Origin of the sequence: Nitrobacter winogradskyi (genome assembly GCF_006539545.1) — a bacterium.
Taxonomy (GTDB): Bacteria; Pseudomonadota; Alphaproteobacteria; order Rhizobiales; family Xanthobacteraceae; genus Nitrobacter; species Nitrobacter winogradskyi_A.
Map to the genome: position 1 here is coordinate 1 of NZ_BJNF01000079.1, position 42,309 is coordinate 42,309.

The 42,309-nt window shown below is 54.9% G+C and carries 36 protein-coding genes and 7 pseudogenes; 25 read left to right on the plus strand and 18 right to left on the minus strand.

The window, feature by feature from the left end; all coding sequences use genetic code 11:
* Positions 1-256: 256 nt before the first annotated feature.
* The 5 genes from NWI01_RS13915 to NWI01_RS13935 form a co-directional block, all read right to left on the minus strand.
* Positions 257-1,705, minus strand: coding sequence for an HlyD family type I secretion periplasmic adaptor subunit (locus NWI01_RS13915; protein WP_244613772.1), 1,449 nt, complete (start codon positions 1,703-1,705; stop codon positions 257-259).
* Positions 1,702-3,933: a peptidase domain-containing ABC transporter gene (locus NWI01_RS13920; protein ID WP_141384471.1), complete on the minus strand. Its 2,232-nt coding sequence runs from the start codon at positions 3,931-3,933 to the stop codon at positions 1,702-1,704. Before NWI01_RS13920 ends, NWI01_RS13915 begins: the two co-directional genes overlap by 4 nt.
* Complete coding sequence (locus NWI01_RS13925; protein WP_141384474.1) at positions 3,911-4,243, minus strand: hypothetical protein; 333 nt, start codon at positions 4,241-4,243, stop codon at positions 3,911-3,913. The genes NWI01_RS13920 and NWI01_RS13925 overlap by 23 nt, the downstream gene beginning before the upstream one ends.
* 330 nt (positions 4,244-4,573) lie before the next feature.
* Positions 4,574-4,924 (minus strand): hypothetical protein, encoded by a 351-nt coding sequence (locus tag NWI01_RS13930; RefSeq protein WP_141384475.1) that lies wholly within the window; start codon positions 4,922-4,924, stop codon positions 4,574-4,576.
* A gap of 434 nt (positions 4,925-5,358) precedes the next feature.
* Positions 5,359-5,625, minus strand: a complete 267-nt coding sequence (locus tag NWI01_RS13935) for a hypothetical protein (protein ID WP_141384478.1) — start codon at positions 5,623-5,625, stop codon at positions 5,359-5,361.
* Positions 5,626-5,909: 284 nt separating this feature from the next.
* Here NWI01_RS13935 and NWI01_RS20315 point away from each other — a divergent pair, with 284 nt between their 5' ends.
* From NWI01_RS20315 to NWI01_RS13950, 3 genes and pseudogenes are all read left to right on the plus strand, one after another.
* The gene (locus NWI01_RS20315) at positions 5,910-6,728 is read left to right on the plus strand and encodes a trypsin-like serine peptidase (protein ID WP_141384480.1); all 819 of its coding nucleotides are present in this window, start codon (positions 5,910-5,912) and stop codon (positions 6,726-6,728) included.
* Positions 6,729-7,519: 791 nt separating this feature from the next.
* A pseudogene (locus NWI01_RS13945) lies at positions 7,520-7,789 on the plus strand (transposase); the annotation flags it as partial.
* A 122-nt stretch (positions 7,790-7,911) separates the two neighbouring features.
* Positions 7,912-8,163, plus strand: a complete 252-nt coding sequence (locus NWI01_RS13950; protein ID WP_141384482.1) for a hypothetical protein — start codon at positions 7,912-7,914, stop codon at positions 8,161-8,163.
* A gap of 346 nt (positions 8,164-8,509) precedes the next feature.
* On the opposite strand, the pseudogene NWI01_RS13955 reads toward NWI01_RS13950, so the two are convergent.
* The 3 genes and pseudogenes from NWI01_RS13955 to rfbC all read right to left on the minus strand — a co-directional run.
* A pseudogene (locus NWI01_RS13955) lies at positions 8,510-8,783 on the minus strand (IS66 family transposase); the annotation flags it as partial.
* Positions 8,784-8,875: 92 nt separating this feature from the next.
* Positions 8,876-9,289, minus strand: coding sequence for a hypothetical protein (locus NWI01_RS13960; RefSeq protein ID WP_307723461.1), 414 nt, complete (start codon positions 9,287-9,289; stop codon positions 8,876-8,878).
* 245 nt (positions 9,290-9,534) lie between these two features.
* Positions 9,535-10,089: a dTDP-4-dehydrorhamnose 3,5-epimerase gene (gene rfbC / locus NWI01_RS13965; protein WP_141384490.1), complete on the minus strand. Its 555-nt coding sequence runs from the start codon at positions 10,087-10,089 to the stop codon at positions 9,535-9,537.
* 133 nt (positions 10,090-10,222) lie between these two features.
* On the opposite strand from rfbC, the gene rfbA reads away from it, so the two are divergent.
* The 5 genes and pseudogenes from rfbA to NWI01_RS13985 all read left to right on the plus strand — a co-directional run bounded on the left by rfbA (position 10,223) and on the right by NWI01_RS13985 (position 13,275).
* Positions 10,223-11,107, plus strand: coding sequence for a glucose-1-phosphate thymidylyltransferase RfbA (rfbA, locus tag NWI01_RS13970; RefSeq protein WP_141384492.1), 885 nt, complete (start codon positions 10,223-10,225; stop codon positions 11,105-11,107).
* Positions 11,108-11,119: 12 nt separating this feature from the next.
* Positions 11,120-12,187 carry a dTDP-glucose 4,6-dehydratase gene (rfbB, locus tag NWI01_RS13975; RefSeq protein WP_141384494.1) on the plus strand — a complete coding sequence of 356 codons (1,068 nt, stop codon included), beginning with the start codon at positions 11,120-11,122 and terminating at the stop codon, positions 12,185-12,187.
* 107 nt (positions 12,188-12,294) lie between these two features.
* Positions 12,295-12,489 (plus strand): annotated as a pseudogene (locus NWI01_RS19685) (reverse transcriptase domain-containing protein); the annotation flags it as partial.
* A 2-nt stretch (positions 12,490-12,491) separates the two neighbouring features.
* Positions 12,492-12,593 (plus strand): annotated as a pseudogene (locus tag NWI01_RS19690) (IS3 family transposase); the annotation flags it as partial.
* Positions 12,594-12,930: 337 nt separating this feature from the next.
* Positions 12,931-13,275 carry an H-NS histone family protein gene (locus NWI01_RS13985; RefSeq protein ID WP_141384533.1) on the plus strand — a complete coding sequence of 115 codons (345 nt, stop codon included), beginning with the start codon at positions 12,931-12,933 and terminating at the stop codon, positions 13,273-13,275.
* Positions 13,276-13,472: 197 nt separating this feature from the next.
* Here NWI01_RS13985 and NWI01_RS13990 read toward each other — a convergent pair whose 3' ends face one another.
* The gene (locus NWI01_RS13990) at positions 13,473-14,996 is read right to left on the minus strand and encodes an undecaprenyl-phosphate glucose phosphotransferase (protein ID WP_244613773.1); all 1,524 of its coding nucleotides are present in this window, start codon (positions 14,994-14,996) and stop codon (positions 13,473-13,475) included.
* Between the two features lie 184 nt (positions 14,997-15,180).
* Between NWI01_RS13990 and NWI01_RS20445 the strand changes: the two are divergent.
* A pseudogene (locus NWI01_RS20445) lies at positions 15,181-15,282 on the plus strand (IS110 family transposase); the annotation flags it as partial.
* 147 nt (positions 15,283-15,429) lie between these two features.
* Here NWI01_RS20445 and NWI01_RS14000 read toward each other — a convergent pair.
* Both NWI01_RS14000 and NWI01_RS14005 read right to left on the minus strand, forming a co-directional pair.
* Positions 15,430-15,504 (minus strand): annotated as a pseudogene (locus NWI01_RS14000) (SEC-C metal-binding domain-containing protein); the annotation flags it as partial.
* 676 nt (positions 15,505-16,180) lie between these two features.
* Positions 16,181-16,723 carry an acyltransferase gene (locus NWI01_RS14005; RefSeq protein WP_141384498.1) on the minus strand — a complete coding sequence of 181 codons (543 nt, stop codon included), beginning with the start codon at positions 16,721-16,723 and terminating at the stop codon, positions 16,181-16,183.
* A 238-nt stretch (positions 16,724-16,961) separates the two neighbouring features.
* Between NWI01_RS14005 and NWI01_RS14010 the strand changes: the two genes are divergently transcribed.
* Entirely contained in the window at positions 16,962-17,768 is an 807-nt protein-coding gene (locus NWI01_RS14010) for a metallophosphoesterase family protein (RefSeq protein ID WP_307723462.1), read from the plus strand.
* 91 nt (positions 17,769-17,859) lie between these two features.
* Here the strand turns inward: NWI01_RS14010 and NWI01_RS14015 are convergent, their stop codons facing one another.
* The 4 genes from NWI01_RS14015 to NWI01_RS14030 form a co-directional block, all read right to left on the minus strand.
* Complete coding sequence (locus tag NWI01_RS14015) at positions 17,860-19,173, minus strand: HlyD family type I secretion periplasmic adaptor subunit (protein WP_141384502.1); 1,314 nt, start codon at positions 19,171-19,173, stop codon at positions 17,860-17,862.
* The gene (locus NWI01_RS14020) at positions 19,170-21,065 is read right to left on the minus strand and encodes a type I secretion system permease/ATPase (RefSeq protein ID WP_244613774.1); all 1,896 of its coding nucleotides are present in this window, start codon (positions 21,063-21,065) and stop codon (positions 19,170-19,172) included. Before NWI01_RS14020 ends, NWI01_RS14015 begins: the two co-directional genes overlap by 4 nt.
* A gap of 316 nt (positions 21,066-21,381) precedes the next feature.
* Entirely contained in the window at positions 21,382-23,883 is a 2,502-nt protein-coding gene (locus tag NWI01_RS14025) for an Ig-like domain-containing protein (RefSeq protein WP_141384504.1), read from the minus strand.
* A 432-nt stretch (positions 23,884-24,315) separates the two neighbouring features.
* On the minus strand, positions 24,316-25,353 hold the full coding sequence (locus NWI01_RS14030; protein ID WP_141384506.1) for a glycosyltransferase family 2 protein: 1,038 nt from the start codon (positions 25,351-25,353) through the stop codon (positions 24,316-24,318).
* 512 nt (positions 25,354-25,865) lie between these two features.
* Here NWI01_RS14030 and NWI01_RS14035 point away from each other — a divergent pair.
* The 9 genes from NWI01_RS14035 (at position 25,866) to NWI01_RS14075 (ending at position 34,915) form a co-directional block, all read left to right on the plus strand.
* Positions 25,866-26,363 (plus strand): UDP-N-acetylglucosamine--LPS N-acetylglucosamine transferase, encoded by a 498-nt coding sequence (locus NWI01_RS14035; protein WP_181410489.1) that lies wholly within the window; start codon positions 25,866-25,868, stop codon positions 26,361-26,363.
* The gene (locus tag NWI01_RS20320) at positions 26,360-26,944 is read left to right on the plus strand and encodes a glycosyltransferase (RefSeq protein ID WP_141384508.1); all 585 of its coding nucleotides are present in this window, start codon (positions 26,360-26,362) and stop codon (positions 26,942-26,944) included. Before NWI01_RS14035 ends, NWI01_RS20320 begins: the two co-directional genes overlap by 4 nt.
* 69 nt (positions 26,945-27,013) lie before the next feature.
* On the plus strand, positions 27,014-28,063 hold the full coding sequence (locus NWI01_RS14045; RefSeq protein ID WP_141384510.1) for a Gfo/Idh/MocA family protein: 1,050 nt from the start codon (positions 27,014-27,016) through the stop codon (positions 28,061-28,063).
* 136 nt (positions 28,064-28,199) lie between these two features.
* On the plus strand, positions 28,200-29,753 hold the full coding sequence (locus tag NWI01_RS14050; RefSeq protein WP_141384512.1) for an oligosaccharide flippase family protein: 1,554 nt from the start codon (positions 28,200-28,202) through the stop codon (positions 29,751-29,753).
* Positions 29,737-30,219 (plus strand): acyltransferase, encoded by a 483-nt coding sequence (locus NWI01_RS14055; protein ID WP_141384513.1) that lies wholly within the window; start codon positions 29,737-29,739, stop codon positions 30,217-30,219. Before NWI01_RS14050 ends, NWI01_RS14055 begins: the two co-directional genes overlap by 17 nt.
* 160 nt (positions 30,220-30,379) lie before the next feature.
* Positions 30,380-31,489 (plus strand): DegT/DnrJ/EryC1/StrS family aminotransferase, encoded by a 1,110-nt coding sequence (locus NWI01_RS14060; protein WP_141384541.1) that lies wholly within the window; start codon positions 30,380-30,382, stop codon positions 31,487-31,489.
* Positions 31,490-31,553: 64 nt separating this feature from the next.
* Complete coding sequence (locus NWI01_RS14065; RefSeq protein ID WP_244613776.1) at positions 31,554-32,555, plus strand: NAD-dependent epimerase/dehydratase family protein; 1,002 nt, start codon at positions 31,554-31,556, stop codon at positions 32,553-32,555.
* Between the two features lie 150 nt (positions 32,556-32,705).
* The gene (locus NWI01_RS14070) at positions 32,706-33,566 is read left to right on the plus strand and encodes a glycosyltransferase (protein WP_141384517.1); all 861 of its coding nucleotides are present in this window, start codon (positions 32,706-32,708) and stop codon (positions 33,564-33,566) included.
* Positions 33,567-33,766: 200 nt separating this feature from the next.
* Positions 33,767-34,915 (plus strand): DegT/DnrJ/EryC1/StrS family aminotransferase, encoded by a 1,149-nt coding sequence (locus NWI01_RS14075; protein WP_141384519.1) that lies wholly within the window; start codon positions 33,767-33,769, stop codon positions 34,913-34,915.
* Positions 34,916-34,987: 72 nt separating this feature from the next.
* Here the strand turns inward: NWI01_RS14075 and NWI01_RS14080 are convergent, their stop codons facing one another.
* Together NWI01_RS14080 and NWI01_RS19700 are read right to left on the minus strand one after the other, a co-directional pair.
* Positions 34,988-35,947 carry a glycosyltransferase gene (locus NWI01_RS14080; RefSeq protein WP_244613778.1) on the minus strand — a complete coding sequence of 320 codons (960 nt, stop codon included), beginning with the start codon at positions 35,945-35,947 and terminating at the stop codon, positions 34,988-34,990.
* Positions 35,948-36,004: 57 nt separating this feature from the next.
* Positions 36,005-36,277: pseudogene (locus NWI01_RS19700) on the minus strand (glycosyltransferase); the annotation flags it as partial.
* A 289-nt stretch (positions 36,278-36,566) separates the two neighbouring features.
* Between NWI01_RS19700 and NWI01_RS14085 the strand changes: the two are divergent.
* From NWI01_RS14085 to NWI01_RS14100, 4 genes are all read left to right on the plus strand, one after another.
* Positions 36,567-38,096 carry a class I SAM-dependent methyltransferase gene (locus tag NWI01_RS14085; protein ID WP_141384522.1) on the plus strand — a complete coding sequence of 510 codons (1,530 nt, stop codon included), beginning with the start codon at positions 36,567-36,569 and terminating at the stop codon, positions 38,094-38,096.
* Between the two features lie 87 nt (positions 38,097-38,183).
* A complete protein-coding gene (locus tag NWI01_RS14090; protein WP_141384524.1) occupies positions 38,184-39,350 on the plus strand; it encodes a glycosyltransferase family 4 protein in 1,167 nt (388 codons plus the stop codon).
* Positions 39,347-40,072 (plus strand): polysaccharide deacetylase family protein, encoded by a 726-nt coding sequence (locus NWI01_RS14095; protein WP_141384526.1) that lies wholly within the window; start codon positions 39,347-39,349, stop codon positions 40,070-40,072. The genes NWI01_RS14090 and NWI01_RS14095 overlap by 4 nt, the downstream gene beginning before the upstream one ends.
* Before the next feature lie 350 nt (positions 40,073-40,422).
* Entirely contained in the window at positions 40,423-41,580 is a 1,158-nt protein-coding gene (locus NWI01_RS14100; RefSeq protein WP_181410490.1) for an O-antigen ligase family protein, read from the plus strand.
* Between the two features lie 135 nt (positions 41,581-41,715).
* Here NWI01_RS14100 and NWI01_RS20325 read toward each other — a convergent pair whose 3' ends face one another.
* Entirely contained in the window at positions 41,716-41,820 is a 105-nt protein-coding gene (locus NWI01_RS20325) for a hypothetical protein (RefSeq protein WP_367399578.1), read from the minus strand.
* On the opposite strand from NWI01_RS20325, the gene NWI01_RS19705 reads away from it, so the two are divergent.
* Both NWI01_RS19705 and NWI01_RS14110 read left to right on the plus strand, forming a co-directional pair.
* A complete protein-coding gene (locus NWI01_RS19705) occupies positions 41,770-42,114 on the plus strand; it encodes a hypothetical protein (protein WP_244613777.1) in 345 nt (114 codons plus the stop codon). The two genes, NWI01_RS20325 and NWI01_RS19705, sit on opposite strands and share 51 nt — an antisense overlap.
* 4 nt (positions 42,115-42,118) lie before the next feature.
* Positions 42,119-42,309 (plus strand): transposase (locus NWI01_RS14110; protein WP_141384529.1); only part of this gene is annotated, 191 nt, incomplete at its 3' end.

Sequence of the window (42,309 nt, forward strand, 5' to 3'; positions counted from 1 at the left end):
GCTCTAAAATTTGCACGATAGGTAGCATTGCGTCGTGAGTGGATCGAGGTCCCGTGTGATCGATAGCTCGATCGATAACGAGAGTATCCCAGCCTAGGTCGAGCGGCCTGGCGCCAGCGCTTACGCCCAGCGATACTGCGAGCGCGCGATGTCACAATCTACACACAGACCGTCGTAATATGGACGGAAGCCGCACGCCAGCCCTGGCTGTTGAGGCCATAGCCTCAATTATACGACGGTGACCTGCGCGTGCCCCTCAGTATTCACGAATGCTCTCATCCAACCCACGTAGCAGAGGATACAAGAAGTAAGATATCACACGCCGTTGGCCCACCTTCAGTTCCGCCGTGATAGCCATACCTGGAAGCAACTGCATGTGCTCCGGCTGCCGGCGCAATTTCATATCGGCGACATCGACCAGAACCCGATAATACGGTGTCTGGATACGATGCGTCGGCTCGTTCTTGGCATCCGGCGTGAAGGCGTCGTAACTGACCACACGAACTGTACCTGAGCCGGCGCCGAACTTCTGGAACGGATACGCTTCATATTTGATCCGGACCGACTGTCCGATCCCGATCTGGCCGATATCACGTCCCTCGACATCAACCTCGGCCTGTAATGGCACGTCTCGCGGCACCAGAACAAACAGCGTTTCCGCCTCCCGCGCAACCGACCCGACCGTGCGGTTGGCGATCTCTAGTACGATGGCATCCGCCGGAGCGGTTAGCACGATCAGCTTTCGGCGAAGCTCGGCCTTCTTGAGATCCTCGGCAGCACTATTACGTTTTGCTACCGTCTCCACCAAATCCTGAGATGCCTGCTTGCGAAAGTCCTCGATAAACACTTGACGATCAGCCGACACCTTGTCGACGCGGTGGGAATAATCTACTTGACTACCACGGACGCGCGAAAGATTGCTTTCAATATCAAGTCTGGCGTCCTGAGACAGTAGAAAATTCAGGCGCGATCCAACCTTTTTGTCCATCAAAGTACTGCGCATCGATTCAATCGAGTTCATAGTCTCCAATCGCTGCACCAGAACAGCTTCCTCGCTCCGGCTGGTCTCCAGGTTTGCGCGTGCGCTCGCGATCTGAGCATCGAAGTTTTTCAATTGAGCAGCATTGAATAACTTCCGCTGCCGAAACAGTTTGTCCTGAAGGACTTGATCCGTATCCGAAGGATTAGTGACGGTGTAGTCTTGCCCCGCCAGTTCGGCATTGAGCCGATTAATTGCGGCATCCAGTTCTGCTGCCCGAACGCGAAGCTGGTCAAGGTCGGCCTGTGAAAAGGTCGGATCGAGCGTCGCGAGTACATCGCCGCGATTGACGACATCGCCAGCCCTGACATGGATCTCACGAATGACCGATGTCTCCAGCGGCTGAACGACAAGGTTTGGCCGGGTCGTGATCAACTTGCCTTGCGCGGTCACGATCATATCGATATGCGAAACGGTGGCCCACACCGTGGCCGCGAATATCAACGCCACTACGCAATACAGCGTCGTACGCGCTAGACGCGGCGGCTTGCGCTCCTCGATCTCCATCGCATCCGACTGAAATTCGTTGACGATGGGTGGTCTTGCCGGAAGCGCTCTCGATATGTCGCGTTTGCGACGCCGATTGTCGCGCAGCCTAGCCAGGCCGCTTTGCTTGACCTGGGCCGGCTTCTTGAAATCGTCCGACTTTTCTGTAGAGCCGGTCATGCGACGTGCCTCATCTGTTGATTCCACAGATGACGATACATCGAACACTTTTTCAAAAGACCGTCATGACGATCGATATCGATGACGCGCCCCCGGTCGATGACGAGTATCGCGTCCGCCTCGGACAACATCGAGAGCCGATGCGACACGATGATTACGGTGCGCCCTGAAGCGATCCGCCGCAGATTCCTGCGAATGATCATCTCGCTTTCAGAATCGAGCGCACTCGTCGCTTCATCGAGTATCAGTACGCGAGGATTGACGATCAGCGCACGGGCGATCGCAAGTCGCTGCTTCTGCCCTCCTGAGAGATTCGATGCGTTCTCCTCGAGCATCGTGTCGAAACCACGTGGCAAACGCTCAATAAATTCATCGGCGCCAGCCAGTTGGGCCGCCTGCACAACTTCAGAAAAAGTCGCCCCCCGTTTCACGCTTGCGATGTTGTCCCGCACGGTGCCGCGAAACAGGAAATTGTCCTGCAATACCAGACCGAGATTCTGACGCAGATGCGCAAGGTCTAGCTCACGCGCGTCATAGCCATCGACCCGCACCAGTCCATCCTGAACTGGGTGAAGACCAGATATCATACGGGTAATCGTCGTCTTTCCAGAACCGCTCCTGCCGACGATTCCGAACACCTTGCCCGGTTCGATACCGAAAGACACGTTGTCGAGTGCCAGCGGTGCATCGGGACTGTAACGAAACGATACGTTCTCGAACTCGATCTTTCCAGTCAGCTCCGGCCGCAGTCCCTCGCGAGAGGTCTCTCGTTCCGGCTTCTGGTTCATCACTTCGCCGAGCATCCTCACCGCAAGCGCGACTTCCTGATACTCATGAACCATTGTCACCATTTGAACGAGCGGTCCCGAAACCCGGTTAGCAAGCATGTTGAACGCGACAAGCGCGCCGATCGTCATTTCACCGCTAAAGACGTCCAATGCCCCCAGGCCAATGATTCCAAGGGACATCAGCTTCTCCAGCAATCCGGTGATCGATTGTGCGCCTGCCGAAAGCTTTTCAACGCCGAAACGCATTTGCGTCGACTGCGCGCAACGATCATCCCACTGCCGCCCCTGCAATGGCTCCATCGCAAGCGACTTCACCGTGCGCATACCATGGACGGTTTCGACGAGAAGGGCTTGGCGCGTAGCCTCTGCTTCATAAAGCGATAACAATCGACGCTGGAACGGACCCATCAACAAAACGACAATCGTCCCGCTAAGTGCGGTAAAGGCCAGCACGAGACCGGTCAGCTTAACGCTGTAGAATGCGAGCACCGGAATGAAGACGAATAGCGAAATGGTATCCAGCATCGTGACGAACATCCTGCCCGTCAGGAATTCACGGATACGCGCCGCCTGTTGCATATGCTTGACAAGGACGCCTGCGGAGATGTGCTCAAAGAAAGCGACAGGTAAACCAAGCAGATGACCGAACGTCTTGGTGGCGACGCGAATGTCTACCCGGTTAGTGGCATAGAGCATCAGATAGCGGCGGAGAAACCCGAAAATCGCATCGAATATCAACGCGCCGATCGCGCCGACCGCCAGGACATACAACGTTGTGAAGCTTTCGTGGACAAGAACCTTGTCAATCACGAGCTGAAAGAAAATTGGAAGAACCAGCCCCAGCGCGTAAAGAAGGATCGCGGCGACGGCAACATCAACGAACAACCGCCACTCGCGCAGCAACTCCGGGACAAACCAACGAAAGCTGAAGTTCCCTAGTTCGCCGGCCGAACGATTATTGCGTTTGACCAGGAAGACGACGCCGCTCCAGTTGGCGCAGAAGCGAGCCCTATCCACGATGACAGGCTCATTCAAACGCTCGGCAAGCGGATCGATCACCTGAACAAACTGCTCGCCGTCCGGCGCCGCAGCGGCAGCGGTCACCACGACCCAATTGCCGTTAGCGAGTTGCACCACGGCGGGGTATGCCTCGCCGAGCTCAAACAACGTTCGCCAGTCGGTCGTCGTGGTGCGCGCGCGCAACCCTGCTCTCTTCGCCATCCGCAGCATCATCGCCCGCGACACAGTTTCCTGGCCGATGGCGTACGTATGCTTCAGGCGTTCTACCGAAAGGTCGATGCCGTGATGAGCCGCAACCCACGCAAGACATTCGAGCGCCGTCCGACTCCCCGCATCAGAACCTTCAGCCTGAGGGAGGCTTACGACTTCGGCTACGCAGTTGTCATTCTGAGCAGCCTCAGCGGAAATTGGTTGAGACATTGGGTAGCCGCGGGTTCTGAGAATGATCGGCACTTTCAGGCGTCGCACCGGCACGCGCCGGCTCAGGCTGTACTCTCGGTGCGTTTCGTTTCACGACGCCTGCATCGACCAAACCCTGCAATGCGTTCTGCATCACTTCCACCGAGTTGGCGAAGCCTTCGATCGAAAAGATGACCCGCTGGCAAAACACCTTCTTTGGCGTATTGTTGGCATCGCGCTCGGTTGGCGATAGGCTGACGAGATCGACACGAACGATCGAACCGCCAACCATTATCTCACCGATTCCGTCCGTGTAGATTTGATCGTGCATTGTGTCCTCCTATTCAGTTAGCCGTCGGGATAAACGCTCGTGCGGAATGGAGCCGATGCGCTGGCCGCGCGAGTGGTGGCCGACATGCCATTGGCGTGATCGCGTGAAGAAACTAGATAGGCAGAATATGTCGTCGCCAAATGACACGAGCCAACATAGTCCGTTCCAAAAAGTGGTTGTCCGAACGTGCAGAATCGGCCCCGAGTCGGCTGCCTCATAATTTAACTGCTGCAACGACGTTGCCCTGGTTAGGACAACCAGCCGAGTCCTATGCGTGAGCAAGGATTAAGGTAGCCCTGACCATCATCGGGGCGGCAATCGTGATTACCATCATGATGCCTCCTCTTTGATTTTCGGGGAAGAAGCCGAACGCAGTGCTTCAAATTGATCTTCGCGATTCCGCCCAAGAGGCGTCGCCAGAAAACTTTCGCAACGCCTATAACCTCTGGAAAACACAAGTCTTCTTTTGATTTTCCGGTCGGTATGGAAACTAAGACGTTTGCCTATAGGTTGAACGAACGCCGTCTTTCGGACCTGCGCCGGACCCTTCATGGCAAGCTTGCCCCTCATCCTTCGAATGGCAGCCATTTCAAGAGAAAATTTCTCATGTTGGGTAACGATCCGTCCGAGCGAAAAAGTGAGAAAGACCTGTCTGGTTTGATCAACTGAGTTGGCACGCATGGCAACACTCGCTCACCACAGCCCCCGTCTTTGGTGTGTCTCACAGCGCCCCCAAAGGTTCAACGCAACTTTAAGAAAAACTCTGCACCAGGGTTAAACTGCGGAGAGCCTAAACCGCCGTGGGTTTACCGGAATCCGTTTCGTTTGGGTCACGCTGCCATGGCTTTCTCTTGCAGCGTACGTATTAGCGCTCCTCGGCTTCGGCCGGCGGGATGTTGCCGATGGGCCCTAGCAGCTGGCGATTGTTGAACTAGTCGACCCAGTGGCAGCCAATTTCAACTTGACGGTCACGGGTTTGTCGTCAGGAAACTGGCTCCGAATAATTCGGCCTCCGCCATATCGGCGCCGATCGGCAATAAGGATGGAACTGATCAGAAAATAGGCGTTAGCGTAACAGGCAACATGAAAGAGACGGTGCGAGCACCGAGATATTGTCACTCATAGATTGGATAAATTGGACGGGTTGCAACAGGGACATATGTCCGCAATGAAGCGCAGAAAAGATTCGGGGTCCACCGGCTCATCTCTCGGGCGAGGTCAAGTAAGCCTCTCAACGCGGCAGAGTGGTTGAATGCGGAACAGACGGCTGAGAAGGCGACCGGCTCGGCTTCGTCGTAAACGGTCAGAAAATCGACGCCCGGTATCGGCTGAAGCGCCGCGGACGCACCGACAATGGTGACGCCAAAATCCTGCGCGGCCATTTTTAGTATAGATCAAAGAAACAAGCGGGAGCCGTCCGCCAAGAGTCGGGGGAGCGGCTGAGGGTACTGCGTCCAAGTCTATTGATATTGGAACGGACGACGCATTCGGGCAAGTCCTTATGCAATGACTTCGATATCTCCATCTCGCGAGGATATTCCTAGCCTGTCGGCATACGCACGCAGCGTGCGCGCGGGCTAATGTTTGTTTTTGGATTGATGATACTGATCGCACCAGGATATAATCATAAAACTCAATGCAATAGGTGTCGGCGACGTAATCCCAGATGGCCCTCATTTGCCACGCGGCCCGTCCCGCCCGTTCCTGGAAGAAGAGGATTTGCCTCCTGAGACAAGCGAAACTGCACTTGCCCTTTCATTGGTGGAGGCTGTATGTTTTTGCAGTCGCTGCCCTTCTCCATCTCCCCTCCCCTGCACTCAGCGAGGGCATAAAGCTCACCGGGTGGCCGCTTACCTCCGTGGGGCGGGTCAATGTCATCACCGGAGCGGGACGCCGGTCCCAATGCACCGGGACCCTAGTTGGCTCTCGTCACGTCCTCACGGCGGCTCACTGTCTCTTCAATACCGCACGAGGCACGTGGGCTCACCCGACCTCCATTCACTTTGTGGCCGGTTACGCGAAGGGTGAGTTTAAGGCGCACTCGCTAGCAGCCTCCTATGTGAAGAGTGAAGAGTTTGAGGTGACGACGCCGCTACAGCCCGCGATGGCGTCTCGGGACTGGGCGATTATCGAGCTTGCTGAGCCGATCGACCTCAAGCCCATCAGAGTTCAATCCGTGAACGAAGGTGACGTCGCATCGTCCGGGATCGTGAGAGCTGGTTATCGAGGGGATCGCGCCCACGTGCTGACAGTCCAGCAGGACTGCTCGGTCAGGCCCGTCTCTACTCCCGCCGCCCTCTTGCTTCATACGTGTAGCTCAGTCTCGGGCGAGTCGGGGTCGGCGCTCTTAAGGGTGGGGAGGCGCGGTGAGCCGGAGATCGTTGGGATCCTTGTCGCCAGTTCTAAACACGAAAGCGCGCCACCGTCATTGGCAGTGCCGTCCAGCACCTTCGCGGATGCCGTCAAAACGGCGCTCAGCCGGTAAAGGCGCAGCCCTTGAGTTATAATAGCAGAGTTTCGCTCTCCCCGCACCGATGTAGTTTCTGAGCATAATGCTTGGGGCCTCTCCCCACACGCGTTCACACTTGGAAGCCATCGCCCACCCTCAAGAGCCAGATCGATTCATCTTCGATCCAGTCCATCAAATACCGGGACTAAACAACTAGGTCGGGCGAGGCAGAATCCTATCCCGGATCCGGGGGCGGTTGGTTCTCTCGCTTAAAAATGTCGTGCGGATTAATGATATAGTGTATAAGTTAAAGAGGTTTTCTTATTTCTAGATATGTTTGCGTTGATAGTTCGAGCAATGTGGGAGACGCAGATGTTCACCCCGGCGTTCCTTGGCACTAAACCTTTTTTCGGTATTATTTTCGCTCTGATGGTCGCAGCCGGGACTGGCTATGTGTATTATAATGGCGGTTTATCCACCGATCTACCCGCCTCTCCTCCCCAGTGGAAGCCGGGCGGCGTCCATGGAGCGCCAGGGCCTTTGATGGGAGCGACGGGGCTTCCCCTGCTTGTTGCTTATTGCGTTTATCGCCTTGTCCGCCGCCGTCGCAAAGCTGAGTGAGACTGTTTGACGTGCCACGCGATGCCCGGCTCAAGACCGGGCATCGAGCGGATCCTACCAACCGAGCGGCCTTCGTGGATGAAGCAATAGTCGTCTTTCAGCTTGTCGCCGGCAATGACGGTGAGACGGATTAGGAGTAAGAGCCTATTTGAAAATTGTTCTAGTTCGGGATTTCGGTCTGGCTGCGAATGTGATTCATACTTCGGATGTGGACACGCAAGCAGCGAGGCCGAATGGGGCCAGGATCGCCCGGCAAACCAAGCGCTATCCGTCTGACCTGACGGACGAGGAAGGGGAAAGGATCGCGCCGCTGATGCCGAAGCCTGGACGCCGAGGCGGGCCCCGTGAAATCGAGTTTGGCGAAGTTATCAACGCGGTGCGCTATCTCGTGGGCTCGGGATGCGCCTGGCAGATGCCGCCCGTTGCATTTCGGCCACTGGCCGACGGTCTACGGCTGGTTCCGCGAGTTGGCAAAGACTCTAACGGGCTGATAGGTAGAGAAAATTTCAACATGTGCGGAAAAATTTGGATAACAGTTTATTTTTTAATCCTGTTGGGATATAATTTAGTTAGCGCTTAACGTGCCTGGAGCGTAGCCATGCTTACTGTAATTCTTAAAATGATCCTTTTCTCCTTGGCCTTGGTCGGCGTAGCAACAACCGGTTACATTTATTATAATGGTGGTTTATCGCCTGATACATGGATCTTTCAAGGCGGATTTCCCGCCAACTGGAAGAACGGAGGTGTTCATGGTGCTCCGGGCCCATTGGTGGGAGCCGCTGGACTTCCTGTGCTCTTAGTAGCATATGGCATGTACCGGCTCATCAAAGGTGGTCATAAAGCTGACTAACGGGAAGAGCCTTGCTCTTCCGAAGATTGGCGGCTTTGAGTTCGATCGCCGTGTGCCACAGCATAAGCCTTTTCCGTTCGCGCAACGCAAAGCAATCTGCATGAAGCGTTTGGCCTTGCTGTAGTGTGCGGCGTCGAGGGCTTGTGCGCGTGTGCCTGATACCCAAGCGAGCGAAAGGCCCTTGGATGCGGCCCAAGCTGTTGTCGGTTGTACAAGGGGTAATGGTTAAGCGCGGTTTTCAGGCCATATTTGATATCTTGTTGCGCAGGAGGATCAGATCCAAGACAAGCAGGTCATCGATCTGACTGTTGGGGTGGCCATTGACTATCCCTGATGATGTTGGGAGGATGCGACTGTTGCCGATGAGGCGTGTTAGCCTTTGCCAGCGCGACAGTGCGTATCGGATGGTTCCTGCGAGTTGTGTCCTCTGATTGATCAGGACAAGCTTGGCGTGGAGCTGGAGGTGAGTTCGTCGATAATCGGTCGGGCTCTTCTCTTGGCGGACGGTGCGACGCTCGTTGGCGGTGCGGCCACGGATCACGCTTCGATCGCATAGAGCCCAACAATGCGTTGGAGCGCCTCGCTGGCGATCGGTGCAGGAGCGCAAGGGCAAGCTCATAGAGAAGTGTCGGCGGACTTCACAGCGGAGATTTGTCGAACATACTATTGGCCAGCAGCTTCTGGTGTGCGAGTGGCCATGCATCGCATGAGGTCATTTAGGCAGACCTGAGGGAGTTAATTTCAGTCCCGGAAAGCGCGTAGTCATCGCTGTATGGAGAAATTTCAGGTGTCCAATCTGAGTTTCGAGCTCTATCAACCGGCGTTCTCCATTCTTGATTTCGGTACTTAATAAGTCTTGAAGTTTATTGTCGGCTGCATCGCGTTCAAGATATTCGTCAGTTCCGTTTCCGAAGGTCACGGCCGCACGTGCGAGCGCGTCCTCGAGACGTCGATTTAAACCGATGCGTTCAGCTTCTGCAATTTTGATTGCACTCTCTATCGCTTCGGCGACTGGCCTGAGGCGCGCCTGATCGGAATCAATATTACGGGCATCGGAACGTGTCCTGAAAAGCTTTTGTGCTCGCCCTAGTAGCAACATTGGTGATCTCGCGAGAAAATAATCCAATATATTATTAATTATAATGGCTATGGCTGTTAAAGCCTAGAGCATTTTCGAGTTACATTAAATCGCTAAGTTTGATTCACGGGCCCCGAGTCCGGGAGTCCTTCATGCCCGCACCATTGTCGCGGGACGACCGTGCGCGTCCGCATTGCCCGCCGGTCGAGGGAGGGGGTCGAATTGAACGCCGGGCGTTTCGGCTGCCGAGTTGAAGGTTGATTAAGATGATAACATCAGCCGCGATCCCGGTCTCAGACTTCCCCGTAGCGTGGAAGACGAGCGATGTCCTTGAGCAGCGGGGCGGTGGAATCGCGCGCAGAAAGAGAAGGGTTGTCGATCCCCCAGGCTATCGCCAGTTCTGGATCGTTCCAGCGCACGACGATTTCGTCCTTCAGACTATAATTATTGTCGCACTTGTAGGAGAAATCGGCGGTGTCCGATAGCACAACAAACCCGTGAGCAAAGCCACGCGGCACCCAAAGTTGACGACGATTTTCATCATCGAGTTCCACGGCAACATGCCGGCCGAAGGTCGGGCTGCCATGTCGGACATCCACGGCAACATCCAAAACGCGTCCCCTGGCGACGCTAACGAGCTTGCCCTGGCTCATCGGGTTCTGAAAATGAAGCCCTCGTAGCACGTCACGGCCGGATCGTGATAAATTGTCCTGCACGAAGGGCCGCGAAATCCCATGTGTGGCGTATCTTTCCAATTGATAGGTCTCCAGAAAGAAACCTCTGGAGTCGCCGACGATCCGGGGCTCGATAATCAGCACTTCGGGGATGGCTGTAGATATGACGTTCATATAAAGAAGATTTCTCTGAGCGCGGTCTAATTAATTTTTATAAAGTAGGATATAGCATCAAACTCGTGCCACTGGTCGCGTTGGTTGTTGCTTTATAGTTTTATAGTTTAATTTTTTAATTTTTTGAGGCTCCATGAAAGGCATTATCCTAGCCGGCGGAACTGGTTCCCGTCTTTTTCCGGTTACGACTGTCGTCTCCAAGCAATTGCTTCCGGTGTTCGACAAGCCGATGATTTACTATCCCCTTTCCGTGCTGATGTTTGCTGGAATTCGCGAAATATTACTGATTACTACGCCTCAAGATCAGATGCTGTTTCAACGCTTGCTCGGTGACGGTAGTGATTTCGGATTGAGATTTTCATATGCCGCTCAGGATCATCCTCGAGGACTGGCTGACGCCTTTATCGTTGGACGCGATTTCATCGGATCAGATGCGGTCGCTTTGGTCCTGGGCGATAACATATTCTACGGACACGGCTTGCCCGAGCTTCTGATCAAGGCATCGGCCCGTAGAGTGGGAGCCACGATATTCGGCAATGTGGTCAACAACCCGGCTCAGTATGGCGTGGTTGAACTTGATGCTTCCGGCCGCGCAATTTCGATCGAGGAGAAACCAGCGAAACCGAGATCCAACATCGCCGTGACCGGACTCTATTTTTATGATAACGACGTCGTCGAAATTGCGGGCAGTATCAAGCCATCACCTCGTGGTGAAATCGAGATTACAGACATTAATTTAGCCTACAGGGAACGCGGCGATCTCTTTGTCGAGGTTCTGGGCCGTGGCTTTGCCTGGCTCGACACGGGGACGCATTCTTCGCTCGTCGAGGCGAGTCATTTCGTTCAAGTTCTGGAGCAGCGCCAAGGCTTGCGGATCGCCTGTCCTGAAGAGATCGCGCTCCGTCAGGGCTATATTTCTCTGGAGCAGTTTGGTCGCGCGGCCAGCAAATGCGCGAAAAGCAGCTATGGCGAATATTTAATGTCCGTTTATCGTAACTTCGAAGCGGACCAATACTAACAGGTTCAAGCTATGCGATTCAAGGGAATGACGATTTTCGTGACCGGTGGCGCTGGCTTCATTGGGTCAGCGGTGTGCCGGCATCTTCTTGCCGAGACGCAAGCAAACATCGTCAACCTCGACAAGCTGACCTATGCGGCGAATCTTGACAATATCCCGAATGGCGTCAGCAACTCACGTTACGCCTTTAAACGCGCCGACATTTGCAATGCGCCGTTGCTACGACAGCTTTTTTCAGAATTCCAACCTGACGCGGTGATGAACCTTGCCGCGGAAAGCCATGTCGATCGATCGATTGACGGTCCAGGTGAGTTCATGCAGACCAACGTAGTCGGCACGTTTTCATTGCTACAGGAGGCGCTGCGTTATTATCGCGGACTGAACGATACACAGCGCGCAGGATTTCGCTTTCTGCACGTCTCCACGGATGAAGTTTTCGGCTCTCTCGGAGAAAGCGGCTATTTTTCAGAGACTTCACCCTATGCTCCGAATTCGCCTTACTCGGCAAGCAAGGCTTCGTCGGACCACTTGGTTCGGGCATGGCATGAAACTTATGGGCTACCGACACTCATTACCAATTGTTCGAACAATTATGGCCCATACCATTTTCCCGAGAAACTGATTCCTCATACGATCATCAAAGGACTGTCAGGTGAGGGATTGCCTGTTTATGGCGACGGTCAAAACATCCGTGACTGGCTCTTTGTTGAAGACCACGCGAAGGCTCTTACGCTAGTGCTCGAGCGTGGCAGGGTCGGGCAGACTTACAACATTGGGGGACGCAATGAGCGCACAAATCTTCGGGTTGTGGAGACCATTTGCGATTTGCTGGATGAGCTTGCGCCACGTACGATTGCCCCTCGGCGCGATTTGATCTCATTTGTTGTCGATCGACCGGGGCATGATCGCCGCTATGCCATTGATGCCTCCAAGATCGAGCGCGAACTCGGTTGGAAGGCGGAGAGAAACTTCGAAAGCGGAATTGAAAGGACGGTGCGCTGGTACATTGACCAGCAGCATTGGTGGAAAGCCATTCTTGCAGGAGGTTATGCTTCGATCCGCGTCGGACTTGGTCAATAACCAGCAGAGGCTCGACCTCACAACGCTCCGGCAATCGGTAGCACGTCATGCCGTCAGGTACCGCATGAGCCGCGGATCCACTTCCGGCATATCTGCCGCGCATCGAGATGGTGGTCGATATCCTCGAAGATGGGATCATAACCGTTAGTGAGACCAGGGCTGGACAGGGGTCGGTAGCATCACCGCTGCTCTCCAACGTCTACCTGCACTACGTCTTCGATCCATGGGCTGAACGCCGGCGACGACGACAGGCCACGGGCGATATGATTATCCTGCGCTACGCTGATGACATCATCGTCGCCTTCTGCAGCGCTTCCACTGTGACAGCCATGATCAATTGCACTCGCGCCTTCAAGACTTCATCGAAGCCTACAATTTTGGCCGCCGCCTCAAGACGCTCCATGCACGAGATTGCCTGCTGTTTCGCGTAATGCACGACCGTCATACCAGCCGTCGATTCATTTCCGCGCGTCTTTGTCGCAGAGGTCTTGATTTTCCGCGATAACGGTCCGTGGTAACAATTCGAAATAGCCGAATCAATTAGCTCTTGCGTTTCTGATATATGCATCTAAATTTCAACTATAAGACGTAACTACACCAGACCAGTACCCAATGTTGAGTTCAATGAATGCCCGGAGAGGCTACACAAATAGAAGGCGTGCCGTGATCCGATAAACAAGTAGGGAGGAAGCATATTGACTGCGCAAAAGCCCAGCACATTCGCTACGAGTGTATTGGAATCGATGACCCTTGATGAGCTCTGGTCGCTGTATGAAGAGATAGGCGGTATGCTTACAGATCGGATCCGGGCAGAAAAACGCGAGCTGGAAAAGCGTTTGGCTGTACTTCATCGAGGAATGGCCTCGCCGGAGGAGCAAGCTGGGCACGAAGCCGATCCAGTTGCCAAGAGACGACGGAAGTATCCGCGTGTTCTCCCAAAATACCGCAATCCTCAAAGTCCTTCCGAGACATGGTCCGGTCGGGGCAAGTTACCGCGTTGGCTAGTGATCGCCACAAAGAACGGACGACGGATCGAGGAATTTCGAATCGTCGACGCAAACGTCCCTCTAAAAAGACAAAGAGCTTAGGCTCTTGCGTGTGATCTTGCACGCTATCATCCCCGCATTTGTTCGCACGCTTGGAAGTTTGCGCACATCGGACCGTCCTCGGCCTCAAAAATGTAACGCTCTCGTGAGCATTATCCGACGGAGTATACGATCGGTCTATATCCGACCGTATTGCGTAAGCGCCGCTTCATCCTATCGCAAATCAACCGCGATGAGAGCTAACAGGCGTTCCTACCCCGTAGAACTTCCAAGGGGGTTTGCATCAGAATCACGAAATCTAGTCCCAGTCGCCAATTGTCGATGTACCAGAGATCGTAGTCTACGCGTCGCTCGATATGTTCGGTTGTGGGAGTAGGACCTCGATATCCATGAATCTGCGCCCATCCGGTTAGTCCCGGTTTTACGCGCTGGCGGAAGGCGTAATTTCTGACAAGCTTATCAAAGTGGTTGTCGTGAGCGATAGCGTGGGGCCTTGGTCCCACGAGCGACATGCTGCCGCCCAAGACGTTGAATAGTTGAGGTAATTCGTCGATGCTCGTCTTTCGAAGCCATCTGCCGACCCGAGTGATTCGATCGTCGACTGGACGTGCCTGAACTGCTGAAAAGCCATCTTCAAGAGTGGACATCGTTCTGAACTTGCAAATTCTGAAACCTCGTCCGTTAAAGCCAAGGCGGTGCTGTCGGAAGAAAACCGGGCCGGGAGAATCCAACCTTATCAATACCGCGACCATGACGAGCAGGGGCACTAAGAGCACTAACACCGTGCCTGCTCCGATCAAATCGATGGCGCGTTTTGCCAAGTGCTCTGTGCTGGTCAATGGACCGCGCTGCAATTCTATGCGGGTCATGTCGCCGAGATCGCAACGCGGTCTGTCCAGAATTTCTTTGGCGGCTCCGGTGGGGACAATCGTGATTGGGAAAGGCAACAATCTCAATTCGTTTGCAAATGCTCGCATCTCCGACAATCGGTTCAGATCGGCGGCGACGATCACTTCTTCAATATCCGAGCCTCGAATATGCTCTATGACATCTTTGGCAAGCCTTAGCCGCACGTTTGAACCAGCGTCCCTTGGAGGAAGAGCAAATGTGGTGCTTACATTTAGGCCGACTTTGCATAACTTTCTGCGAATGGGGTTATGCCGCTGCATGGAATCAACAATTAAGGCTACCTTGCGACCGGAAAACTTATGCTCGGCGAGCCCTTTTTTTAGCAATTCTCGGATAATTGTTCGGTTGGCGATCAAGCCAATAAGGCTAAACGCCGCAAACAGAATATTTGTTGCACGCGAAAGTTCACTGCCAATTTTCAAAGCAAATACTATGCCCGCTAGTAGCAAGAACACACTCACCCAAGCAGAAAAAATCAGACGGATCTGACGCCGCCAGATAAGCAGTTCAGTCGGTCTGTATTGGCCCTGACATTTTAGCAGCAGACAGAACAAAACAGCTACTAATGTTGCTGAACCCAAGGGCTGTTCTAATTCTATCTGCAGGCCCTCATTCAACTGATAGAGAAGGCTTGCGCAATAGCTGGCGGAGACGATTGTCGCCAAATCGAAGCCAATTGCTATTGACTCTATCCATTCATAGCGGATCGGCCATTTGCGAGCTTTGTCTAAGATAATCCGCTTTAAGTCACGGGCCGCTACTTCTCCGGCTCTCGCAGCCTCAACTTTCTGTCGGCCAACAAAATTCATGGAGAAAAACCAACTAAAGAACTCGAATTTAACGATTTTCCGCACTTTTCAATTAATTTAATATTTAATTTTAAAAAGGGTGGAAAGTCAACCTTTTGTTAAGGAGTCGTCCCTCCACTGATTTGCCCGAAAATTTCTGGGATGCAACCATCGAATGCTGCTTGTGGTTTTCCCTTTTTTGGACTTTTGATTCGAGTGCTTTTTCGCGTCAAACTCCTTTTTTATTTGTATTTTATTTCGCGCTCGAGAACGCCTCGTCCACCAGCGTACCGAATTGGTCAACGCACTCAGGGCTTGCCTCTATGAATACGGCTACCTTGTCCCCAGGGGCTCGATCGTGGGTTCGCTATCGGCAAGAGCATCACACGAGCGCGGCGCATAATTCCGGAGATACTGTCTGACGTCGAGAACGGAAATAACCGTACTCGCTCACAAAGCACCGTAAGCGTCCGGCATAGACCATAGACCGCAGTCGCGATTAATTGAGGCCGCAGCATTTCTTGTATTTCTTGCCTGAGCCACATGGGCATGGGTCGTTTCGACCGACTTTTTGCCGCTGGATCGTCGCACTTCTTTGTTCTTCCAGCCCGGCTAGCTAGGTCCCTAAAAGTTCCTCTCAATTTTCTTGGCGTCTCTAAAGTATCTGGTCTTTTAAATCACATTCCACTCGCTCCCCGACGCGGCGTACTGACCGGCGGGCAAATCGATTATTCTGCAAGCGCTCGACAAGCATCATCGGAGGATCAAATCAACAGGAAACGCCTGACAGAGTCTGGCCCGTAAAATTTTTAAACCAGCTTGAACCTTTAGTGCGCTGCAAAAAACTAACGCACTGGTGCAGTAGTTCACCGGCGATTGAAGGAATAACGGGCATGTCCCCAGAACAGCGTCTTGCCACGATAGGCCTTCGCACAAAAAATTTGGCGACAGAATTGCAGCAGCTAAACCTTCTGCGGAACAAGCTCCGTAGGCAGAATCTGACAGTCAAACGAACTAGGACCGCTAAAATTAAGGAACCGGGAATGTCACGATCAAGATTGCGGCGGGTTCCGCATTGCCGTCGGCGCCGCGGCTCTGTTAGAGGTGATTGCGGTCGGTGCAATGCTCAGACCTGAACTAGCCGATGAGAATCAGACACTAAAGCGGTGCCGACAGTTCCGTTTAATTCGGTGAAAGCGTGGTCGTTCGCGCCGCGAAGCTGCAATAGCATTCAGGGAATACAGCTGCGATCAGCGGACCCGGGCCGGTGCCCCAAACACCTTCGTCTGCGGCGGAACGTTGCGGTTGACTAACGAGTTTGCACCAACTACGGCCTGGTCGCCGATCTCGACGCCCATCTGGACGATAGTATTCGGTCCAAGATAAACGCCGTTTCCAATCTTGGTCGACGCGTAATCCACCGGCTCAACACCCAGCGACACCGAGCGCCTTACGGTATGATGGGTATAAATCTGAACCCCCGCAGATATCGAACACCAGTCTCCAATCTCGAGGCCTCCACCGGATCCGTCCAGAATACATCCAGGCCCAATCCAGGTGTGCCGGCCTACCCGCACATCCCCCAGCACGAGCACGTTATCATACATGGTGGTGCCTTCACCGAACCCATACATCGCGGCGTTGTCGGCACGGTCCGTCAATAGATCGCCTATGGAAACGCGACGATTGAATCGATCCTTCTTCCGGCGCGCCAGCGCGTTAAGGAACTGTCGGATAATCACCAGCCATGCATCCGTATCACCGGGCGTTGGAAAGCGAGTGCCGTTTGACATGTCCTATGAGCTCCAGGCAAACAGGGATGAACCGGGCAGCAATTTCCGCGACACCATGCCGTGGTCGTCAACCAGAACGCAACGTGTTCGAGCCATGGAGCGATCTTCGCATGATCAATACGTTTCTGCCGCGAACTTTCACCAGTTTTAACTAGTATGACCAGTAAATATTCGTCACGCCGAAAATTGAAAATCCTCGGATATCAATAACGATATAGTTAAACTAAGGGTGCCGCCTGTGTGGAAATTGCGTGCAACCTCAGAACAAAAGAAGGACGTCAAACTTATGGACGGCGTCCGTATATACGCAATTGGAGATATTCACGGGCGTGCTGATCTCCTTGAGAAATTACTACTCCAGATCGAAGTAGACGATAACCGGCATCCGTCAGATCGATCGCTGATAGTCTTTCTGGGTGACTACATCGATCGCGGACCAGACTCCCGAAAGGTTCTTGATATCCTTGTGGAATGCTCCACTTCCCGCGAAGCCGTGTTTCTGAAGGGCAATCATGAATCCTTCGTTCCCCGCTTCCTTCATGACCCCTCGTCGCTCAAGGATTGGCGGCTTTTCGGCGGCCTGGAAACGCTGGTATCCTACGGATTGACGCCGTCAATCAATCCAAGTGCCCACGAGCAGAACCTTCTGGCGACCGAGCTAATTAGATCCATGCCCCCACAGCATCTCAATTTCCTCGAAACGCTTGATCTGTCGTTCTGCTGCGGCGACTTCTGTTTTGTCCATGCCGGAATCCGTCCTGGAATTCCGTTAGCCAAGCAGCGGGAGGAAGATCTCCTATGGATACGCGATGATTTTCTTTCCTGGGATAAGCCGTTTGAGAAATTCATCGTGCACGGCCACACACCGGTCCGCGCGCCCGACATACGTTCGAATCGAGCGAATATTGATACGGGCGCCTTTGCGACAGGACGTCTCACCTGTCTTGCGATTGAGGGTTCAAGCATCGTCCCCCTTATCGATTTACAGAGCTGGCGACACCACGAAGACACACGGGCGTTGTCAAAGTCCCCATCCGGCTTTTGAACATCCATTGCAAGCCTGATAGAGCGCATACCCTCCTGCCAACGGTGCCAGCGGTTAAACCGTTTGATGGATACTCAAAACGGCGTCAAGCCTATCGCTCCTTAAAGGCTCTCTTCGCTTGTTCTTTCAGCGGCTCAATCAGATAGGCTAAGGCGGTCCGGCTGGGCGTTTGTATGAAAACATCAACCGGCATACCTGGCACCAACTTCGCGCCGCCCAGCCTTGTAACCTGATCCGGCTTGAGCGACACGCGCACCGTATAATGGCTCGCTCCGGTACGCGGATCCTGCGTTAGATCGGCCGATACCAGAATGACGTTGCCCTCGATCTCGGGTGTGGTCCGCTGGTTAAGAGCCGCAAACCGGATGAACGTTGACTGACCGACATAGACTTGTTCGATGTCACGCGGTGAAATTTTGACCTCGACCGCCAAAACGTCGTTGTCGGGTACAATCAGCATGATCTGCTCACCAGGCGCGACAACCCCACCGACCGTATGCACCATCAGTTGATGAACCCGGCCGTTCTGCGGAGCGCGAATATCGATGCGATTAAGCTGATCGACCGCGGCAATCTTGCGCTCGGAAAGCTCGGAAATCTTCGAACGAGCCTCGATCAGATCCTTGCCGACCTCTGTCCGCAAATCTTGGTCGATCTGAATGGTTTGAAGTTCAATCTCGGATATCTTGCCCTTCGCCTGTGCGATCATTCCGGCCAACTGGCTGCGCTCGCCCTCAAGACGCGCCGTGTCGCGCTCCAAAGCGGTCAGTCGGGTAATCGGCACAAGCTTCTTCTGCCAAAGCTCCCGGACACCCTCCAGTTCCTCATGGATGAAACCAACTTCCTTCCGCTTGGCCTCGAACTGTCCGGTATAGCCTGTGATCTCATCACGCAATTGGGCGCCACGCTCTTTCAACTGCGCCTTCTGTCCCTCTCGAGCCAGTCGGCGAAGATCAAACAAACTTCGTTCAGCCGCAATCGCACGCGCCGCCTCCGATTGAATGTCTTTCGCGCGATCAAGCAGGGCGCTCGGGAAAATCACCTGCTCAGCACCCTCCCGCTCGGCTTCTAAACGAGCCTGGCGCGCGAGCAATTCATCATAGCTCTTCGTGATAATGGTCGCGTTTGCGAGAGTCTGGGTCTGGTCGAGACGCACCAGAATGTCTCCGGCCTTGACCTGATCGCCATCCCTTACACGCAGTTCGCTGACGACGCCGCCGGTCAGATGCTGTACTTTCTTAACGCTCGAATCGACGATAATGGAGCCTTGACTGATGACGGCTCCCGACAACTCGGCCGTGGACGCCCAACCACCGATACCTAAAACCACCACGGCCGTGACGATTATCCCGGTGACGATATAGCGCTGGATCGAATGTAGCGCGGAGGCATGGGAAACAATCATCGAGCCTCTCCAACGACCTTTAGCGGCGGCGCATTCGCTCGAAGTACTTTGTGAAGAACGTCCTCCTTCTTACCCAACGACTGGATCCTCCCTCCAGCGAGAACCGCGACATGATCTACACCATCCAATGCCTTTGGACGATGCGCGATCACCACCACGATGCCGCCACGACGCCGCACGTTCAAGATAGCTTCGGTAAGCGCTTCCTCGCCCTCAGCATCCAGATTCGATGTCGGCTCGTCGAGCACAACGAGAAACGGATTGCCGTAGAACGCTCGGGCAAGCCCGATGCGCTGCCGCTCACCGGCCGAAAGCGCCATCCCACCCTCACCGATCTTTGTCCCATACCCATTCGGAAACGAGACAATTAGATCGTGTACTCCGGCGGAACGGGAGGCTTCCAGCACCGCATCCGGAGTTGCGTGAGGATCGAAACGCGCAATGTTGACGGCAATGGTGCCATCGAACAACTCTACATCCTGCGGTAGATACCCGATATGTCGACCGAGGGCCTCCGACGACCACTGCCCAAGTGCGGCATTATCCAGACTGATCTGGCCGCGAAGTTGCGGCCAAATGCCAACAAGCGCCCTTGCAAGCGTGGACTTTCCTGATCCGCTCGGCCCGATAATCGCTAACCCCTCGCCCTTCGACAACTTGAACGAGACATCGTTGACGATAGCCTTCTCGCCGGCTGGCGCAGATACGTGCACGTTTTGAACCGTCACGCTCTGGACTGGCGCGGGAAGCGAAAGGCGCTCCTCCTCCCTCGGCAGCAATGTAAGTAGATCGTCCAGCCGGCGAGCTGATTGTCGAGCGCTGACAAAGCTTTTCCAGTTGGCAATTGCCACCTCCACGGGTGCCAATGCGCGAGACGTGAGAATTGAGCCCGCAATGATGATGCCCGCCGTCGACTCTTGATATATGACGAGATAGGCGCCAACGGCCAAAACTGACGACTGAAGAATTGCACGAAAAACTTTCGACGTTCCCCCGAGGCCACTTGCCACATCGCTCGCAGCCTCCTGCGCGACCAGATACTTCTGGTTGACCTCGCGCCAACGTAGCGCTGCCAGCCGCCGCATACCCATGGCATGCAAAACTTCGGCGTTGCGCCGCCCCTCGGACGCGAGTGCATTACGCATCACGGCAAATTGCGCAAACGCCTTGGCCGGAGCCTGCGTTCGCGCTTCGGTTAGGATTGTGATGACAATCAGGATCAATGCGCCAACAAGGGCTGCTACCCCAATCCAGAAGTGAAACATAAAACAGATGCCAATATAAATCGGCATCCACGGAAGATCGAAAAGCGCCGATGGCCCGCCGCTCGAAAGGAAGCTGCGAACTTGATCAAGATCGCGAAGAGACTGCAGGCCGTCACCGTCACCCCGAGTCTTCAATGGCAGCCGGACAACTGCATCAAACACCCTAAGGCCAAGCGTTTCGTCAAGATGGCGGCCGATACGAACGCTGATGCGGCTACGGATGAGATCAAGCACTCCCTGAAACGCATAAAGAACCACCGCCAACGTCAATAAAGCGATCAGCGTTGGAATGCTGCGGCTGGGCAGAACCCGATCATAGATCTGCAGCATGAAAAATGATCCGGTGAGCATCAGAATATTGCTCACGCCGCTGAATGCCGCCAAACCCCAGAATACTTGGCGGCACGATCTCAGAAATCCGGAGATCTCGGATTTTGAAGTGACGTATTCGTCACCCGCTCGCGAGCGGCCCGAGAAAACTTTCTTGCGGGCGCCTTCGGCGATACCTTCCAACGCAACGCGCGCGCGTCCCGCTGGAAACATCGATCGTACACGTTCGTTCAGTGCAGACAAAGCCCCCGCAAAAACCGAGGCGAAATCGACTGCGGTCTTCGCAGGCAGGGGCATTCGCCCCGGCCTTCCGGAGTTAGTCATGATCGTCCCCCAATTCATATCACCGTTAGATGACCCCGGCAGATTTATCACCTACCCATCTCACGGCATGCACAAGCCTACCCGAAGTGGAAATCCGACTTATCGATCGCGCGCCCTTGCTCCCTTGGATAGCCGATCATTTCTATGGGATGTGCAGGTGTTTCCGATAGCAGGATTTTCAGGTGGTGCTGTCGGAGACAAGAACGACTGATGCGATTGAGGTGGAAGTTAGTGCATCCCGACGCCGCCAAAGCGGCGCCGGGACGTGGGGGCTCTACGAGCCCGTCGCTTACGCGAAGTGAAAGTCATAATGACTAAAACCGCTCAGCGTGGCATTCTTCAATGTTAGCGAGTCGTTCCCAGTAGAAATGACAACGTCTTGACCAACTTGGCTCGCGTGGGAAATCATATCCGCAAAGTCGGTAAACACGTTTTTGCTGAACTCAATTTTATCTTGTCTCCATCCGACTGAGTAGTTCGCCTCAAAATCTTTGATGGTATCATTGCCAAAATTTTCGGCGAACACAAACGTGTCAGTTCCCCCATTTCCGATGAACACGTCATCGCCTGACGTGCTTTTCAGAATATCGGAGCCGTTCGTGCCGGTAATTACGCTCCCCGAACTGGCGACGACTTTCCCACTGTTATCGACCTGCTTTGCAGAGAACGAATTTACTGCATTCGGCGACGAATATGTGGAATAACTCCATGACCCGCCACTATCAGATGTCACGCTTCCGATCGCTTTTTCGCCATCGAAGATCTTGATCTGACTGTAAGCGTCAGCAGTCCCCTTTATCACGACTGACTTGGACCAAGTATGGTTCGCATCCGTGAGGTTGACGTAAGTCGTTGAGGCGCCTGGCGCGTCGAGCACGGTAATACCCTTCGCCACGGAAAGCCCACTGACGTTACCGGCGGCATCGACCGCGCTGGAGGTAAAACTGTGTTTTCCGTCGGCGAGAGGTCCGGTATCAAAGCTCCAGGTACCGTCGGCCTTGGTTGTTGCGGTGCCGATTTGCTTGCCTGCATCAAATACCTTGATGGTGCTATTCGCTTCGGCCGTTCCTTTCAAAAGAAAGTCATCGACCGTCGTCGTCCCGCTGACGGCTTTGCCTTTGTCCGTAAAGACACCCAGTGTCGGCGCACCAGGCGCCTGGGTATCGATGGTCACCGAAAGAGTAGAAGACGCCGGCCCGGTCTTGCCCTGAGCATCGGTTACCTTGGCCGTCAGATTGTGCGCGCCATCAACGAGCGTAGCCGTTGTGAAGCTCCAGACGCCCTTGCTATCAGAAGTCGTGGCGCCGATATACTTCGCGCCATCATAGAACTTGACGGTGCTGTTGGCAGCCGCCGCTCCCTTCAAGGTCAAAGTATTATCGTTGGTAATGAAGTCACCAACTTTGCCACTGTCATGCGAGAACGATGCGATCGTCGGAGCGTTCGGGGACGACGGAGCGGTCGGCTGACTTGGCGTCAATGGCGGAGTAATCGTGACGGAAAGCGCTGTCGACGCCGCACCGGTGTTACCTGCTGCGTCGGTCGCCTTGGCGGTAAAGTTATGGCCGCCATTTGAGAGCGACTTGGTTGTAAAAGTCCATGCACCAGAATTGTTGGCTGTGGCGGTGCCAATCTGGGTGGAACCATCGAACACCTTCACGGTGCTGTTAGCCTCCGCCGTTCCGTTCAACTTGGCGATTTGAGTGCTTGCAAGCGTTGCCGCCGAGGTCGACATGGTGATCGTGGGCGCCGCAGGCGCGACGGTATCTATCGTCAATGATTGCACTGCCGAAGCCTGGCTCGTCACGCCCGAACTTGTGGCCGTCACCGTGAACTTGTGCGCACCATCTGAAAGCACCGCGCTGTTGAACGACCAGGTACCGTCCTTGGTCGCCGCAACCGTACCAATCTGCTTTGTGCCGTCAAACACCTTCACGGTACTATTGGCGGCCGCCTTGCCCTTGAGAGTAATCGTGTTGTCGTTGGTAATCCCGTCGCCCGCGACGCCGCTATCGTCGGAAAACGAATCGATTGTGGGCGCTCCAATCGCTGGAGTGCTACTCCCACCAACCACCGGAAAGGGCGGCGGAATAAGTGCACCCGGAACGAGCTCCCCGTTCACGATCGTTGCGTAACGCACATTCTCCCAATGGGTGATGTGTATATCAGCATTCACCTCCTGGAAAAGAAGGGGATCATACATGAATGGTCCCACAAAATACACGTCCTTGAGCGAGACCGAGATATCCTTGTCATCCGCGTTGATGCGCAAACCGAATGGGCCGCCTTGGAAGACCACGTTATCGAACGTAAAAGTCCCGTTGTAGTCATCGGCAATGAACATCCCGGCGGTAGCATTGCTGTTGTGTGATACGATGGTCGTGTTGGTGATGGTGACATTTCCGGTGCTGCCCGGAGAATAAGCCTGGATCCCATCCGCGTGATCGCCCGCGTTTCCCTTCGTCTCAATGTACGAATTGTTGATGACAATGTCGCCGCCACCCCCAATACGAACACCCTCGGCTGAACTAATACGGACTCCGTCGAGAGTGAATGAGCCACGACCGACCACAGACGCAGTATGGCCAGTATCGGTGATGCTCGTGTTCGAAAGTACCCCACCGTTTGCCAGAGTGACAGAACGAGAATTAGTAGCGCCGCTGAATATAGAGTCATTCCAACTGAGAGGAATGGCTGCCATTTTATTTCCTCCTGATAGCTTCGCTAGTTTCCCCATGGCGCGCGCCCATTCCAGTTCCCTGGGCAACGACACCAAACTAAATGCGCCCATCAGCGCAGCGTTGCCATCTAGTTAACGGTAAGGGCTTTTCTGGGACAATATAGTGACCCACTCAAGGTAATTCTAAGTGCAGATGGAATCCATCCAACCATTTGCGCAGCGCAATAAACAAGTCCCTCAAAATAAAGCGTTCGTTCAACGGCTTTGGCGAGTATTATACTCGTGATGCTTAGAAGAGCCGGCAGTCTCCGCAACCTTAAAGTATAGGAAGAACCAAGCCACTACTTGCCAATATAATATATTCGATAATAATAAAAAGCTGAAACAAATCGAGAAAAGCGGCGGCGGGATGCTCGTTGAATAATTTTAGATACGAAAGAATCTAGGCGTGTAACTTCTCCGCAAACGCCATCTGGCATCGTTGCTAAACAACGCACCAAGATTTCGGATCGGGCGAACTGCGCAGCTTACCAAACAAAAACATCAGGAGCACGATTGCCGCCGTGGTAATCCATCCGGCCGCCCTGTCTTTCCTCTTGCACCGTCCAGCATTCCCATGAATGCGACTTTTCCGCTCGCAGCAGAGTCTTTGATTATGTATCGTAACACGAACAATAACCCGACTCCGAAATGGCAAATCCAGCGCCACCCCGCAAAGCGCCGGGAATAAAGAACGCTATTACGCGCGGACAGATAGATCGAGAGGTAAGAGCGCTGCTCACACGTAACAGCCGATCCGATAGTAGTTCCACCGACATGGCGAATGGCGGCTTTACTGGCAAAACCGATGCGGTGTTTTCCGCGCCGGAGCCCCCAATCCAGATCTTCCATATAGAGGAAGTAATCTTCCGCCATGAGACCGACGTCCTCAACAAATGCGCGGGTTACCAGTACACACGCCCCACTTATCGCATCGATTCTGCCAAGGTCTTCCGCCGATGGCGCGCTGCCGCTTGGCGCATTTCTTCCTACGGCAATGACTCGACCCGTCATCCGCGACCAATGCAGCCCGTAATTGATAATCTTGTCCGGCGAGTCGTCGAAAACCAGATTTCCGCCAACCATGCCGAAACCCTCAGCAGACTTCGCCACCAGTTCGGACAGGGCCCGTCTATCCACTTCGGTATCTGGATTTAAAACTAATACCGCATCCCAGCCGGATATGCCGAGCAACGGTTCAAGCCACGCGTTGACGCCACCGCCGTAACCAAGATTTTCCGCCGCTAGTCCGACCCGCACCACGTTCGCGCGATCCTGAAATCGGCATTTCGTAACCGATGCCAATCGTTTCTGCGGCTTATCGAGAGGGTCTAACTCGCTGGACGTTCGAAGCAACGTTTGGTCCGGTCCAAGGAGCGTAGCGAGCAGGGTCTCGTAGGCTGCTTTCCCACCATTCTCACAAATGAAGACTTCGAAGCGACTTAGGTCCGAACGCGTGAGCGATTTCAAGCAACGGTCAACATCACCGGCATTACCGTACGAGACAATGATGACGGCCAGCTTGACGTTAACGGTCGACATAACCCGGCCACTCGCTCATACTGTCGCAACGGCCGATTGGTCGTCGCAGCGGCAACTAACGCACCTCGCGCATTAGGCGCGCATCTCCGATAAAAACCAGCCCGAAGGCAAGCCACAATTGATTGGGTTCTGATTCAACTGCGTTGAGCCTAACCCTGAGCCGCCCTTTATGGATTGGGTTCACTTTGCACTGGCGCGGCCCATCATTCGCTAATGCGGCCGGCTCAAGGGCGGCCGCGATGACAGCAAAGCAGCGACCTGTTTGAAACCCGCCTGTTTTATTTTGGCCCGATGACTTTATCGTACTCCTTCCGTGAAGGCTCGTGGCGGAACACAATCAACGCTGGCGCCCAAAAGCTTGTAAAAACCTGATCTCAGAGCCGCTTAACCAAATTTAAGCAAATTCCCCTACTCAAAGAAATATTATTATTGATTAAATTTTAATATTCGATAACATCGATAATCGGACAAGGTTATTGTTTAATTTTTTAAGCCGCAATCGGGCTGGTATTATGACCGAGCCGTCTCACCCTGGAAGTCATGTTGTTCGACGGAAGGCCGCACGCCGCAAATTGCTGGCGGTTGCCTCGGGCGGTGGTCATTGGATACAGCTTCTACGTATCGGTCCAGCGTTCCAGGATTGCGATGTTACGTTCGTGACAACACACGAATCCTATCGATCTCAGGTCGCCGGCTATCGGTTTTTGACCGTAACCGACTCTAATCTCTCCACCAAACTCCGTCTTCTTAAGACCGCGTTTGAGGTTGCCTCGATTATCGTGACCGAGCGGCCCGAGATCGTCGCTTCGACCGGCGCCGCACCCGGCTATTTCGCCCTTCTCCTCGGTCATTTGTTCGGAGCCAAAACAATCTGGTTGGATAGCATCGCGAATGTCGACCGGCTGTCGGTATCCGGCCGTCGGATTGGCCGCTACGCAGATCTGTGGCTGACCCAGTGGCCGGATCTGGCAAAAGCTGGCGGACCATATTACGTGGGTTCGGTGTTATGATTTTTGTTACCGTGGGCACCCAGGGGCCTTTCGATCGTCTGATCCGGGCGGTCGACGAATGGGCGGGCGTGCGCGGCCGTTCCGACATCTTTGCCCAGATCGGTCCCTCCGACTTTTGTCCCAGGCACATCCGCTCCGCACCGTTTGTGGGCGCCGACGAATTCAAAAAGCATGTCGAAGTCGCCAACCTTATCATCGCTCATGCCGGAATGGGGTCGATCATCGTCGCCCTCGAACTCGGCAAGAGGATCGTCGTGATGCCGCGCCGTGCAGATCTTGGTGAGCATCGCAACGATCATCAGATCGCGACCGCGCGCCGCCTCTCTGAAAACGGCCGTATTCTCTCCGCCATGGATCGGCAGGAACTCCATGAGAGGCTGGATGATCTCCAGAATCCGACGACCTCGGAGCGACTTAACTCCGAAACATCTTCAGATCTGATTCGCGCCATTCGGACGTTTATTGAAGCAAAGAACATTCGCTCTGACGATAAGGGGTGTCGCCCGGACTCGCCAGGCAGGATGCACAGAGCCGCCCACCAGCCGGCGTCCGATGCCAGCCGGACAGTGAAACCATCGTAAAAGTTCTTCTTCTGCGCGTTTCGCCTTCTGCGGAGCGCAGCAAGGAGACCCCAATATGACAGGTAAAACATGACGAACAGGCAACTCGGCGTCGGCGTAATCGGTTACGGATATTGGGGTCCCAATCTCGTCCGGAATTTCTCGAACGGCATATCGACCCATGTGGTCAGCATATGCGATCTCGATCCTGGCAAGCTCGCGACCAGCCAACGGCTCTATCCAGGTGTCACAACCACTTCGGATTTCCACGACCTGCTGACAAACCCGGCGATTGATGCGGTCGCAATCGCAACTCCGACCCGCACCCACTACGATCTGGCTCTGGCTGCTCTGACGGCGGGGAAACACGTCTTCGTCGAAAAGCCACTAGCACCGACGGCGGATCAGGTCCGCCGCCTGATCGACGAAGCCAACCGCCGCAATCTGATCCTGATGGTGGACCACACCTTCCTCTATACGCCGGCGGTCCAAAAGATTCGCGAACTTATCCACACCGGCGAGCTAGGTGAAATCTATTATTATGACAGTATCCGCTCGAGCCTTGGCCTGTTCCAAAGCGATGTCAATGTGATCTGGGATCTCGCCGTTCACGATATTTCCATTATCAATTACATTCTCAAGGAAAAGCCCATTTCGGTTTCTGCAACCGCGTCCTGTCATGTTGACGGCTCGCCAGAGAATATGGCGCATATCACGCTGTTCTTTGATTCCAAATGCGTCGCCCATGTCAGCGTCAACTGGCTCTCCCCCATCAAGGTGCGTCAAACCTTCATCGGCGGCAGCCGCAAGATGATCGTCTATGACGACGTCGAACCGACCGAAAAGATCAAGGTGTATGACAAGGGCATCATCCTGAATCCCTCGTCGGAGAACGCCCATCAGCTCAAAATCGGATATCGCGCGGGCGACATGTGGGCTCCTCATATCTCGACCACTGAAGCGCTTCAAACCGAGATTGAGCATTTTGCCGATTGCGTCATGAGTAATAAGGTGCCGATCTCGAGCGCTGCGTCGGGACTGGAAATCGTCGAGATTCTCGAAGCCGCGTCGCGATCGATCACCGAACAAGGTCGTCCGGTCCGCCTTGGACAGCCCATTGCATTTCGAAAAAGTGCCTAGAGTTTCTGTCTAAGCGGGCTTGCCCGAGAACTCCATGGCCTTTGATCCGCCGCTGATCTAAAGGAACCGCTTCACGCCAATCTTGTTCACCTGAGATCACAGTCATTCTTCAGATCGCAAGATGATGTAACTCGCCATGGGCTCCGTTCAACGCTCAATCTTTTTCTCCGCGATTGAGCGGTATGGCGGCCTGTTGCTGTTTTTCATCTCGACCGCGATCCTTTCACGACTGCTGACTCCGGCGGAGTTCGGCATCTATGCGGTCGTAAACGCGGTCGTTGCGATCTTTGCGGCGTCGTTCCAAGAGTTCGGCGGCGCCAACTATCTCATTCAGAAAGAAGACCTGACAGATCGGGATACCCGTACGGCATTTACCGTCACCGTCTGCATTTCGATCGCTCTTGCACTGATACTTGTCGTTTCCGGCAAGGTTTTTGTCGTATTCTTCAAGCAGAGCGGCCTCGATACCGGCATGGCCGTTGCAGCCCTGAACTTTCTTCTGACTCCGTTTTCGGTCGTGATATCGGCCTTGCTCCGGCGGAAAATGGCATTCGGAAAACTTGCCCTCTGCAGTCTTACTGCGAATTCTGTCGGAGCAGCCGTTTCTATCGTGCTCGCCGTTCTGGATTTCAGTTTCATGGCGCCCATCTGGGGCGGAGTCGCGATGAATCTGTTCCTGACCATACTGTTGGTGGCGACGTCACCCAACATTCGAATCTTCAATCCATCCCTCTGGAACTGTTCGGACGTCCTCAAGTTCGGGATATACTCAGGCGGCGTCAGCCTGATCAACGTCTTCTATAATCTCTCGCCACAACTGTTCCTTGGCCGCATACTCGATTTCAGCGCCGTCGGACTTTACAGCCGTGCGATCGGGGTCACCCAGGTCTTCGACAAGCTGGTTGGTCAGGTGCTGGGTCCGGTTATCATGCCGGCGATCTTCGTCGAAAATCGTGCAGGAACAGGCCTCCGCAAGATTTACCTAGACTCGGTAACGCTTCTGAGCGCCGTCCAGTGGCCTGCCCTTACATTCCTCGCCGTCATGGCCCATCCGATCATTCTGATCTGGCTGGGTTCGACATGGATCGAGATCATCCCGCTTGTGCAGCTTCTGTGCATTGCGAATCTGGCTCTGTTCGCCGCCTGCCTGACATATCCGATGCTGGTTGCGGTGGGGCACGTGCGCGACGCGCTTATCTCATCGCTCATCTCGCTGCCGCCCTCCCTGCTTCTGATTTTTGCCGCCTCATTCATCGGCATCGAAGCAGTCGCGGCGTCCGCGCTTCTGACACTGCCGCTACAGGCCTTCGTCGCGGTCTATTTTGTCAGCAGGCACCTTGATGTAAAATCGAGTGATCTTCTTGGCGCGATCTCCAAAAGCGCGCTGGTGACGCTCGCCAGCTTGATACCCGCCGGCGTCTGCGCCGCGCTCGTGGCTTTCCTGATAGTTCAACCTATCGCCGGGCTAGCCTTGGCTTGTTTCGGTACGGCCCTATGTTGGCTGCTGGCATTGATTGCGACCCGCCATCCCTTGCTGCCGCTGTTGCAGCAGGCGAGCCGCGCGGTACTCGAGCGTCTGCCGTTCAAATTTGCGCTGCCCGCGCGGCGCAACGTCGTGCGATGGATGATTTTTCCAAGAAACCGCATCTCAAGACAGATCGGGGCCAGAACCAATGCCAATCAAAAATGATGTTCAGCTAGGACGTAACGTCCGTATTTTTCACCCCGACCTAGTTAATCTCTATGGATGCATTATCGGAGATGAAACCCGCATCGGAACCTTCGTGGAGATTCAGGTTGGCGCCAAAATTGGTGCTCGATGCAAGATTTCGTCGCACACCTTTATCTGCGAGGGCGTGACGATCGAAGACGAAGCCTTCATCGGACACGGCGTTATGTTCACCAACGACAAACAACCGCGCGCCACGACCGAGGACGGCCGGCTGCAAGGTGTCGATGATTGGCAGGTTGAGCCGACTCGAGTCGGGCGCCGGGCATCGATCGGCTCCAACGCCACCATCCTATGCGGAATCTCGATCGGCGATGGCGCCATTGTCGGCGCGGGCGCCGTCGTCACCCGTGACGTGGCGCCGGGTGATGTGGTCGCCGGCGTTCCAGCCCGATCCGTCAAATCCAGAATCAATGCGCCTGCCTGATGGTTCGACCTTTCCAAATTAATCAAACCTGCGGAAATGCCTTGTCTGCCAGATGGATCGATTTAGTTTACTCTGTTATTATCTTTTAAATTGTGTAGTTTTGGTTTTTGCCTCAGAATTAAACGTTGCCGCGAGCTGCGCCCTACAAAGGATTATTTCCTTGATACCCTTTCTCGATTTAAAAGCGCAATATCTGCAAATGAAACCCGAGATCGATGCCGCCGTGCTGCGCGTCATCGATAGCACCCAGTATGTGCAGGGTCCAGAAGTGGCTGCCTTTGAGAAGCGATTCGCGCTTTATTGCAGTACCGAACATTGTCTTGCGGTGAACACCGGGACATCTGCCCTGCATCTGGCCCTTCTTGCAGCGGGCGTTGGGGCCGGCGACGAGGTCATCACCGTTTCGTTGACGTTCGTCGCGACCACGGCTGCCATCCTTTACGCCGGCGCCAAGCCGGTCTTCGTCGACGTTGATCCCGAGACACGGACGATGGACCCGGAGGCAATCGAAGCCGCGATCACACCGCGAACCAGGGCGATTCTCCCCGTCCATCTTCACGGGCTGATGGCCGACATGGATCCCATCATGGAGATCGCCCGGCGGCACGGCCTCGTGGTCATCGAGGACGCAGCGCAAGCTCATGGCGCGGAATACAAAGGCCGGCGCGCCGGTTCGATTGGCGATCTCGGCTGCTTCAGCTTTTATCCCGGCAAGAACCTCGGCGCATATGGCGAAGGCGGCGCGGTGGTCACCAATAAAGCCGACTATGCGCAGCGCATTTCACTGCTTCGCGACTGGGGTCAGGAATCCAAGTATAATCACGTTTTACGCGGCTATAATTACCGCATGGATGGGATTCAGGGCGCCATTCTCGGCGTCAAGATGAACTATATCGAGGCATGGACGGAAGGCCGCCGTGCCGCCGCCTCGCAGTATGACCGCTTGCTGCAGAAATTACCCTGTCAGCGGCCGGCGTCTCCGGCGGACCGCAGGCACGTCTACCACGTCTATGCGGTGACCCTTGCTCGACGCGACGAAACGCAGGCCGCCTTGCAGGCCGCGGGAATCGGCACTGGCATCCATTATCCCATTCCCGTGCATTTACAGAAGGCCTATGCCGATATCGGTCATGGCGTCGGTTCGCTGCCGGTTACCGAAGCACTTTCGAAACAGTTTTTATCGTTGCCGATCTACGCCGAGTTCAAGCCCGAGCAGGTTGATGTGGTTGCGACGGAACTGAAAAAGGCTCTTCCAGCTCTCGCGGCGTAGCACGCGTTTTCTCGTTTCGCTCTCAAGCGAAGCGAGATTCATCAAATTGCAAATGGAGTGTAATGTGGCCGACTTAAAGGGAAAACAAATCCTGGTCACTGGCGGAGCCGGATTTATAGGCTCTCACATCGTCGACCTTCTGTGCGACGAAGGTTGCCGGGAAATCGTCGCTATCGACAACATGGTGCGTGGGCGCCCGGAGAACCTGAAGAAGGCCCTTGCCCGCGGCCCGGTCCGATTGATCGATGGTGATATCCGCGACAGCAAACTGATGACGTCGCTGATAAAAGATGCGGACATCGTGTTTCACCAGGCGGCCTTGCGGATCACACACTGCGCAGCCGAACCCCGTCTCGCAATGGAGGTCATGGTTCAGGCCACCTATGATTTACTCGAGCTTTGCGTCCAGCACCACATCGAGAAAGTGGTCGCCGCATCCTCGGCATCGGTCTATGGCATGGCCGATGAATTCCCAACGACGGAACATCACAACGCATATGATAACCGTACGCTCTACGGCGCCGCGAAAGCCTTCAACGAAGGTTTGCTCCGCACCTTCAACGAGATGTATAAGCTCGATTATGTCGCCTTCAGATATTTCAACGTCTACGGCGAGCGCATGGACATTCACGGGCGGTATACGGAAGTCCTGATCCGCTGGATGGAACGGCTGGAAGCGGATCTGCCGCCGATCATCTTTGGCGACGGCCAACAGACCATGGATTTCATTCACGTCAGGGATGTCGCCCGCGCCAATATTTTCGGCGCCAAATCCAACGCCACCGATCAGGTATTTAACGTGGCCAGCGGAACCGAAACCAGCCTGGCGCAGCTCGCGACAGCACTGGCCTCGGTCATGGGTCGAGCCGGCCTCACCCCTGAATTCGCTCCGGAGCGTAGCGTCAATCCTGTTCCTCGCCGTCTTGCTTCGACGGTGAAAGCAGAAGAGTTGCTCGGCTTCCGGTCCACGATTCCGCTCGAACAAGGATTGAATCAACTCGTTGCGTGGTGGCGTAGCGAACTCTCATCCACGGCAACGCCCCGGCAAAAGGAGGCAGCCGTTTGATAACCCGGGCGATTGCTTGATGCGAATGAAATCGAGACTGCTCGCGAAATCTGGTCCGGGCTGGGCTCCGTATTTCCGGTGCCTGCCCTCGAACCGGAGCTATGGAAACCGAAAGCTAACCGAAACTAATCCATCTGAATTCGGCCAGCCATGATTTCGATCGTTGTCCCTGCCCACAATGAAGGCTCCGTAATTGCACGGACGTTGAGCCAATGGGTCACAGCCATGGCTTCGGAGGAGGTCGACGTAGTCGTCGTTTGCAATGGATGCATGGACGACACCGCGGCAGTCGCACGAGGCTTCGAACCCACCCTCCGTGTTGTCGAATCTGAGATCGCGAGCAAGACCCATGCTTTGAACCTCGGCGATCAAATGTCGAGCGGTTTCCCCAGAATTTATGTCGATGCCGACATCCTGATCTCCATTGACGCGATCCGGGCTCTGGCAAAGCGGCTCGCGCACGGCGACGTTCTGGCAGTTGCGCCAACGGCGGATATCAATCTGACGGGCTGCTCATGGCTGATCCGCAAATATTACGATGTTCGTTCGCGACTGCCGTCTTCGCGGGAGGGGATCGGTGGGTCCGGCGTCTACGCACTATCCGAGGCGGGGCGAAGACGGTTCGGTAAATTTCCGGACGTCACCGCCGACGACATCTACGTTCGCCTTCAGTTCGGCATGAACGAACGAAAGACCCTACCGGACGTGACATCCACGGTCTTCCCTCCACGCACCGGGTTGCAGCTGATCGCGATCAGAACCCGTGCCTATAGAGGAATCTTCGATCTCGCCCGACGCTTTCCGGACCTACAAAAAAACATGGGCGAAGCCAATGATTCGAGGCTTCTTGCACTGCTCAGCAAGCCGAAGTTGTGGCTGGGGCTGGTGATCTATTGTTTAGTCAACATTATTGCACGGTACAGAGCAACGCGAGGTCTTCGAAGCGAAGTCCATCTTTGGCATCGTGATGAAACCTCTCGCACCGCGCTATCTACAGATTTATTCAAATAATTTAAACAAGAGTGTAGCCTTCGTATCCCCATCAACCTGCCGTATGCCATCCTTCATCGTTACATGGCATCGCCGCCCCGACCGTTTCGATGAGGTGTCCAGCGACGCACCCGGCACCTTTCATAAGGTTACCAACACTTCACCGAACATGTCTCACTCAGAGAAAACGTATCCGACAAAGCAGAGGCGCTGGCATCATCATGATCCCGATTGCAAAACCATTTCTTGATAAGGCCGAAGCCGACGCCGCGCACGAGACAGTTCTCTCCGGCTGGCTGTCTCAAGGCCCTCAGGTGGTTGCCTTCGAACGCGAGTTCGCAGCACTCGTCGGTGCGCCGCATGCCTGCGCGGTGTCGAACTGCACGACCGCTCTGCATCTCGCGCTGCTTACCCTTGGGATCGGAGCCGGCGACGAAGTCATCACCGCGAGTCACTCTTTCATCGCAAGCGCCAACAGCATCCGCTACTGCGGCGCAACTCCTGTTTTTGTCGACATCGACCCCGCCACTTACAACCTCGATCCAGCATGCGTCGCCGACGCGATTACCGAACGCACACGCGCGATCTTGGTGGTACACCAGATGGGAATGCCATGCGAACTAGTATCGCTCACGGCTTTGGCCGAGCGCCACGGCATTGCCGTGATCGAAGACGCCGCCTGTGCAATCGGAAGCCAGATCAAGATCGGAGACAAATGGGACCTGATCGGGAAACCGCACGGGACAATGGCGTGTTTTTCGTTTCATCCTCGCAAAGTCATCACCACCGGCGAAGGCGGCATGTTGACGACCTCCGATTCCGATCACAATCGCAAGCTCAGACTCTGGCGACAACATGCGATGGACGTTCCTGATACCGTTCGGCATGGCTCGCCAGAAGTTATCTTCGAAAAGTATCTTTTCGTTGGGTTCAATTACCGGATGACTGACATGCAAGCCGCTATCGGGCGAAAGCAGCTTGAACGCCTCCCTAATCTGATTGCGCGGCGACGTACGGTCGCGGCCCGTTACAGCGAGCTCCTAGGTAGTTTTGACGGTTTGATTTTGCCGCACGAGCCGGAATGGGCGCGATCCAACTGGCAGAGTTACTGTGTACGTCTGCCCGATGGCATCGATCAGAGAACGGTGATGCAGAACCTTCTCGATAAAGGCATCGCCACACGGCGCGGCATCATGTGCGCACATCGGGAAGCGCCTTATGCCGGCGGCGAGCAACGCCACGACTTGCACCAATCCGAACTTGCGCAAGACCGCTCGATCCTGCTTCCGATCTACGCGCAAATGGTCGAGGAGGAGCAGGTGCGTGTCGCTAATGCGCTACAGTCCGAACTGGAGCGCGTACGCGTGTGATTTATGGACTTTGGCGCGGCGCACGAGGCGCGCTGCGCCGATTCAAGTCGCCTTGATTATGTATATGTGATGCTATTGCGGGCCTGTTCTGAAAGGCAACGTCTCACCGCGCTTGCCGTTCGTGATAACCGCAGCGATCAACTCGCGTGCGTTATTGTCATCGACCGACGACCTGCCGGTCCACCGCTGATACTTTCGTCCGATCTTGTTGCCTACCAACCCGGTGCTGACATGGACGAAATCCGAAAGCATACTCCCAAAGGGCGCGGGGTTCCGAATTGCAGACAGATACAGATTTTCAACGACGTTGGCCGCGTGCTCCAAGCTAAATCTCTGCTCCGTGAGCTGGCGGCCAAGCTGCCCCAACTCGCTACGCAACTTCGGCGAGCCGACAAGCCGCTCGAGCGCAATGCGAAGCGCTGGCGTCCCCACGCCCAGCGAACCCGACCCAAGACCGTACCATCCCTGCCCGAGAAAGACCGGTAGGCTTTCCGAGGTCAATAATTCGCTGAAACCCTCCTCGCCGACGACGACAAGTGGCTTTCCGAAAGCCATTCCCCGCAACGCCGAGCCGCCTTGACCGATAACGACATCCGCTGCAGCGTAGGCAGCGGCAGGATCTGTCATCTCGCCTGTGATCAACACAACTTCGCGGCCTGCGGACGCGTTGACCGCGGCGGCGTGTCGCGCCACCTCGCCGCGCGCGCGGCCATCACCGACGATGACCAGCCGCACCGGACAGCCTGCGACGGCCAGTTCACGAACCGCCTCGCATGCCGATAACAGACCTTCCAACTTAAGATCCGGCACCAGCCGGCAAACCATGGCGAGAAGGACTTCATTCGGCTGAATGCCATGCCTGGCGCGAAAACCATCCCCGTCGACAGCTGGATTATCCGCGTTTGTATCCACCGGTGGCTCCAGCAGTTCGACCTGGCGGTACCCTGCTTCCATCGCGGCCTTGCGAATGAATTCCGTTCCCACTGTCAACGGCACGTCACGGGGCAAAAACGAGGCCACCGACATCGACATTATTGTCCCGACAACAGCGGTTCGATGAGGGACACGTGCGCCAAAAAACGCCTCGATGATAGGAGGCCACTCATGTCCGTGCACGACATCTATACCGCGTTCCCGCACCAGACGGCCGATTGTGCGCATCACACTCCCCGATGGCCGTCTCCGACGCTCCGGAATCTCGATATGCTCGAGCTCCATCCGCCTCACCCGCTCCACAAGCGGGCCCGGTTCCGACAACACGATCACCTCGTGCCCGCGCTCGCGGACCGCGCCCGCAAGCTGTAGAGCGTTTAACTGCGACCCTCCTACTTCCATTGAATGAGGGTAAAAAAGTACCTTCATGCCTTTTCGCCCTTCACGTCTGCCGGAGAAGGCTTGGCCGACCGGCTGTTCAAAATAGCGACACACGTGCGGACGTACCAGCGTCAGCGTTTGACTTTCGTCCTATTAATTTATAACTCTTGTCATATTAATTATTTAATTCAATTTCCGTAACGATGCTTTTTTTTCGAAGCAGGGCGATCCAATTTATTGTATCTTTTAACGTAAGGTTTGTTTTCCTGCGGTTGTCCGCACAACGGGTCTCGGCGGCGACAAAACCGACATTAGCTTGGAAAGGACCATTCCAAAAATGACTGTCCTTGATGACCATGCCCGGAGTGCATCGTTCCGCATTCTCGTAGCGCTGGCAAGCTATGGCACGTCCAACGACCGTTACCTGGAGCGGCTCATTCATGAATACCGATCCATGCCGTTCGATATCGACATCGTCGTCCTTTCGAATATCGACAAATCTGCTCCGGGCATTGAATGTCGCGTAGGTTTCCCAAACAAGAACCCGTGGTCGCTGCCCTTTGCCCACAAGCAGCTTTTTGCCGAGCGGGCCAGCAAATACGACCTGTTCATCTACTCCGAAGACGACATCGTGATCACGGAAAAGAATGTCCGGGCTTTTCTAGAGGTGACAGCGGCGCTTCAACAGGACGAAATCGCAGGGTTCTTACGGTTCGAGCAGGGCGAGAACGGCGAAAAGAGTTACCCGGACATTCACGAAAACTTCCATTGGGATTCGACATCGGTTCGGGTCAGAGGTCCCTACACCCTCGCCCATTTCACCAACGAGCATGCGGCCTGCTACGTTCTTACACAAAACCAGCTCAGAATGGCGGTTCAGTCGGGGGGATTTCTGGTCGATCCTCACGAGGAAATGTACGACCTTCTTTGCACGGCAGCCACAGACCCCTACACGCAATGTGGCTTCAAGAAGCTCGTTCCGGTATCACACATCGAAGCCTTTACCGTTCACCACGCATCCAACAAGTATGCGGGACGTGTCGGCATCACCAAAACTGAGCTTACCGATCAGACCGAAGCGTTGATCCGGATTGCCGAGCAGTGGAAGACGCCGCGCCCATTGTTCAACACCGAGACAAAACTTCCCCGCGGACATTACTCCAAGGATTATTACGAGCCGATCAACGAGGACGTAATGTCCGCAATCCCACGAAGGGCGCGCAACGTTCTGTCAATCGGATGCGGATCCGGGGCTACGGAAACGAAGTTGATCGAGCAGGGATTGCGAGTCGTTGCATTGCCTCTGGACCCCGTGGTTTCCAATAGTGCCGCCGCTCGTGGCGTGGAAATGATCGATGGAAACATTCACGAGATCGTGACGCTGACACATGGAGAGAAATTCGATTGTATCCTTTGTCTAAACGTCCTGCATCTTGCCCAAGACCCAGAAGGGGTGCTGTCGAGGTTAATCGATTGTCTGAGCGACGGCTCCACATTAATCATTCAAAGTCCAAACATGCTGTCTCTTCGTACCATTCGGCAGATCTCCCATGACGTATCCGTCCTTCAACTAGGAAAGGGCTATTCAACCACCGGAGTCCACCTCAGTACAGCTCGTCGCGTGAAGCGTTGGTGCATCAAGTCGGGAATGAAGATCGATCAAACGATCGGGGTTCGGAATCGCCAGGAAACAAACACATATGGCAAGATAACCTCCGCGATCAGCGATTTCCTTCCAAAGTTTTTTGCGATCTCCTTTGCAACATCCGTCGTGGTATCGGCAAAACGGTCGCCGGACGTGCGCGGGCGTCTTCCATCGCCAACGAAACCTTTGCACCCAGAACAAACTGACTTCATCACTCAATGAAGACTACACCGGAACAACATTTCACTATTGATCCGCGTAACCCGTGAGTTCCGTATGGTCGAACAAGATCTCCTGCAGGAGAACAAAGTGAATCGGAATCACATCTCCGGCGGCCAGGCAGCACGGCGGATCGCGTTTGTCACTATCGGCGACGGAAGCAATGTAAGATTCTGGTCCGGCACCCCGTTCCATATGTCGCAATCGCTCGCAAATGAAGGCAACGATATAGTTCATGTTGGTCCTCTAAGCGCGCCGGTCCTGCCATTCTACAAAGCGTATTCTAAACTTCTCCGCACGTTTCGCAGGCGAAGCCTCTCGCCATTCCAGGCCGCTTCGGTCGTCGCACAGTATTCGGCGGACGCGGCGCGAAAGATCCGCGCGCTCGCGCCTGATGTCGTGTTCGCGCCTGCCGGATCCACCTTCGCCTGGAACGTGCCCGCCGGCGTGCCACTTGTCTATGCGTCCGACGCGACCTTCCGGCTGATTGAGGACTATCATCCGAATTATCGAAACCTGTCCCGCACCGCTCGCGAAACCTCGGAACGACTGGAGCGCGATACGATCGCGCGCGCTGATCTCATTCTCTATCCGTCGCAATGGGCGGCCGAATCTGCCGTTCGGGATTACGGCGCGGACCCCGCGCGGGTGCATGTCGTTCCCTGGGGAGCCAACCTCAAGGAGGCGCCGAGCCGTGATTCTATCCTTGGAACCCGCAAGCCGGGCCCGTGCCGGCTGCTGTTAATCGGAGTCAATTGGGGCGAGAAAGGCGCGGACACCGCAGTCGAGACCCTCGTCGAGTTAAGAGCCAGAGGTGTCGAGACAGAACTCGTGATCTGCGGATGCACGCCACCCAAGCCCGTCTCCCAAGAGGGCCTGACGATTATCCCTTACCTCGACAAGAACGATCGCGAGCAGCGAGACCGAATGGCTCAACTCTACCGCGATGCGGATTTCTTTCTGTTGCCAACCCGAGCCGACTGTAATCCCATGGTGCTTTGCGAAGCCGCTGCCCATGGCCTGCCGAGCGTTGTGCGCGCCACCGGAGGGGTGCCCTATGCCGTGCACGAGGGCGAAACCGGAATTTTGGTGCCCCCAAACGCCACGAAGGTGGACTATGCGGCCGCCATCTCCGAGATATTTGCAAACCCGGAACGGCTGGAACGCATGAGGCAATCGAGCCGTGACGCCTTCGAGACGAGGCTGAATTGGCAAGTCTGGGGACGGCGCGTGTCGAAGTTGATACAAAGCCTATGATAGTCTTAAATTATCATGAGCTCGTTGAAACTTCGCCCGCGAATGCGTGGTGCCTGACGCATGATGCATTCGATACGCATCTCGCCCTTTGCGGTGATATGCTGATCTCGCCTCAAAACTTCATGGACCACTGGTCTCATCCGAAGGCCAGTCATAATAGCGGAATTCTGCTCACTTTCGATGATGGCTTTCTGTCCGACTACACGCATGTTTACAATCGTTACATAATGACCGGTCGCATTCCGGGTTTTATATCCTTTATCCCTGTCGATTTCGTCGGTACGGCGGGACGCATGGACTGGACAATGATCGAAGAGATTAGCAGAGGCGGTGGCGTTATTGGCTCACACGGGATGGCTCACGCTGATCTGACGACGGTCTCGGATGTTGAACTCAGTCGTGAACTCAAGATGTCGAAATCGATACTGGAGCACCGTCTCGGGAAAGAGGTTCCCCTTTTTGCCTTTCCATACGGGCGCTTTTCCCGGCGGGTTTGGGATGCGGCTCTGAAGGCCGGCTACACGCACCTTTTCACAATCCAGCTAGGACATCACCGCGGATTCGAATCCTTTCTTTATTCCCGACTTTGTCTGACAAATAATATGGACGCGGAATATATGCGCCAGCACTTGCTCGATCCGAATGTGAAGCGGGGCATTGCCTGGAAGGTCAGTACGAAGCTGGGCCTTTACAGGCCGCTGATGCGCTGGCGATATCGATAACGTCCAAGGTCGCCGGCCAGAAGATCCGTCAAGCCTTCTCGTCAGACGCAGGAGCGGAAATTTTGCCCTGATAGGATCGGAGCTTTCGTTGTATCCGACAAATATCAGTCGCTACTATTCGCACCAAAGCGATCAAGCCATTTGTCGTAAGGGGGAGCCGGTTGGAACGCATAGCCACAAGAGCACCTCGTCGGATCGGACGTTCGCAACCTTCTGTCGCCCCAGGAGCCGCGGCCGCGCAGCCGGTCCGGGGTCTGAAGCCCTCCATACTCATTCCTATCTTCGTTTTCACGTTAGCGTCACCGGTGCTCTTCTACATAGGCACGGTGCGCCTCTCTCCATATCGGCTAGTGCTGATAGCGACCTTCATTCCATGCCTGATCGCGTGGCTGTCCGGCTCGGTCGGGCGAATACGGTTGCCGGACATTTTCATGCTTTCGACCGCCGCGTGGGGCGCGATCGTACTGTTAAGCCACCATGGCATCGATGGCCTGCAATCTGCCGGTATATTCGTCATCGAGACATTCGGATCATTCCTTTTCGCCAGGCGGTATATTCGAGACATCACCGCGTTTCAGAATATGGTTAGATACCTCACGCTCATGGTGATCTTTCTCCTTCCGTTCGCCATCTATGAGAATGTTTCAGGATCGCCGATTCTCATCCAATTGTTCGGCTCGGTATTTTCTGTTTACGATGTCGTTGGCAGCGAAGCGAGATTCGGACTCAGAAGAGCACAAGGCACCTTCGAACATTTCATTCTGTTCGGCGTCGTTTGTTCAACCGCCTTCGCTCTCAGCTTTTATGTCCTTCGCAACTCGCTTTTGAGCCGATTGAGTCCAGGTTTTGTGGCCATAGCGGTTGTCTCCTCTCTTTCCTCAGGAGCGATCCTGTCGATCGTCGTCCAGGCGATGTTGATAGGCTGGGACAAAGTCACTGCGGCCGTAACGCGGCGCTGGGCTATATTGGCTACAATCGTGCTTACGGCCTATTTTCTCGTGGACGTAACGTCCAACCGTAGCCCCATCGACGTTTTTATTTCATACCTGACGTTTAACGCTGACACATCCTACATGCGCGTCCATATATGGAACTACGGGACCCAGTCGGTGATGAAGAATCCGATCCTAGGAGTTGGTATGAACGACTGGGAACGTCCATTTTGGATGGGTGGCAGCATTGATAACTTTTGGTTGGGTACGGCCGTTACCTACGGCATTCCCGGCCTGTTGTTAATGACCGGCAATTTTCTTTCGGTGTGCTTCGGTCTGGGACGGCTGAAGAATCTTCAATTCCATGCAGCACAATGCCGTAAGGGTCTCATCATTACGATATGCGGTGTCGCCCTCGCCGTATGCACGGTCCACGTGTGGGATGCGCCTTATGTCTTGGTCCTTTTTTTGCTCGGCAGCGCTATGTGGATGTTCGATGACCGTGTCGACGCTCCCGAACCATCCCGCAATCATGTATCCCGGCCGCCTCGCCGTGGCATCAATCGAAGGATTTGACGAGATCGCCTGGCCCCAGAGTGTATCGGCCCCAAGCTAGGCGACCTGTGCGCGGAAGGATGTAGAGCGTTGATTTGAAGGATTATTGACAAGCGACTTTGTGCGTGATTTTGCGCCGCTGCTACGAGTTTGTCGTCATGCTGCTACCGTAACGATGGAAAGCTTGAGGTTGTAGGCGATAGTGGTGAGGTGAATCTGCACGGCAGCTTTGGCGAGGCCTCGCCATCGCATTCGGCGCAGGCCGTAACAGCGTTTCAAGGTGCCGAAGATTTTCTCGATGCGCCCGCGGACACGGTGGATCGGCCGGTTCTAGGCAGTGAGGCGAACGAGCGTTTCGGCCTCGTCTCGCCCCCACATGCCGGTCGCGACAATGCGCGGCGTGCCTCCTTTGGCCCGAACCGCGTCGCCGAAGTGATTTCCCCGATAGGCGCTGTCGGCGAACGCCTCGCCTGGATCATCGGGCAGGGCGTCGGGTCCGGCGTATCGCTCCGGCGGCGGCCACCTTGCGTGGTTTGCTGGGGAGTGAAGACATAGGTGTATGACTGACCATACGCCTATGTCGCGGGTTTCGCGGCTTGAAGTTGTCTCGACGGGCTCGCGTCGCCGTTGGACCCTTGCAGAAAAACATCGGATTGTAGCGGAGAGCTATGGTGGGCAGCGGCTGGTATCGGTCACGGCGCGGCGCAATGGGATATCCGTGAGCCAATTGTTCGCATGGCACCGTTTGGC

Coding starts and splice junctions, on each gene's coding strand:
- NWI01_RS14080 (WP_244613778.1), bottom strand. CDS start 35,947: ATGTCGATGTCGGTGGCCTCGTTTTTGCCCCGTGACGTGCCGTTGACA.
- NWI01_RS14035 (WP_181410489.1), top strand. CDS start 25,866: ATGACCGAGCCGTCTCACCCTGGAAGTCATGTTGTTCGACGGAAGGCC.
- NWI01_RS13915 (WP_244613772.1), bottom strand. CDS start 1,705: ATGACCGGCTCTACAGAAAAGTCGGACGATTTCAAGAAGCCGGCCCAG.
- NWI01_RS14045 (WP_141384510.1), top strand. CDS start 27,014: ATGACGAACAGGCAACTCGGCGTCGGCGTAATCGGTTACGGATATTGG.
- NWI01_RS14070 (WP_141384517.1), top strand. CDS start 32,706: ATGATTTCGATCGTTGTCCCTGCCCACAATGAAGGCTCCGTAATTGCA.
- NWI01_RS14050 (WP_141384512.1), top strand. CDS start 28,200: ATGGGCTCCGTTCAACGCTCAATCTTTTTCTCCGCGATTGAGCGGTAT.
- NWI01_RS14025 (WP_141384504.1), bottom strand. CDS start 23,883: ATGGGCGCATTTAGTTTGGTGTCGTTGCCCAGGGAACTGGAATGGGCG.
- NWI01_RS14005 (WP_141384498.1), bottom strand. CDS start 16,723: ATGTCAAACGGCACTCGCTTTCCAACGCCCGGTGATACGGATGCATGG.
- NWI01_RS14020 (WP_244613774.1), bottom strand. CDS start 21,065: ATGCCCCTGCCTGCGAAGACCGCAGTCGATTTCGCCTCGGTTTTTGCG.
- NWI01_RS13985 (WP_141384533.1), top strand. CDS start 12,931: ATGACCCTTGATGAGCTCTGGTCGCTGTATGAAGAGATAGGCGGTATG.
- NWI01_RS13950 (WP_141384482.1), top strand. CDS start 7,912: ATGCTTACTGTAATTCTTAAAATGATCCTTTTCTCCTTGGCCTTGGTC.
- NWI01_RS14055 (WP_141384513.1), top strand. CDS start 29,737: ATGCCAATCAAAAATGATGTTCAGCTAGGACGTAACGTCCGTATTTTT.
- NWI01_RS14075 (WP_141384519.1), top strand. CDS start 33,767: ATGATCCCGATTGCAAAACCATTTCTTGATAAGGCCGAAGCCGACGCC.
- NWI01_RS13935 (WP_141384478.1), bottom strand. CDS start 5,625: ATGGCCGCGCAGGATTTTGGCGTCACCATTGTCGGTGCGTCCGCGGCG.
- NWI01_RS14085 (WP_141384522.1), top strand. CDS start 36,567: ATGACTGTCCTTGATGACCATGCCCGGAGTGCATCGTTCCGCATTCTC.
- NWI01_RS20320 (WP_141384508.1), top strand. CDS start 26,360: ATGATTTTTGTTACCGTGGGCACCCAGGGGCCTTTCGATCGTCTGATC.
- NWI01_RS14030 (WP_141384506.1), bottom strand. CDS start 25,353: ATGTCGACCGTTAACGTCAAGCTGGCCGTCATCATTGTCTCGTACGGT.
- NWI01_RS13920 (WP_141384471.1), bottom strand. CDS start 3,933: ATGTCTCAACCAATTTCCGCTGAGGCTGCTCAGAATGACAACTGCGTA.
- NWI01_RS20315 (WP_141384480.1), top strand. CDS start 5,910: ATGGCCCTCATTTGCCACGCGGCCCGTCCCGCCCGTTCCTGGAAGAAG.
- rfbA (WP_141384492.1), top strand. CDS start 10,223: ATGAAAGGCATTATCCTAGCCGGCGGAACTGGTTCCCGTCTTTTTCCG.
- NWI01_RS13930 (WP_141384475.1), bottom strand. CDS start 4,924: ATGCGTGCCAACTCAGTTGATCAAACCAGACAGGTCTTTCTCACTTTT.
- NWI01_RS14015 (WP_141384502.1), bottom strand. CDS start 19,173: ATGATTGTTTCCCATGCCTCCGCGCTACATTCGATCCAGCGCTATATC.
- rfbB (WP_141384494.1), top strand. CDS start 11,120: ATGCGATTCAAGGGAATGACGATTTTCGTGACCGGTGGCGCTGGCTTC.
- rfbC (WP_141384490.1), bottom strand. CDS start 10,089: ATGAACGTCATATCTACAGCCATCCCCGAAGTGCTGATTATCGAGCCC.
- NWI01_RS14095 (WP_141384526.1), top strand. CDS start 39,347: ATGATAGTCTTAAATTATCATGAGCTCGTTGAAACTTCGCCCGCGAAT.
- NWI01_RS13925 (WP_141384474.1), bottom strand. CDS start 4,243: ATGCACGATCAAATCTACACGGACGGAATCGGTGAGATAATGGTTGGC.